Here is a 57,671-nt window from a genome sequence, read left to right on the forward strand (position 1 = left end):
CGCTCTACGTCGGCGACGCAGCGTGGGACGTGGGCCGGCGCACCCTCACCGGCAAGGCGGACGCGCTCGCCGAGTCGCTGCGTGCGTACGGAGCGATGGGCGTGGACCAGATCCAGGTGCGGTTCCGCAGCCGGAGCCGCAGTGAACTCACCGATCAGATGGCGGCCTTCGCGGCCGACGTGGCTCCGCACCTCGACCGATAGGAGTACGGGCATGGGGAAAATGGGGAAACTGGACGGCCGGGTCGTCCTCATCACGGGCGCGGCACGCGGCCAGGGCGAGCAGGAGGCCCGCCTCTTCGCAGCGGAGGGGGCGCAGGTCGTCCTCGCGGACGTCCTCGACGACCAGGGCGAGGCGCTGGCGAAGGAGCTCGGGGAGGACCGCGCCCGCTATGTCCATCTCGACGTGGGTCATGAGTCCGACTGGGCTGCTGCCGTCGCGTCCGCCAAAGATGCCTTCGGCCGCATCGACGGACTGGTCAACAACGCGGGCATCCTGCGTTTCAACGAGCTGGTGAGCACGCCCCTGGAGGAGTTCCAGCAGATCATCCAGGTCAATCAGATAGGTGCGTTCCTCGGTATCAGGACACTGGCGCCGGAGATCGAGGCGGCCGGCGGCGGGACGATCGTCAACACCGCCTCCTACACCGCGCTCACCGGAATGTCCTGTGTCGGGGCCTATGCGGCGACCAAGCACGCCATCCTCGGTCTGACCCGGGTGGCGGCGATGGAGCTCGCGGCGAAGCGGATCCGGGTCAACGCCGTGTGCCCGGGCGCGGTGGACACACCGATGAGCAATCCCGGGGGCGCGGACCCGGAGGCCCTCGACGAGCTGTACCGGAAGCTGGTGCCGCTCGGCCGGGTCGGACAGCCGGAGGAGGTGGCCCGGCTGGCGCTCTTCCTGACGAGTGAGGACTCCTCGTACATCACGGGGCAGCCGTTCGTCATCGACGGAGGCTGGCTGGCCGGAGTGAGTGTCCTCTGAGTTGTGCGACACCCCGATTCTCTGACGCATCGTCAGCTATTGACGACTCCGTCGCACGGTGGAACAGTCGACGCACTGAGATCTGACGGTACGTCAGAAACATAGGGACGGTGGTGGGACCCCCATGGAATTCGGGCTCTTTGTGCAGGGTTACGTCGGCAAGCGCGCCGAGACCGACCCGCTCGCCGAACACAAGGCGCTGATGGAGGAGACCGAGTACGTCATCCAGGCGGACAGGTCGGGCTTCAAGTACGCCTGGGCCTCCGAGCACCACTTCCTGGAGGAGTACTCGCACCTCTCGGCGAACGACGTGTACCTCGGCTATCTCGCCCACGCCACGGACCGGATCCATCTGGGGTCGGGCATCTTCAACCCCCTCGCCCCCGTCAACCACCCCGTGAAGGTCGCCGAGAAGGTCGCCATGCTCGACCATCTCTCCGAAGGGCGCTTCGAGTTCGGCTCCGGCCGCGGCGCTGGTTCGCACGAGATCCTCGGCTTTCTGCCGGGCATCACCGACATGAACCACACCAAGGAGATCTGGGAAGAGACCATCGCCGAGTTCCCGAAGATGTGGCTCCAGGACGAGTACAGCGGCTTCCAGGGCAAGCACTGGTCCCTGCCGCCGCGCAAGATCCTGCCCAAGCCGTACGGGAAGTCCCACCCGGCGATGTGGTACGCAGCAGGGTCGCCGTCCTCGTACGCCATGGCCGGTCGCAAGGGCCTCGGTGTGCTGGGCTTCAGCGTGCAGAAGGTCTCCGACATGGAATGGGTCGTCGAGTCGTACAAGACTGCGGTCAAGAACGCGGAGCCCGTCGGCGGCTATGTCAACGACAACGTCATGGTGACCTCCACGGCGATATGCGCGGAGACCCACGACAAGGCGGTCGAGATCGCGGTCGGCGGTGGACTCAACTACCTCCAGTCGCTCCTCTTCCGCTATCACGACACCTTCCCGCGGCCCGAGGGCATCCCCGAGTGGCCGGAGCTGCTGCCCGACTACAACAGGGAGATCATCGAACTCCTCATCGCGGAGGAGCTGATGATCTGCGGCGACCCGGACGAGGTGCTGCGCCAGTGCAAGCGCTGGGAGCAGGCCGGGGCGGACCAGCTGTCGTTCGGGCTGCCGATCGGGATCTCGTACGAGGACACGATGACCACGATCAAGCTGATCGGCGAGCACGTCATCCCGAAGATCGACACGGACCCGGTGCACCGCACGACCCGCTTCCGCGAAGCGGCCTGACGGGGTTCGTCCCCGTCCCCTCCCGCCGCTGCTCCGCTCCGGCCCGGCACCCGGGGCCGGGCGCTTCACCCCGCCCCCTGCGCCTCGACCACCGGCGGGGCTCGAGACCTCCGCCCGTCGGTGCCGGAGCCCGGCCGCCCGGGCCGCCCGGTCGGTGCACCGGGCTCCCCGGAGCGGGGCGGGGGCCTCGTGGGGGCTTGCCCCCAGGACACAGACCGCGGGCGGTGGCTTCCCGGACCGCCACCCGCATCCGGCCCGGCCGGAGGGCCACGCGGCCGCGGCCGGCCGCGACGCCCTCGGGCCGGGCCACACCTGCTCACGCATGCACCGCACCTGCTCACGCATGCACCGCACCTGTTCGCGCACGCACCGCACCGGAGAGGCACGCACCGCACCAGAAAGGGACGCAGGCATGCTCGACCACCTCATCAGGCGCGCTACCGTCGTCGACGGAACCGGCGCCCCCGCCTACACCGCCGATGTCGGACTGCGCGACGGCCGTATAGCCGTCATCGCCGAGCCCGGCACCGTCGGCGAGGGGGCCCGGACGAGCGAGGACGCGGCCGGGCTCGTCCTCGCCCCAGGCTTCGTCGACCCGCACACCCACTACGACGCCCAGCTCTTCTGGGACCCGTACGCGACCCCGTCGATGAACCACGGTGTGACCACCGTCGCCGGCGGCAACTGCGGATTCACGCTCGCCCCGCTCAACCCCGACCGTCCCGGGGACGCCGACTACACGCGCCGCATGATGTCGAAGGTGGAGGGCATGTCCCTGGTCGCCCTCGAGGAAGGCGCACCATGGACCTGGCACACCTTCGGCGAGTACCTGGACGCGCTCGAAGGCCGTATCGCCGTCAACGCGGGCTTCATGGTGGGCCACTGCGCGCTGCGCCGCCACGTCATGGGCCCGGACGCGGTCGGCGGCCGGCCGAGCCCCGGGCAACTCGATGCGATGTTGCGGCTCCTCCACGACGCCATGGACGCAGGGGCCTGGGGCCTGTCCACCACCCAGTCGTCCACCCACTCCGACGGTGACGGCAAACCCGTCGCCTCCCGGCACGCCGACCCCGCCGAGCTGCTCGCCCTGGCGCGGGCCGTCGCCGAGCACGAGGGCACCCAGCTCGAGGCCATCGTCGCGGGCTGCCTCGACCAGTTCTCCGACGACGAGATCGATCTGTTCGTCGAGATGAGCGTCGCCGCGGGCCGCCCGCTCAACTGGAACGTCCTCACCATCGACGCCGCCGTACCCGAACGCGTACCGCGGCAGCTGGTCCCGAGCGAACGCGCCCGCAAGGCAGGCGGCCGGATCGTCGCCCTCACCATGCCGATCCTCACGCCGATGAACATGTCCCTCGGCACCTTCTGCGCCCTCAACCTCATCCCCGGTTGGGGCGACATCCTCGCCCTGCCCGTCCCGGAACGCATCGCGAAGCTCCGCGACCCGGCCGTCCGGGCCGAGATGCTGCGCCGCGCGAAGTCCAGGGAAGCCGGCGTCTTCCGCCGCCTCGCCCACTTCGGCCGCTATGTCATCGGGGACACCTACTCCAGGGAGAACGAGGGCCTCAGTGGGCGTGTGGTGAACGACATCGCTGCCGAACGCGGCCAGGACGCCTTCCAGTGCCTCGTCGAGATCTGCGCCAACGACGAGCTGCGGACCGTCCTGTGGCCCATGCCCACCGACAACGACCCGGACAGCTGGGCTCTGCGGGCCGAGACCTGGCAGCACGAGGACGTCATGCTCGGCGGCTCCGACGCCGGTGCGCATCTGGACCGGATGTGCGGGGCGCCGTACACCACCCGCTTCATCGGCGACTGTCTGCGCGGGCGGAAACTGGTCCCGCTGGAAGAGGCGGTGAAGATGCTCACCGACGACCCGGCACAGCTCTTCGGCCTGCGCGAGCGCGGGCGCATCGTCGAGGGCCACCACGCGGACCTGGTCCTCTTCGACCCCGAGCGGATCGACGCCGGCCCGGCGACCCTCGTGCACGACCTGCCCGGCGACAGCCCGCGGCTGGACTCACGGGCGGTCGGCATCGTGTCCGTCCGCGTCAACGGCGTCGAGACCATCCGCGACGACCAGGTCACCGGGGCTGTCCCCGGCCGGGTGCTGCGGTCGGGCAGGGACACCAGGACGGTGAGCACCCGGTGACCGCCGCGGACCCGGCCGGACAGCGGCTGTACATGGGAGGGGAGTGGGTCGAGCCGGACGGCGGCCACTACGAGGTGATCGATCCGGCGAGCGAGGAACCCGTCGGCCTCGCCCCGGAGGCGAGCCGCGAGCAGGTGTACGAGGCTGCGGCAGCCGCCCGGGACGCCTTCGAATCCTGGTCCCGCACGGCCCCCGAGGAGCGCGCCGCGATCCTGGACCGGGCCGCGGATGTGATCCAGCGCGAGTTCGACGCGTATGCGCAGCTCGCCCGGGCCGAGACGGGCGCGACGACCGCCACCGCGCGCGGAATGCAGGTCGCGGTGGGGATCTCCCGGTTCCGGCGGTATGCGAAGGGTGCGCTGGAGCCCGTCGAGCAGGGCCTGCCGCCCCAGATCAACGAGGCGGGCCCGATGGGCAGGGCGGGGATCTTCGGCGCGCTCGCCGCCCGCCGTCCGGTCGGCGTGGTCACCTGCATCACGTCGTACAACAACCCGTGGGCGAATCCGGCGGGAAAGGTCGCGCCGGCACTCGCCATGGGCAACACGGTCGTCGTGAAGCCTGCGCCGCAGGACCCGCTCTCCGTCTACCGGATGGCCGAGGCGCTGGCCGAGGCGGGCGCGCCGCCGGGGGTGGTGAACGTCGTCTCCGGTTCCCGTGCCGGGGTGGGGGAGGCGGCCGTCGACTCGCCGGACGTCGACATGGTCAGCTTCACCGGTTCCACGGCGGTCGGGCAGCGCATCGGCGAGGTGTGCGGGCGGGCGATGAAGCGGCAGCTGATGGAGCTGGGCGGAAAGGGCGCGGCGCTGGTCTTCGAGGACGCCGACCTCGACTCGGCGGTCATGGGCATCGGCACGACCTTCGCCTTCTACAGCGGTCAGATCTGCACGGCGCCGACGCGTGTACTCGCCCACCGGGCGGTGTACGAGGACCTGATCGAGAAGCTGACGGGCTATCTCGCCTTCATGAAGGTCGGAGACCCCGCGGAGCGGGGCACGGTGGTCGGCCCGGTGATCTCCGCCGCGCATCGCGACCGGATCGAGTCGTACGTCGAACTGGGGAAGAAGGAAGGCGCCCGGCTGGTCGCGGGCGGCCGGCGCCCCGATCTCGCCCGCGGCTTCTACGTCGCCCCGACGCTCTTCGCCGACTGCACCAACGACATGCGTGTCGTGAGGGAGGAGATCTTCGGACCGGTCGTGGTCGTGGTCCCGTTCGACGACGAGGAGGAGGGCATCGCGCTCGCCAACGACAGCGACTACGGGCTGATCGACTACGTCTGGTCAGGGGATGCGGCGCGAGCCTTCCGGGTGGCGCGGCGGCTGCGCGCCGGCGGGGTCGGAGTGAACACGATCGGCCGGAACATGGAGGCGCCGTTCGGCGGGTTCAAGAAGAGCGGGGTGGGGCGGGACGTGGGCTCGTACGCCTTGCACGCGTACAGCGAGACGCAGGCGATCGTCTGGCCCGGGGGCTGACCGCCCGCGCCCGTCGGATGGCCGGGACATGACCGCACGGAAAATTTTGAAAGGGGGCAAAACGGGCACCGCTGCGGTTTTCGCAATCCGGAACGTTCAGGATGCTGCCTTTGGATGTCACGATGGATGCCGTGGCGAACCTATACATCCTTGATCATCAGTTGATTTGAGGTGGTGAATCGAAGGAGTGATCGTCGGACTTTGTGCCTCCGGATACGGGAACCGCAGCACTTAACGTCCTCTTCATGACTCAGCTGGACATGCGACCCCAGGTCGGAGACACGGTACGGGGACGCTCTGAAGGGGGCGTCCGATCCAAGGGGCTCGAAAGGAACTCCGTCGGCCTCCTGGGCAGTGCCGTCATAGGCATCTCGACGGTCGCCCCCGTGTACTGCCTGACCTCGACCCTCGGCTCGACGGCCGGCGAGGTCGGCCTGCAGATGCCCGCCGTCTTCCTGGCCGGCTTCCTGCCCATGCTGCTCGTCGCCTTCGCCTACCGCGAGCTCAACAAGGTGATGCCGGATTCCGGCACCTCCTTCACCTGGACGGTGAAGGCCTTCGGGCCGCGCGTGGGCTGGATGTGCGGCTGGGGCCTGGTGATCGCGACGATCATCGTGCTCTCCAACCTCGCGGGAGTCGCGACCTCCTACTTCTGGCTGCTGGCCGGCGAGCTGACCGGCAGCGAGTCGGTCGCCGCCCTGGACGGCAACAAGGCCGTCCACATCCTCACGTGCCTCGTCCTGATCGCCGTCGCCACCGCGATCAGCTATCGCGGAATGACCGCCACGAAGCGTGTCCAGTACGCCCTCGTCGGTCTCCAGCTCGTGGTTCTCGCGGTCTTCGTCGTGATGGCCTTCCAGAAAGCCGGCAGTGGTGTCTTCGACACCGGCGTCGACTTCTCCTGGTCCTGGATGAACCCCTTCGCCGTCCAGTCCTTCGCGGCCTTCACCGCCGGTCTCTCCCTGTCGATCTTCATGTACTGGGGCTGGGACGCCTGTCTGTCCACGAACGAGGAGACCACCGGCTCCGAGAAGACCCCCGGCCGTGCCGCGCTCGTCGCGATGGTCGTCCTGGTCGCCTCGTACCTCGCCACAGGCATCGCCGCACAGCTGGCCGTGGGCTCCGGCGACAAGGGCCTCGGCCTCGCCAATCCGGAGACCTCCGACAACGTCTTCGCCGCCCTGGCCGGACCGGTGATGGGCCCGGTGCTCGGCGTCGCCCTCTTCGTCGCCGTCCTCGCCTCGGCCGCGGCCAGCCTCCAGACGACGTTCATCCCGGTCGCCCGCACGGTGCTCGCGATGTCCACGTACGAGGCGCTGCCCGCCTCCCTCGCGAAGGTCAGCCCGCGCTTCAAGGTCCCCGGCCGCGCCACGATCATCGCGGGCGTCGCCACCGGCGCCTTCTACACCGTCATGACCCTGGTCAGCGAGCACGTCCTGGTCGACACGATCTACGCGCTCGGCCTCATGATCTGCTTCTACTACGCGCTGACCGCCTTCGCCTGCGCCTGGTACTTCAGGGCCGAACTCTTCCGCTCGGGCCGCGACTTCGCCTTCAAGGGCCTCTTCCCGGTCCTCGGCGGAGCCCTGCTCTCGGCGGTCTTCGGCAAGACGCTCCACGACATGTGGGACCCGGCCTACGGATCCGGCTCCGCGGTCCTCGGCGTCGGCTCGGTGTTCGTGATCGGCGTCGGCCTGCTGCTCCTCGGCGGCGTCATCATGCTGGTCATGCAGCGCCGCAGCCCCGCGTTCTTCCGGGGCGAGGTCCTGACGAAGGACACTCCGTCGCTGGTGGTCGCGGACTGACGCGTTCGCGCCGGTGGTCGCGGACCGCCCCGCGCCGCTGAGCACGCCCTGGGCCCGGCCCCCTTCCCGGGAGCCGGGCCCAGCACGTTCAGCGCTGCCCCGGGCCCGCCGGCAGCGCCCGCAACCAGTCGACCAGGAGCGCGTTGACCTCGTCCGCCCGTTCCTGCTGGACCCAGTGCCCGCAGCCGTCCAGGATGTGCGAGGACACCAGGCGCGGCAGGGTGGTGGGGTAGGCCTTGATGGCATCCGCCATCCACTGGGTGGGACCGTCGTACTCCCCGCCGATGAACAGTGCGGGCTGGGTGATCGGCTCCCCGTCCCACGCGGCGAGATCCTCCCAGTCCCGATCGACGTTGCGGTAGCGGTTCAGCGGCCCGCTCAGACCGGTGCGCTCGAACTCGCCCGCGTAGAAGTCGAGGTCGGCCTCGGTGAGCCAGGACGGCAGCGGGACGTCGGGGAAACCGTCCGAAAGCCTGCCGCCTTCAGCGACGAAGGGCAGCCCGCTGCCGTCGGCCGGCGGCTTCACGCCGCCCGACAGGGCCGTGTAGAAGCCCGCGATCCAGCGCCGGACGTCCGGTTCGATCTCCGCCTCCGCCCTGCCGGGCTCCTGGAAGTAGCTGATGTAGAACTCCCCTGGACCGCCGAACTGCGCGAACGCCTCGGTGGGCCGCATCCCGTTGCGCGGCGCGTAGGGAACGCTGAGAAGCCCGACGGCGGTGAAGACATCCGGCCGGAGCAGGGCGCTGTTGGCGGCGATCGGTGAGCCCCAGTCATGCCCCACGATCACCGCGGTCTGCGCGCCGAGAGCCTTCACCACGGCCACGTTGTCGGCGACATGGGCCAGCATCCGGTACGCCTCCACGTCGGTGGGCTTCGACGAGCGGCCGTAGCCGCGCACGTCGATGGCGACGGCGTGACAGCCCGCCGCGGCGATCGCCGGGAGCTGGTGGCGCCACGAGTACCACGACTCGGGGAATCCATGGACCAGCAGAACCAGGGGCCCGGCGCCCTGCTCGACCAGATGGATGCGCCCACCCGGGACATCCACCAGCCGGTGTCGCGCGGGTTCCATCGCGGTGGAGGGAGAGCTGACGGGCTGTGACATGCGTCCTCCTGAAGGGCTCATCGAACTTCTGATGGTGCACGACGGGTGACCGGCCGCCGATCACCGCCACGATCCCCCTACCGCCGTACCACGGAATTCGAACACGGTTGTGCCCGGGGCGGCGGGTTTCAGCCGGTGCGGCACCCCTCGTGTTGTCATACCGGGATCACGTCACGCGGGACGCCCCAGGAACACCGGGTTCGTGAACGCCGCCAGCGGCCCGGGCAGCAGGGGGATCACCGGTGCGTGGCGGACCTCGGCCCGTACGTACGTCGCGTAGGCCGCCGTCGTACGCCACTCCACCGTGCCCGGGCCCGACTCGGGGAGCGTCACCGTGTGCAGCACGCCCTGGTCGGTCACGATCCGGGCCGTGCGGCCGGGGGCACCGGTGACCTCCAGGCGGACCGTCACCGGATCGTCCGGGGCGACGTGCAGCCGTTCGCCGATGCCCGCGTGACGGCCGCGGCCGCCGGTCGCCTCGAACGTCAGGGTCACGGCCGACGACTCGGCGACATAGGAACGGCCCGCGCGGATGCCGTCGAGGATTGCCTCGCGGGTCAGATCCTCGGCGAGGACCACGGTCTGCGGGGTGCCGACGGCATCCGGATCGCGATGCGCGTCGCTGCTGCCCATGGCCGGGGTCCAGCGCCCGCCCGGCCCTCCCGGCTCTCCTCGTGCTCCTGAACGGGCCGGTGCGACCAGGGTGTTGTCCCAGGAGGCCAGGGACACCTCGTCGTCGGGGGTGTAGGGCCCGTTCCAGACCTCCACCGCGTCCGCCTCCCCGAAGCCGAACTTCCAGTTGCAGCCGATGCAGGTGGCGTGCGGGTGGGCGGGCACGACCAGCCCGCCGGCGCGCCGGATCTCGCGGGCGTAGTGGCCGAACGCCCCCTGGGCCCTTGCGTCCCGGGGGGACCCCCGGTTGTCCCGGGCGCGGTAGCGCCAGTCGACGAAGGTGCCCGGGTCGGTGCCGATGGCGACGACATGACCGTTGCGGGTGGTCACCTCCTCGCCGAGCAGGACCAGCAGGTCGTCGCCCGCGGCCTCGGCCCAATGACCGTGCGCCGCATGGGTGTTGTGCTCGCTGCTGTTGATGAAGTCCAGTCCGGCCGCCCGGGCGAGGGCGGCGATCTCGGCGGGAGTGCGCCTGCCGTCCGAGAACCAGGAGTGCAGATGGCAGTCCCCGCGGTACCAGGCCCGGCCACGCCCCCTGGCCCGCTCGGGCGGGTAGACCGGTGCCGGGGTCCTGGCCGGTGTGCCGTGGGTGAGGGTGACGGTGACCGTGTATGCGAGCCCCTGAGGCGCGACCGTGTACGGGCCGAGCACGACGTACCAGGTGCCCGAACGGATCCGCCCCGGGATGTAGCCGGGCGTCGCCTCGTCGCCCCGGATGAAGAACTCACTGCGTGCCCCGCCCGACCAGCCGCGGAAGCCCTTGCCGCCGAGAGCCGTGCCGCGCTCGTCGAAGATGCCGATGTCCAGGGCGTTGCCCTGGGTGCCCGGGGGGACGGGCGGCTTCTCGTACGTGTACGAGACCCGGATCTCCGAGACTCCGCGAGGGATCTCGACGGGGAGATGGACGAAGTCGGGGGAGCCGGGCGGGAGAGTGCCGCGCACGACCTTGGTGGTGCTCTCTTCGGCTGCTGCCTCGGCGAAGCTCACACTGGCCAACGTAAGCGCCGCAGCGGCTCCGGTCACGAACAGACCGCGTCTGCTGATCGGGTCTTCCTTGCACATGCCGTCGGCTCCCAAGGGGGTGGTGAGAGGGACAGGAGTGGTGCGGTGGAGTGATTTCCCAACTCTGGTACTCAGCCATGGATCGCATGGCAAGGGAAGGGGGCCGGCGGATTGCCGGAATGTGCCGGAAGGGAGCACTGGGGGCGGGCCCTCGGAACCCGGTGCCGGACGGCGCGCGGAATCGGTGCACGAGGGCCCTCGGAATCCGGTGCCGGACGGCATACCCTCGGCCCCGCCACCAGTGGCGACAGACGCCGACGGACGACGACGGACGCCACCGGTGGCGACAGACGCCGACGGATACGACGGATGACGACGGAGGGGCCGGTATGCGGATCTCGACCACGATCTTCCTGACGGACGGGACGATCACGCCCGTGCGCCTGGCGCGCGAGCTGGAGCAGCGCGGCTTCGCGGGTCTGTATCTGCCCGAACACACCCACATCCCGGTCGAGCGGACCACCCCGTACCCGGCGGGCGGTGACCTGCCGCCCGAGTACGGACGCACGCTCGACCCCTTCGTCGCGCTGGGCCAGGCGGCCGCCGTCACCTCGGACCTGGGTCTCGGCACCGGGATCACCCTCGTCGCCCAGCACGACCCGATCTCTCTCGCCAAGCAGATCGCGACCCTGGACCATCTGAGCGGGGGCCGCTTCACCCTCGGCGTCGGCTTCGGCTGGAACAAGGAGGAGGCCGGGGACCACGGGGTCGAGTGGTCCACGCGGCGTGAGCTGGGCCGTGACCGGATGCTGCTGATGCGGGCGCTGTGGGCGGACGAACCGACTGAGTACAAGGGCGACTTCGGATCGGTACGGGCGTCGTACGCGTACCCGAAGCCGGTGAGCGGCGGCGCCCCGCGCATCCTGGTGGGCGGCGCGGCCGGACCGAAGCTCTTCGCGCACATCGCGGAGTACGCGGACGGCTGGCTGCCGATCGGCGGCCGTGGCCTGACGGAATCGGTGCCGGCGCTGCGGGAGACGTGGGAGAAGGCGGGCCGCGATCCGGATGCGCTGCAGATCGTGCCGTACGCGGTCCTCCCGTCGGCGGGCAAGCTTGCGCACTACGCGGAGCTGGGCGTGGAGGAGTTGGTGCTTCAGCTGCCTCCCGCGGGAGAGGGAGAGGTGCTGAGGGTGCTGGACGAGTACGCGCAGTACCTGTGACGACACAGGAGGGGTTGGTCAACGTCCGACCGGTACCCCGTCGGCCTTCTCCGGGAGGCCGACCGGTACCCCGTCGGCCTTCTCCGGGAGCCACGTGCCGGTGAAGCGATCGCCGAGGAGCGGAGTCACGAAGGCGTCGGCGGCCTGGATGCCTCGCCCAGGTGCCGCCCCCCTGAGGCCGGCAACGTCCCTGGCCGCCCCACGGGGCCCGACGTGGCTGACCGGTGTCGGCCGTCGGACGCCGCAGGTGTGCGTAGGAGGACCGGGCGTGCGGGTCCTCCCGCGCGAGGGCTCGGAGGGCCGACCGGAGTTCCGCGCCGGGGTGGGCCGTGGTGGCCGGCCCGTCGGCGAGCAGAGTCCCGACGACGAGTTCGGGATTGAAGGCCGAGGTCATGGCCGCGCGTTCGCCGGACATGGGTGTGGGCCGGCCCTTCGACCTCGTCGAGTTCCACGTGCCGGTTCGTGCCGGTCCCGACGGGCCCGGGGGCGCCGGGCCGGCGCACCGGGGAACACGCCCGGGGCCGGCGCTCCGTGACGCGGGCGGAGCAGTGTTCAGGGTTCCCGGATTCCGGGGGCGGGCATGCCGCCGTCACTCGCAGCCGGTCCCGTCGCCGTCGCGGTCGAGGTGGCGGCCGTACCCGGGGTCGCCGAGGTGAACGGGAGCCGCGCCGGCGGCACGTGCGGCGTCGCAGTTCTCGTAGTGGGCGCTGTCGTCGCTGTCCTCGTCGGCGACGGCAGGGGCCTGCTCGGTGACGGTGGCCGTCACGGTCTCGGTGACTTCGACCTCGACTTCCTTGGTGACCGTCGGCCCCGGCGCGGCCTTGAGGGCCGCGGGGGTTGCGGTGACGGTCGCCGTCACCGTCTCTGCGGGCCGTGCGCTCGCCGCCTCGAGGGTGCTCTTGTCGTCGCCACCGGTGTCCCCGTTCGCGCCGATGCCGACTCCGCAACTGCCCGCGAGGAAGGCGGTGGCGGCGATGGTGATCCAGAACTTGGGCTTGTCGACCATGCGGGTCCGCTGCTGTGGAGGGGGCGGCGGTGTGCCGGGCGGTGTCCAGCCGGGATTGGGGTCGTACGGGTTCATGTGTCCCCCTTCGCGCGCGGCGATGTGTGAGGTGGGTCACATTAGTGCGGGGTGGCTCCCGGGGTCAGTGGTTCGCCCGAATTCGTTGATTTCTCAACCGGCAGGGTTCGCAGGGTTCGCAGAGCCGCTGGGGCCGCGAGGTCCGGAGGCGGCTGCACAGGCGTGTGGTCCCGGCGAGGTGGCGGGTTCGCTCGCCTGCACGGCTCGCATCGCGGTGCGGCCGCATCGCCACGGCCGCATCGCGGTCACGGCGACACGGCGCGCATCAACTCCCGCGCCCTCTCCTGCAGGTCCTCCCACAGGTCCTCGTCCGTGGGGCGGTGAGGCGCCGTGCCGGGTTCCGCCCACCGGACGTCGAGTCGGGCTCGCATGGCCAGGGCGAGCGTCGTGGCCACGAACCCTTCGGAGAGCGCCACCATGACGGTGTGCCTCCCCTTCCGGTGCCACGCCAGCAGGGCGTCGACGAAGGCCGCGAAGGTGGCCGGATCGATCCGGCACTCGTCGGACTCCATCGGGCCGATGCCGGACGGGATCCCCAATTCCTCCTCGTACAGCGCAACTTGCCGCTGGAACATCCGGGCCACACCGGTGGACGGGTTCCACAGTGTCTCGTCACCCATGTCGAAGAACTGGCTCATCGTGGTGCCTCCCCTTGGTCGCGCCGATCACCGTAGCCGCCCACACCCCCGCACACCCCGCACGCCGTGCCTCCTCGACGCGACAACGGAGCGGCGCTACTGGTCCACGTTCCACTCCCGTGGCAGTTGCGCATCGCAGAAGACGCACACGAAGTCCCCGTCCCGCACGATGTTCAGTTGCCCGCACCCCGTGCAGCGCCGGAACACGACCTCGTGAGTGAAGCGTTCGGGCCGTGCAAGCCCGGCCCCGTCCAGCGCACCGGCGACCGCCGCCCATGAATCCGGTGCCGGGCAGTATCCGGTGGACTGGTTGCTGACGGCGGAGACCGTCCAGCCTCCTTCCCGGCGTACGAAGGTGATCTCCCCCGCTCCCTGAACCCATCCCCGGCCCGCACAGGCGATGTGCTCACTGCGCCGGGGCGCGAGCCGCAGACGACCGCTCTCGTCGACGACATAGGTGAACGGCTCGGCGAGCTCGTCCGGTGGCTGCTCGCCGGCCCAGGCATTGAAGTCGTCGATCGACCGGATGATCCGCCCCTCGCTCCCGGGGCGCACGGCGGCCCGGATGGCGGGGTCGCCGACATACTCGTACCGCCGGGGCGCCGGCGTACCAGCCGTGGTCCACGGGGCCCGACCGGACACGTCCACGCCCCCTCCCTTCCGTTCCCCTTTCTTCCGCTTCCGCCCGGGCGCCGGGCAGCGCCATGCCGAGCCCGACTCGTCCCGCACCCCACCCGGGCCAGCCGCGCTCAATCGGCCTGCTCACACCCGGAGTTCGTCCCGGAGCCGACGGGCGACCCGTGCCATCAGGGCCTCGGCGCCGGGCTGACTGCTCGCGGGCACGCGCGACTCGGTGAGGACCGCGACGGCGAAGGTCTGCCCGTCGGCGTGCTCGACGACGCCCACCTCGTGCCGGAGGTTCAGCAGAGTGCCCGTCTTCGACGACCAGGCCGACGCATCGGAACTGAAGTCCGGGGCCAGCCGGTGCCGCAGCACATTGTCCGCCATGAGGGCACGTACGCGCTCCGCCACCTGGGGAGCTATCGCCGACGGCGTGGACCACAGGGCCTGCAGCAGATCGGCGAACGCGCGCGCCGTGCCGGTGTTGGCCCGGCTCACGTCGAGCTGCGGCAGCCTGTGTCCGCCGCCGCCCGTGCCCGCGTCGATCGCCAGGGACTGGGCCAAGTGCCCCTGCGCGGCACCCAGCCGTTCGGCGGGGGTGTCGGTCAGCTCACGGATCGTGTGCCTTACGGCGAGCCCGTGGAGGCCGAGTTCCCGGAGGATGTCCGCCACCAGGTCCGGCGGGGTGAGCCCGAACAACGCGTCGGCAGCCGTTCCATCGCTCAATGAGGTGCTGAGATAGAGCAGGTCGTCGACCGCGATACGGGCGGGATGACGGAAGCGGCTCAGCCCGGTCGGCCCGGGTGCGGTGATGCCCCCGGGCCCGACGTCGAGCATCGTCGAGCCGTCGATCTCACCCCGCCGGATGCGTTCGAGGGTGACGACTGCCAGCGGAATCTTGACGAGCGAGGCCGCGGGGAGCTCGGTGTCCGGATCGATGCCGAGCTCGTCCCCCGTGTGCAGGTCCCGCACCAGAAAGGACCCGGACAGGCCGCCGTCGTACAGCTCCCGGCGCAGCTCGTCCAGCAGTCTCGCGGTGTTCATGCGACCTCCCGGTCCTCGGCACCCGCGACCGCCGCCTGCGCCCCGAGACAGCGCGCGAAGTCATCGCCCAGGCGGGCTCGGAGACGTTCGGGGTCACCGGCCGCCGTGGCCGCGACGGCGAATCCCCGGACCAGGGCGGTCTCGCCGAGGGGACGCCAGTGCAGGCCGAGTTCCACGGCCTGCGGTGCCGAGCACAGCAACAGGTCGGGGGAGCGCAGTACTTCCGCCGCGGCGAGGGTGAGGCTCGTTGCCACGACGAGCTGCGCGGGCCGCAGGCCGACCGCGTCGCACAGCCGCCCCAGGGGGTCGCGTACATGGGGTACGTCGTCCTCGGGCTGGACCAGGATCCGGCGCGGAGGGGAGAGCTCGGCCCGCCCCGCGCGCAGCGTCTCGACGTAGACGCGCCCCGGGCCCTCGTCCCGGATACCTGCGAGGCCCAGCGGTACCGACCACACGGCCTGGTCGGGCGGTACGGCGACCAGCGCCGCGCGGACCTCCTGGGAGCGGACGAGCTCGGCTCGTTCCGCCGGCCCTGCGACCCGCGGCTCCAGCGAGACGCCGTGCTCGCGGGCGTCGGCGACGAGCCGGGCGAGACCGCCGGTCGAGCCGAGTTCCGGTACGGCGAGCCGTACCGTCCTGTGTTTGGCCGTCTCCGCCTCCCGTTCCAGGGCGTCGGCCGTGCGCACCAGCCGCCGGGCCACCGGGAGCATGTCCCGTCCGAACGGGGTGAGGGCCGCCCGCCGGGGCGTCCGCTCGAAGAGCTGCTCACCGAAGTGCTGCTCGAGGGCGGCGACCCGACGGCTCGCGACCGACTGGGACATCCGCGCGGCAGCCGCTCCCACGGTGAAGCTTCCGCGCTCACTGACGCTCACGAACGCCCGGCACGCTGCGACGACATCCATGTCCCGAGCCTATGCGGAATCGGCATGAAACCGTGCATTCGCGTCTTGGATCGCATAGGCCCCGGTGGGCGAGGGTGAACGCGTGACCAGCGCGGTCCCGGGTGGGTCCGCCAGGGACACAAGACATGCCCCCGTACGTCCGCGGGGGCCGACCCGGAGGTTCGGACCATGCCCCACATGCCCGCCCGCCGCGCCGCCTTCGGTGCGGTCGTCGCGCTCACCCTCGTCCCGCTCACGGCCTGCGGCCGGACCGCGCCTTCCGCCGGCGCCGCTTCCGTCCCCTCGCCGGGGAGGACCGCCGCTGCGGCGGCGCCGGCCTCCGTCGACACGGCGTTCAAGGGGCTCGAGCGGAAGTTCGACGCGCGGCTCGGCGTGTATGCCGTCAACACCGGCACGGGGCGCGAGATCGCGTACCGGGCGGACGAGCGGTTCGCGTACGCCTCCACGTCCAAGGCCCTTGCCGCCGGTGCCGTGCTCCGGAAGTACGGCAGCGGAGGGCTCGACAAGGTGATCACGTACGGGAAGGGCGACCTGGTCGACCACTCACCGGTGACCGAGAAGCACGCCGGCACCGGCATGACGCTGCGACAGCTCTGCGACGCCGCCCTCCGCCACAGCGACAACACCGCAGCCAACCTGCTGTTCGACGCGCTGGGCGGGCCGGGGAAGCTCGACGCGATGCTCGAGGACCTCGGCGACGACGTCACACGGATGAACCGCCATGAGACGGAACTGAACGAGGCGACCCCGGGCGACCCGCGCGACACCAGCACGCCGCGCGCGCTCGCCGGCGACCTGCGTGCGTTCGTCCTCGGTGACGTGCTCGGCGAGGACGAACGCACGCTCCTGACCCGGTGGATGCGGACCAACACGACCGGCTCGACGCTGGTACGGGCCGGGGTTCCGAAGGACTGGACCGTCGCCGACAAGAGCGGAGGCGGCCACTACGGCACGCGCAACGACATCGCCGTGGTGTGGCCCCGTCGCGGTGCCGAGCCCATCGTCATGGCGGTCCTGTCGAGCCGCGATCGCCAGGATGCCCGGTGGAACGACGCGTTGATCGCCGAGGCGGCAACGGTGGTCGCGGACCAGGTGTCGTGACGTGACGTGGCGAAGGTGTCGCGATGTGGCGAAGGTGTCGTGACGTGGCGAAGGTGTTGTGACGGGCGGTTCCCGTGTGGCGGCTCGGGCGGGCGAAGCATGTGATTCCGCACGTCCGCAACGGTGCGCGGGCCGCCCGTCGCCCCCGCCGGCGAGTACCGGCAAATACAGGACATACGGGCAGCCGTTGGGGCCTTTCCTGCTTCCCGCGCTCCGGAGTCGAGGCCGAGAACCCTCGGGACATTATTCGGAATGTTTAATTCCTGACATCCCGGCGGACGGAAAATGTCTTGGACGAGTGACACGTGGTTGTGTCATCATTCAATTGCCGCGGTTCGGGGGACACCTAGGCGGCGAACGGGGGAGACACAATCTTCTGCACCTGAGCGCGTCACCCATGCGCGGTCATCACACCCACGGGCTCTCGCCTTTCGGCATGCCGTTGCTACGCGCGTGCATGCCCTCATACCACCGTGTTGGGAACTCAGTGATAGCGGAAGAAGTTTACGATCTGGTGCTGGACGACTTATTCATCCGGGCGGACGATCTGGTGCCCGGAAGCACTGTCTTTCTCAAACTCGAAGGCCTCAATCCAGCAGGCTCGGTCAAGCTCAAGACGGCCATCGCGCTGGTGGCCCAGGCGGAAGAATCGGGACTGCCGTTCCCGGGCACCCGTCTCATCGAATCAACCTCGGGAAACCTCGGCGCAGCCCTCGCCATGGTCTGCGCGGCGAAGGGCTACCGCCTGACCTGCGTCACGGATCCCAATGCCAACGCCCAGTCGGTACGCATGATGGAGGCGCTGGGCGCAGAGGTCGTGGTGATCGACGTCCGTGACGGCAACGGCGGTTACCTGCAATCCCGCATCGACTACATCCGTGACCGCATCGCGCGCGAACCCGGCACGTACTGGTTGAACCAGTATGCGAACCCGGCCGGTCCACGGGTGCACCGGGAGCGTACGGGCCGCTCCGTCCTCGACGAGATCGGACACGTCGACTACGTGTTCATAGGGGCCGGTACGACCGGAACGCTGATGGGCTGCGCGGAATTCTTCAGACAACACAGCCCGACCACCCGGATCATCGCCGTCGACTCCGCGGGATCCGTTTCCTTCGGGGGGCCGCCGGGGCGTCGCCACATTCCAGGTCTGGGCACCAGTAGGCGCCCGGAAATCCTTGACGAGCGCAAGATCGACGAGGTCGTCGTCATTGCCGAGGCGGACGCTGTGACGATGTGCCGAATACTCGCTCAAGAACGCGGACTTCTCCTCGGTGGATCCAGTGGAACAGTACTTTCCGCGGTCCAGGAAAAGGCCAAGGAAATCCCCTGTGGAAGCGTTGTTGTGGCCATCTCCCCGGACTTCGGGGATCGCTATCTGGAAACCATCTACAACGACGCCTGGGTCACTGCCCGATGGCCAGAACTCATTGACCGAGACGGTTCAGAAACATCTCAGGTACCGGCCTGAGGAGAGGTGTGCCCATGTTCGACTTTGATGTGGTCGCGGGCGAGACCGTTCGCGACGTGCTGAGCGGCAAGCGGACCGAAGTCCTCGACATCGTGAGCGAGGCGTACCGCAGCCACGCGGCCGGCGAGAGCGTCAACCCCGACAGCTACTTCCTGCGGTTCCCCGAGAAACCCGACTCCCGGATCATCGCGCTGCCCGCGTACCTCGGTGCCGAGGTCCAGCTCGCGGGTATCAAGTGGATCGCCAGCTTCCCCAGGAACACCGAGGCCGGAAAGCCCCGCGCCTCGGCCGTGCTCATCCTCAACGACTACGAGAGCGGCTATCCGGTCGCATGCCTGGAGGCGGCCAACATCAGTGCCGCCCGCACGGCCGCGTCCGCCGCCCTCGCAGCGACCACGCTGCGTCCCACGGGCTTCGCGGGCACGCGCATCGCGGTGGTCGGCGGCGGCGTCATCGCACGCAACATCTGCGACTACCTCGAGGCCGCCGGCTGCGCCCCGGAGGCTTACCTCGTGCACGATCTGCACGAGGAGTCCGGCGAGGCCCTCGTCGGTCATCTGCGGGCCGCCCACGGTCGCACGGCGTCCTTCACGCCCGATCTGGGCACGGCACTGGAGGCAGAGACCGTCGTCTTCGCCACGACTGCTCTCGAGCCCTACGTCACCACGCCCTTCAAACCAGGTCAGCTTGTGCTGAACATCTCCCTGCGTGACCTCGCTCCCGAGGTGTTGCTCGAGGCGGACAACATCCTCGATGACGTCGACCACTGTCTGAAGGCCAACACCTCGCCCCACCTGGCCGAGCAGTTGACCGGCTCGCGCGACTTCGTGACCGGTACTCTCGCCGGCGTCCTCAATGGCGAGGTGTCCCTGGCCGCGGACCGGCCCGTGATCTTCTCACCGTTCGGCCTCGGGGTCCTCGATCTGGCGGTCGGAGCGTACGTACTGGAGAAGGCACGCGCCGCCGGTTCGGCCATTGCGATCCCCAACTTCTTCGGGGAGACGAGCCGATGGTGACGACCCAGAACACGAGGATCACGGAATCGGCCCCCGGGAGCACCGGGAGGCATCCCGTCATCGCCGTCGTGGGAGCCGGGTCACGAGGGCTCGGCATCGTGGAGCGCCTCGTCAGCCACTGCCTTGCGGCCCCCTTACCCGTCACCGTGCATCTTGTGGATCCCCAGCCACTCGGCCCAGGCTTCCACCGGGCCGACCAGCCCGACTACCTTCTGCTGAACACGGTGTGCGGGCAGATCACCGCGTTCGTGGACCAGAAGATGGTGGAAGGCCCCACCCAGGTGCAGGGCCCCAATCTCCACGAGTGGTGCCGGGAACGGGATCTGCGGCTGGGTCCTGACGGGTACACCGTGCGGGCGGGGGACGGGCGGGAGATCCGGCCGAACGACTTCCTGCCCCGGCGGCTGCTCAGCGAATACCTCGCCTGGGCCGCCGAGCGCGTCGCCGCCGCGGCCCCCGCCTGCTTCGCCCTGATCCGGCACACCACGACGGCCACCGACGTCCGGCCGATTCCTGGCGGCGGGGAGAGTGTTCTCCTGGCCGACGGCACCCACGTGGAAGCGGACGCCGTCTTCGTCACCGTCGGGCACCAGTCGCTCTACCTGCCCGCCGAACCGGCCGACGAACCAAGGATGATCACCCGCCCGTATCCCTTGCCCGAGGCCCTCGAAGGCATCGCTTCCGGCGACGACGTCGCAGTCCTGGGCACGGGGCTCACCGCCATGGACGTCATCGCCAGTCTGACGCTGGGGCGCGGAGGCCGCCACGAACCGACGCCCAACGGTGCTCTGCGTTACGTACCGAGCGGCCAGGAACCACGCATCGTCCTGGCCGGCCGCTCCGGGATGCCGTCTTGCAGCCGTCCGCGGCTGAACCCCGGCCGGGTCCGCTTTCCACCCCTTGTGCTGACGCCGGACCGCATCCGTGTGCTGCGCCAGGAACGCGAGGGCGGCCGCCTCCACTTCTTGCAAGACGTCATGCCGTTGGTCGAGGCGGAGATGGAACTCGCCTACTACCGTGCCGTCCTGGCAGTCCGGACCGGCGATGCAGAGGGCGCGGGCGCGGAGTTCGCCCTCCGGGTGCACGCGTTGGGCTGGAACCGGACGCTGGCGGCGGCACACGACGAGTACGGGCCCTACCCCCTGAGCGGAGTGCTGACCGAACAGCTCACCGACCGGCAGTGGGGTGACGGGGGCGAGTACACCGCATGGTTCACGGCCCGGATCGAGGAGGATCTGGCGCAGGCCCGGCAGGGGCTCGGCGTCAGCCCGGTCAAGGAAGCCCTGGAGGTGCTGCGCGACCATCGCGACGCACTTCGGGCGGTGATCGACGACCCCGGTGTCGACGAGGCATCCCTGGATCACTTCTTCGGGGAGTTCACCGCCACGGTCAACCGCCTGGTGATCGGCCCGCAGCTGGACAGGTCGATGGAACTGCTGTCCCTGCTGGCCGCCGGAGTGCTCCGGCTGGCTCCCGGCCCGCGTCCCAAGGTCATCGCCCCGTCAGGGCAGGGTCGCTGGCGCCTGGAGTCCACCTGTCTGGCCCGGGCGGAGAGCGTCGAGGTCGACTCCGTCGTGCACGCGTACCTCACCGAGCCCAGCGCGGACCGGCTGCCCGGCTCACTGCTCGGCCGACTCGTCGCAGCGGGCCGTGCCTCCACGCTCGCAGGGCAGGGCAGGCGGACTCCCGGGCTACGGGTCACCCGCGAGGGACGGGGCATCGGCCCCGCCGGTGACGTCCAGCACTCGTTGTACTTCCTCGGCCCGCACACCGAGGGGTCCAGCTACTACAACCACTACGTGCCGTCGCCCGGCGCACCTTCCCGCGCGCTGCAGGACGCTGAACTGGCCCTCCGTACAGCCCTGTCCGCCCTGACCTCGAGGACATCATGAGCAATCGCAAGACCTACACTCCCTGGACCCGGGAGTACCGTGCCGAGACCCGAGCCGCGCAGGGTGACGGCTGGCGCTGCCCCACGACCGGAGCGGTACCGCCGCCGGTGAGCCTCGGCGCGACGTTCGCCCGAGACGACCAGTACCGCACTCCGGCAGGACTCGCCTATCTCCGTGACCAGGGCACACCGGGCTACGAGCAGGTCGAGGACGTCGTGGCCGGGCTGGAGGGCGGTTCCGAGGCACTGGTCTTCTCCTCCGGCATGGCCGCCGCCACCGCGGTCTTCCAGGCCCTCCCCGCCGGCTCCCGCGTGGTGGTGCCGCAGACGATGTACTTCGGGCTCACCAAGTGGCTGCTCGAATTCGGCCGGGATCGCGGCCTCGAGGTCGTACGCGTTCCCATGGACGACCTGGACGCCGTGGCGGAGGCGGTGAACGCCGCACCCACCACTCTGCTCTGGGCCGAGTCACCGGCCAACCCCACCTGGCTGGTGACCGACCTGGCGGCCTGCGCCGACATCGCGCACCGTGCCGGCGCCCTCTTCGGTGTGGACAACACCGTCCCCACCCCGGTCCACACCCGGCCGTTCGACCTCGGCGCCGACCTGATCATGCACTCCGGCACGAAGTACCTCAACGGACACAACGACGTGGTCGCGGGGCTCCTCGTGGCCGCGCCGGAGCGCACCGACGAGCGCGAGGCCCTCTGGGAGCGGCTGCGCCTGCACCGCCGCCTCACCGGTCCCGTCCTCGGTCCCTGGGAGGCCTATCTGCTGCTGCGCGGCATACGGACGCTCTACCCGCGCATGCGCCAGATCTCGGCCGCCGCCATGTCGCTCGCCGAGCACTTCTCCGACCATCCGCTGGTGAGCCGGGTCGCGTACCCCGGCCTGCCGGCGGATCCAGGACACGAGGTCGCCTCCCGGCAGATGACCGGCGGCTACAGCGGAATGCTCTCGCTGCACATCGCCGGGGACTGGCAGCGCTCCCTGCGCGCGGCCGAGTACTGCGAACTGTTCATTCGCGCCACATCCTTGGGTGGGGTGGAAAGCCTGATCGAGCACCGGTACACATTCGAGGGACCGGACAGCACTTCACCCAAGGACATGCTCCGGCTGTCCATCGGCCTCGAGGACCCGGCCGACCTTGTGGCCGATCTGGAGCAGGCATTGGAGCGGGCCGCGAAGGAAACAGCGTGAGCTCTGACAACAGCAAGACCAGCAACATCAGCACGACCGCCGGCATCGGCAACACGACGGACGGCGACGCCGGCGGGCCGGCCGGCCCGCCGGCCGTCGAGCCCGCCGCTGCTCCGCCGCACACAGTGGCCCAACCAGCGGGCCGGCCAGGGCTGTTGCGTGACATCTCGCTGTCCGCTGTGCTCGCAGGCTTCGTGGCCGTCGTGGTGTCGTACTCGGGCCCCCTGGTCATCGTGCTCGCAGCTGCATCCGCCGGTCACCTCGACAAGGCGCAGACCGGTTCCTGGGTCTGGGCGATCTCGATCGGAAGCGGCCTGACCTGTATCGCACTCAGTCTGCGTACGAGGATGCCGGTCATCACCGCATGGTCGACGCCCGGTGCCGCCCTGCTCGTCACCAGCCTGGGGGCGTACTCGTACGCGGAGGCCGTCGGAGCGTTCGTCGTCACCGGCGTGGTGATCGCCCTCGTCGGTCTGACCGGCGTGTTCGGACGGCTGATGCGGCAGGTTCCCACCGCGGTGGTCTCCGCCATGCTCGCCGGCATCCTCTTCTCCTTCGGCACCGGCGTCTTCGCCTCGCTGAAGACCGCACCGTGGATCGCCGGGGCGGTACTGCTGGCCTATCTGCTCGGCAAGCGTTGGCTGCCCCGGTACGCGGTTCTCATCGCGCTCGTGGCGGGGGTGGCGTGCAGTGCCGCCACGTCGCGTCTGGACATCCGGCTGGACACCATCGAGCTCGCCCGTCCGGTTTTCACCGTCCCCGAGTTCTCGGTCGCCTCGCTCATCGGTATTGCCGTGCCGATGATCCTGGCGACCCTGGCTTCGCAGAACGCGCCGGGCATGGCGGTGCTCACCGCCTCCGGGTACCAGCCGAAGGACCGGCTGCTGATCGGTTCGACCGGGGTGCTGTCCACGGCGCTCGCCCCCTTCGGCTCGCACGCCATCAACCTTGCAGCCATCACTGCCGCGATCTGCACCGGCCCGGAATCCCACCGCGACCCCCGGCGCCGCTACGTCGCCGGAGTCGCGTGTGGGGCGTTCTACCTCCTGATCGGGGCCTTCGGCACCACCCTGGTGGTCTTCTTCGCAGGCCTGCCCAAGGAACTGGTCGCCGCCATCGCAGGGGTCGCCCTCTTCGGCGCGCTGGCCGGGGGCCTGACCGGAGCAGTTTCCGACGAGAAGGACAGGGAGGCCGCCCTGATCACCTTCCTGACCACTGCCTCGGGAGTCACCCTCTTCGGGGTGGGATCGGCCTTCTGGGGACTGGTGTTCGGCGTCGCGGCTCACCTCGTGCTGACCCGTCGGCGTCGCGACGCCCCCACAGCCGGCAGCTGATCCCGCACCGGCACGGGTGCGCCACGTGCATCGGCCGAGCACGCCCACCGGTCGGGTGCCGGTCCGTGCGGCCCACGGACCGGCACCCGATCCGAGGTGCCCTCGCCGCCTCGGGCGGGATGGCGGCCGGACGGCCGCTACGAGACCGACCTCACCGCTCCTGCCCCGGAAGTCCGATCCCGGCCCGGCCCGCGTGCAGTTCGGTGCGGACCAGCTGCCGCGTCAGCCTTGCGGAGCGGTGCCTCCCAGGAGGAGATCTGGGAGGCGCAGGCCCATGTGGCGGGCCGGGTCCGGCTCGGGGTCCATGTCCTCGACGGCACCGGCGGCCTCCCCGACGAGGACCGCACCGACCGCCACGCCTACGCGCGGCGCATCCGCGACGAACTCCACGCCCTCGTGGAGGACTCGGCCCCCTGACAACCGGCGAAGGGCCCGCCCTCGACCGCCCTCGACCGCGGTGGATGCGATGGTGGCGAGGACGTACCCCATGGCGTTCCCCGGTCGATCGGGCAGGGCGCGCCGTCATGGCAGCATTTTCGGACACAGCCGATGTCATGGTGCAAAATAGGCCATTCCTTGCCCAGTTGCGCCGTGCGGGCCGCCCGTGAGCGGTCGCTCGTATGCTCGGCCCATGACGGTTCACCAGCCAGGACGGCAGTCGGAACGGCAGCCCGGACGTCCCACCGAGAACGCGATGCGCCGCGCCCTCAAGCGAGCACGTGACGGCGTCGCTCTCGACGTCGCCGAGGCGGCCGTGCTCCTGCAGGCGCGGGGCACGGACCTGGACGACCTCTGTGCGTCCGCCGCCCGCGTGCGGGACGCCGGGCTGGAGGCGGCGGGCAGGGCCGGGGTCATCACCTACTCCAAGAGCGTGTTCATCCCGCTCACCCGGCTCTGCCGGGACAAATGCCACTACTGCACCTTCGCCACCGTGCCCGGAAAGCTTCGCCGTGCAGGGTACGGGGCGTTCATGTCGCCCGACGAGGTTCTGGACATCGCGCGGCGCGGGGCCGAACTGGGCTGCAAGGAAGCGCTGATCACACTCGGCGACAAGCCGGAGGACCGCTGGCCCGAGGCGCGGGAGTGGCTCGACGCGCACGGGTACGACGACACCATCGCCTATGTGCGGGCCATGGCCATCCGCATCCTGGAGGAGACCGGGCTGCTGCCCCACCTCAACCCCGGGGTCATGACCTGGACAGACTTCCAGCGGCTGAAGCCGGTCGCGCCGTCGATGGGCATGATGCTGGAGACCACGGCCGAGCGGCTGTGGAGCGAGCCCGGGGGGCCGCACCACGGGTCCCCGGACAAGGAGCCCGCTGTGCGGCTGCGCGTACTGGAGGACGCGGGCCGCAGCTCGGTGCCGTTCACCAGCGGGCTGCTGATCGGGATCGGGGAGACGTACGAGGAGCGGGCGGACTCGCTGTTCGCGCTGCGTCGCATCTCCCGGGCCTACCACGGAATCCAGGAGCTCATCATCCAGAACTTCCGCGCCAAGCCGGACACGGCGATGCGCGGTATGCCGGACGCCGAGCTGGACGACCTGGTCGCCACGGTCGCCGTCGCGCGGCACATCATGGGCCCGTCGGGTTGTCTGCAGGCACCGCCGAACCTCGTGGACGGCGAGTACGGGCGGCTCATCGGCGCCGGGATCGACGACTGGGGCGGCGTGTCGCCGCTCACACCGGACCACGTCAATCCGGAGCGGCCGTGGCCGCAGATCGACGCGCTCGCCGAGCACTCGGCCACCGCCGGATTCCGGCTGCGCGAACGGCTCGCGGTGTACCCGGAGTTCGTGCAGCGCGGAGAGCCCTGGCTGGACCCGCGGCTGCTGCCGCACGTACGTGCCCTGGCGGATCCGGAGACGGGGCTGGCCGACGAGAGCGCCCGGCCCGCGGGTCTGCCCTGGCAGGAGCCCGACGAGGGCTTCGCGGCGAGTGGGCGCACGGACCTGCACCGCACCATCGACACGACCGGCCGCACAGGCGACCGCCGGAACGACTTCGACGAGGTGTACGGAGACTGGGAGGCACTGCGGGAGGCCGCGGCGCCCGGCATGGTGCCGTCCCGTATCGACACCGACGTGCGCGCCGCCCTCGCCACGGCCGCCGACGACCCGACGAGGCTCACCGACGACGAGGCGCTCGCGCTCCTGCACGCCGACGGTCCCGCGCTGGACGCGCTGTGCGGGATCGCCGACGACGTGCGCCGCGATGTCGTCGGCGACGACGTGACGTACATCGTCACCCGCAACATCAACTTCACCAATGTCTGCTACACCGGCTGCCGTTTCTGCGCCTTCGCCCAGCGACGCACCGACGCCGACGCCTACACCCTCTCGCTGGAGCAGGTCGCCGACCGGGCGCAACAGGCGTGGGACGTCGGCGCCGTCGAGGTCTGCATGCAGGGCGGCATCCACCCGGATCTGCCCGGCACGGCGTACTTCGACATCGCGCGCGCGGTCAAGGAGCGCGTCCCCGGCATGCATGTGCACGCCTTCTCCCCGATGGAGGTCGTCAACGGTGCCACCCGGACGGGAATGTCGATCCGCGAGTGGCTGTCGGCCGCGAAGGAGGCCGGGCTCGACTCCATCCCGGGCACGGCCGCCGAGATCCTGGACGACGAGGTGCGCTGGGTGCTGACGAAGGGCAAGCTGCCCACGGCCACCTGGATCGAGGTCGTCAGCACCGCCCATGAGCTGGGCATCCGGTCGTCCTCGACGATGATGTACGGCCACGTCGACCAGCCCCGCCACTGGCTCGGCCACTTCCGCACCCTGGCACGGATCCAGCAGGAGACGGGCGGCTTCACGGAGTTCGTGACCTTGCCCTTCATCCACACCAACGCGCCCGTCTATCTCGCGGGAATCGCCCGGCCGGGGCCGACGGCCCGGGACAACCGTGCGGTGACGGCGATGGCCCGGCTGCTGCTCCACCCGCACATCCCCAACATCCAGACCAGCTGGGTCAAGCTCGGTGCGGAGGGAGCCGCGGCGATGCTCCGGTCGGGCGCCAACGACCTGGGCGGCACCCTGATGGAGGAGACCATCTCCCGTATGGCGGGGTCGAGTTACGGCTCGTACCGCTCGGTGAAGGACCTGGTCGCGATCGCGGAGGCGGCGGGGCGGCCGGCGAAGCCGCGTACGACCCTGTACGGCGAGGTCCCCAAGGAACGGGTCGCTGCGGCGGCCGCGTCGGACGGGCACCTGCCGGAGCTGCTGCCGGTGCTGACGGACTGATCCGGACTGACCGGGCTGATCCGGACTGATCCGGGCTGATCCGGGCCGACCGTCCGGGCCCTCGGGGCTGTGCGGGCACGTCCGGACCGCGTCCCGACGGCCCGGACGGGCGCGCCGCTGGGTACGGCGCCGGGTACGGCCCCGCCAGTGCGACGCCGCTGCGGGGCTGAGCCCCGCGTCCCCTGCGGCTCGCGGCCGCACGCCTTGCTGCCCCCTGCCTCGCTGCCCGGCAGGCACACGGTCAGTGCCCGAGGGCACCGACTCGGTGCCGGACGGCCCCCGCGGCCGTCGGCCGTGCGGCTGCGGCGGGTTGCACAGCGCAGCCGTGGATGCACCCAGAGCAGTGATCAGATCCGGCCACAAGGGCGACTGATCACACAGCGTTCCGGCTTGATTGCGCCCATGAAGCGATCTCCTGCGGTCGATTACAGTGCTGCGCACAAGTGAGGAGGGATGCCGCGTGACCACAGCAGCCACAGCCGTCTGGGGCCGTGCCGAACAGCAGGACTTCCGGGCCCGGGTACGCGGCTGCCTGCTCGGCGCCGCCATCGGGGACGCGTTCGGTGCCGGAGTCGCGGAGCTGACCGTCGAGGACATTCGCGCCGCCCACGGCGCCGACGGTGTCGGCGACCTCGTGCCCGCGTACGGCCGCCGTGGCGCGGTGACTGCCGCGACGCAGTTGACCCTGTTCACCGTCGACGGGCTGATACGCGCCCAGGTCAGACGGGACACCGGCGCCTGGCACCCGCCGACCGATGTGCACCGCGCCTATCTGCGCTGGGCGGCGACCCAGCGGGACTGGGGCCCCGACGAGCGTCGCAAGGACAACGGCTGGCTCGCCCGCGAGGAGTGGCTCTACGCCCGCCGCGATCCCGACCAGGCCACCGTCACCGGACTCGCCGACGAGGCGCTCGGCACCCTCGACAGGCCCAAGAACCCCACCGCCCGCGACGCCGGAGCCGTCGTGCGCTCGGCGCCCTTCGGGCTGCTGGTGGGCTGGGAGCCGCAACTGGTCTGCCAGCTCGCCGTCGAATGCGCGGCGCAGACCCACGGCCACCCCACCGCGTATCTCTCGGCGGGCGCGTTCGCCGTGATCGTGCACGGGCTTGCGCGGGGCGAGACGGTCGACGGCTCCGTCCAGCGTGCCCTCGCCCTGCTCGCGCCGCGGCCGGGCCACCAGCCGGTCACCGACGCGCTGAAGCAGTCGCTCGGCGCGGTGCGCCAGGGCATCCCGAGCCCGGCCCGGATCGCCACGCTCGGCAGCACTCGGAACGCCGAGGACGCGCTCGCGATCGCCGTGTACTGCACCCTCGTCAGCGAGGACGTCCGCCACGGCCTGCGCCTTGCCGTGAACCACGACGGTGCTTCGCACACCACCGGCACCCTCTGCGGCGCGCTGCTCGGCGCCCTCCACGGCGAGACCGCCCTCCCTCCGGCCTGGCTGGCGGAGCTGGAGGGCCGGGCCACGACCCTCGAACTCGCCGACGACTTCGCCATGGAGATGACCCAGGGGCCCGCCCTGCACGGACCGGCGGCCTCGGCCCCCGGCTGGCTGCTGCGCTATCCGCGAGGCTGACCCCCCTGTCATCCGCACCCCATGAGCGCCATGGGGCTATCGCATCAGCTCGCCCGCATTGACCAGCAGCGACTGCCCAGTGATCGCCCGTGCCCGGTCCGAAGCGAGGAACGTCACCGCCTCCGCCACGTCGCCGTCCGTTGCCAGCTCGGGCAGGGCCATCCGTTCGGTCAGCCGGGCGAGCACCTCGGATTCCGGCAGCCCCTCGGTGTGCGCGGTGAACTGTACGTACGCCTCGACCGGCGGCCCCCACATCCAGCCGGGCAGTACGGTGTTGACCCTGATCCGGTAGGGGCCGAGCTCATGCGCCAGGGAGTACATCGCGGACGTCAGCGCGCCTTTGGACGCCGCGTAGGCGGCCTGTCGCACCTGTGACGGGGCGGCCACCGACGACTGAGTGCCGATGATGACGACCGAGCCGCCCCGCTCCTTCAGCGCCGGCAGGCAGGCGCGGGTCATCCTCAGGGTCCCCAGCAGATTGACGTCGACGACCTGCTGCCAGGTCGTGAAGTCGGCGTCCTCCAGACCCCCGAAGTAGCTGTCCCAGGCGGCGACATGGACGACCGCATCGATCCGGCCGAAGCGCTCGGTGGCGAGCGCAGCCAGCGCCTCGCACTGGCTCTCGTCGGTGATGTCGGTGGTGCGGTGCGCGATGTGCTCTCCCGCCGGGTCGATCCCGGCGGCGCATTTGGCGAGATTCGCCTCGGTGCGCGCCCCGAGGACGGCGTTGCCCCCGTCCCGTACGACGGCCGCGGCGACCTGGTGTCCGAGGCCGGCACCGACGCCGGACACGATGACGGTCTTTCCCTGCAGCAGCATCTCGGCGCCTCCCGGCACTGGCGATCAATCTGACGGAGCGTCAGAGTAGGTCCGTCCATCGGAGGAAGGAAGGGGAGCGTCGTGAGTGAGGACACCCGGTCCGAGGTGTACGCGGAACTGGCGGCCGTGGGCCCCTACGGAGTCCACCCCGGACATGCGCTGATCACCATGGTCGAGCCGCATGCCGGCCATGAGTACGCGTACAACCGGTGGTACGAGGACGATCACTACTACGCGGGCGCGATGGCGATGCCGTGGATGTTCGCGGGCCGGCGCTGGGTCGCGACCAGGGAACTGCAACTCCTGCGCTACCCAGAGAAGTCGGCGGTGGCGCAGCCGGTGACGGCCGGGTGCTACATCTCCACGTACTGGATCACCGAAGGGCGCTACGACGAGCACATGAAGTGGACGGTCGGCATCAACAAGCGGCTCAACCGCGACGCCCGCGTCCATCAGGAACGCACCCATGTCTTCACGGCCTTCCAGGACCACGTTGGCACCGTCTACCGGGACGGCGCGGCCGGACCACGCGACCGCCACGCGCTCGACCACCCCTACGCCGGCCTGGTCGTCGAGGTCATCGACACGGACGGTCCGGAGCAGCGGGCCGAACTGCTGGAGTGGTTGAGGTCGCGGTACCTGCCGAAGCGGCTCTCCGCGAAGGGGAGGACCCCTGCGCCGGCGGCCATGGTGACGGCCTTCCGCCCGACGCCCCTGCCGCTGGACCGCATGTCGTACGTGAAGCAGGTCGAGGGCGTCGACACGCGGCTGACACTGCTCTGGTTCCTCGAGGAGGACCCCCGCGCCTGCTGGGAGGAGCACTTCGCGGACCTCGACGCGGGGGAGCTGGGGAGGGTGGAGCTGGTGGCGCCGTTCATCCCGACGGTTCCTGGGACGGACCGCTACGTGGACCAGCTGCGCTGACGTGGGCCGTGATCCGACACGACACGGGCATGGGTCCTCGGCCGACCCGTCCTGCCGTGGGTCCCGGGCTCCCGGCGGCATGGCCGAGCCCCCTCGGCCAGGACGGCGAGCCGGTCGAGAGGGCTTGATCTAGGTTGCGTTGCCAGGCGGTCGGTACGTGGCTCCAGTCACGCGTCTTCGTGGCCGAAGCCGAGCACGAATGCCGACCAGGTCTCTGCGGCGAAGCCGAGAGCGGGGCGCTGAGGAGCCTTTGAATCGCGGACTGCGATGGTGCAGAGACCCTGCGCCTTGACCTCCACACAATCGCCGTTGACGGCCGAGTACGAAGACTTGGTCCATTCCGTCAGCGCGCCTTGCCGAATCAGCATAGTGACTCCGATGGTTGTGCCATGTGTACAGGTTTGCCATGAGCTGCTGTCGCCAACGGCTCTGAAGCCGACGCTACGCTGCAACATCTCTCGTGGCGGCGGGCGTTCACCCATCCGGATGGCATATTCCATCGAGGTCTATTCAGTAGACGTTCCTTCGGTGTATCTTGCCCGACCCTCTTGGTTGGTCAGGCGCTGAAACTCTCGCCCACTCGAAGGATGAAATCCCGCGACTGCTCGGCGCTGAGGGCCTTGGCGCGCAGATGCTCGTACATCACGGCGTAGCTCTGAACGTCATTGGGCTTCTCCAGATAGAGGTCGCTGGTCACGCCCTCCAGGTAGACAACGCTGGCGTCCATTGCGTCCTGGAACTCGAGGATCGCGAATTTGCCGTACATGCCGGGGTGCGCACCGACGTCGTAGGGCAGTACCTGCAAAGTCACATGCGGCTGCTCGCTCAACTGGGCGAGATGTGTGAGCTGATCCGTCATGATCTGCTCGTTGCCGACCACGCGCCGGAGCAGGGCCTCGTCGATCACGGCCCAGAACCGAAGCGGATTGACCGGGTCGGAGAGGCGGTCCTGGCGCTTGAGCCGGATCTGGATGCGCTTGTCGATCTCGCTGGGTGTGGCTTCGGGCCACATCCCCTCGATGACGGCCTGTGCGTACTCGCGCGTCTGAAGCAGGCCGGGGACGATCAGTGATTCGTACACGCGCAGACTCGCCGCGTCGGTCTCCAGACCGATGTAGACGCTGTAAGGGATGTCGCCGAAGGCGTGCCACCAGCCCTGCTGGCGGGAGTCCTTGGCCATCTGCATCAGTGAGTCGACGACCCGGTGGTCCTCGACCTCGTACACCCCGCAGAGATCGCGGACGTCGCGCTGGCTGATCGAACGGCGGCCGTTCTCCAGGCGACTGATCTTGGACTGGGAGACGAGCAGGCGCTCCGCCACCTCCTCCGCGGTCATGCCCTTGAGTTCGCGGAGTCGGCGCAGCTCCTGGCCCAAACGGCGGCGCCTGACGGTGGGGTTGACGTTGGACGCCACGGGAACTGCACCTCCGGCTGCGGGAATTCCATTCGTTGCTGTGTGTATCTACGTCTCAGCAGACTGCCACCAATGATGCGGCCTGCGCTGGAAAACGACGACACGCGCAACAAGGCGAACGCGCGGGGTAGTCGAATTGACTGCCCCGCGCGTTCTGTGCGGCTCCCGAACCGGGTCTTGTGCGCGTGTTGTTCCGCCGGCCGCAGCCGATCCCTTTCGACTAGTGCACGGCTGCGCGGGCCATGCTTCCGCGGTGTGGCACCGGGACGGCCGGCTGGCGGCTGCCGGCCGTGGGGTTGCGGCGCGGCTGTGCGGCCACACCGTTCTGGACGTCCATCACGGCGTGCGCCACGAGTCCGCCCATGGGGTCGTGCCTGATCAGGTCCCGGAGCCGGGAGCGCGACGAGCGCCCTTCGTTCCCCGGGTAGAGGTGCTTGCCGAGGCCGACCGCGTGGGCCAGTGCGGCGAGCGCCGCGGTCCGCGGGTCCGGTGGTACGCCGGTGCGGATCGCACTGTCCAGCCGGGCCCTGATTTCCCGGCTGATTGCCGTGTCCGTCGCCTGATAGCGAGTCGTCGGCAGCACCCCGCACATCTGGCCCGCCACGGCATGGACCATGCCGCACCGCTCCAGATGCGAAAGGTAGGTCTGGCGCAGCCCCAGTCGGGGCCCGCCGATCCAGTGGACGGCCCGGACCGGGCTGCCGCGCCTGCGCAGCAGTTCCAGTGCGGAGTCCAGAGTCGGATCTCCAGTCGGCCGTGGCATCACCACGGCGATACGATCCCCGTCAGGGGCTATCCGTCCCGCCAGTGCCAGCTCCACTAGCTGTGCTCCGGCCAGGCCGAGGTCGAGCGACTGCGGCTGCGCTGTGGTACCCGTGGTCGGGTCCAGAGCGAGCAGCAGAAGCTCTTCCGGAATTGTTCTGCGGCTCCTGCCCATCCATGCCTCCCCGCGTGGATGAATGACAGGGTGACGCCTCTCACATTGGTCTGTCGAGAGTGCCTGGGTGCTTCGTGCTGGAACCAGTAGGTATGTCGTTCTCGTCTTGCACGGGGGCCAAGGGCTCACACAGGACACTGGTAGATGGTTCGGACAGCGTTGTAAGTCGGCGCGCAGGCATGAGGAGGCACGGTGGCGGGCGAGTCCCCCGACAAGTCGGAGCAGCAGAAGTCGTCGGGGGAGACGGCTTCGAGCGAACGCGATCCGAGGCTTGCCGTGTTCCGTGCGGCGGCTGTGGTGCCGCAGCCGGAAGGGCGTGTCGACCAGCCGACGGCCGTGTTCAAGACACTGCCGTCACCCGCTGAACCGGACGCCGCCGAGTCGGCTTCCGGTTCCGCGTCCTCGTCCTCCGACCGATCCCCGTCCGCCGATTCGTCCTCGTCCTCCGATTCGTCCTCTTCCGCCGGTGAGCCCGATGACTCCGACGCCTCTTCGGGCGGCGAGGATGCGCGGCTGCGGGCAGCCGTTGCGGCCTGGGTCTCGAAGGACGCCGAGCCGGACGCCGCCGAGTCGGAAGCCGAGGCAGAGGCGGAGACGGACACCGGGGCGGACGCCGAGTCGGAAGCAGAGGCGGAGACGGACATCGAGCCGGACGCCGACGCGGACGAGAACGTGGGCACCGCCGCGACGGACGAGTCGGACGGGCCCGCGCCTGCGCAGGTTGCAGAGGTCGATGCCACGGATCCGGACGGCAGCGATGAGCCGGCCTCCGGCGACGAGCCCCCGTCTCAGGGCGAGGACGATGCGCCCGCCGATGGCACGGCGCGCGCCGCCGATGAGGCGTCCCCCGCGACGGACGCCGAAGCCGACGCCGACGACTCGTCCGAGGAAACCAGTGGTTCCGCGTCCGGAGGGCGGCCGTCCGCCGCTGCCGAGGATGACGACACCCCTGATGCTGCCGACAACTCGGCCGAGGGGAGCGACGAGTCGGCGAGCGACGAGCCCGGGAGCGACGAGCCCGGCGGCGCCGGTTCCGACGCCCCGAAGGGCGAGGCCGCGGACGCCGTCGACGCCCGCCCCGCGCCCGCCGCGACGAGTGCCAGGGTTCCCCGCTGGGCCGACCGCAAGGCTGGAGACCGGACCGAGGGCGAGGCCGAGTCCGACGCCAAGAGCGAGGACACGTCCGACGCCAGGAGCGACGGCCCGTCCGGCGGCAACGCCGACGCCAGGAGCGACGGCGGGTCCGGCAAGCGGGTCGACCAGCCGACCGCCGTGTTCCACACACGTCCTCGCCGGACCGTGGACCAGCCCACGACCGCATTCAAGATCACCCCGCCGGTCGCCCCCGGGCCGGACGCACAGCCCGCGCCCGGATCCGAGCCCGCGTCCAAGCCCGCGTCCAAGCCCGAGTCCCCGGCCGAGCGGACCAGCAAGTTCGTGCCGCTGCGCCGTGACGATGTGACGTCGGCGGCACGGCCTGCGCCGTCCGGGACGGCCGGAGCCCACAGGCCGTCGGTGACGCCAGAGGCACCCAAGGCACCCAGCACGCCCAAGGCGCCCGAACAGTCGGCGACTCCCGTGGCACTCACCGAGGCCGAGCGGACCAAGCAGCAGCCGCTCCCGCCCAGGCCCCCGCTCGATCTGCTCGCCGAGCTGACGAACACCCCGCCGCCGCCGCAGACCCCGGTCCGCACCCTGGTGCGGCGCGTCAAGATCTGGACGCCGCTGGCCGTTCTTCTCCTGATCGTCTTCGTGGTCGTCCAGATGGTGCGCCCGCTTCCGCAGCCCACGCTGTCGCTGACGGCCGTGCCGACGTTCTCGTTCGAGGGTGCCAAGCCGTCGATGCCGTGGCCCGCCGAGGGCCAGGCAGCCCTCGACGTCGAGGGCCTCGGCTCCTTCGGGTCCTTCGGCGAGCAGAAGCCCGCGCCGATCGCGAGTGTGGCGAAGGTGATGACCGCGTACATCATCCTGCGCGACCATCCGGTCAAGGAGGGCTCGGACGGAGCCCTGATCGAGATCGACCAGCAGGGTGAGGACGACGCCAAGTTGTCCTCCCAGGGCGAGTCGACGGTGGACGTCACCAAGGGGCAGAAGATCACCGAGAAAGAGGCCATCCAGGCGATCATGCTCGCCTCGGCGAACAACATCGCTCGACAGCTCGCCCGTTGGGACGCCGGTTCGGAGAAGGCCTTCGTCGAGAAGATGAACGCCACGGCCAAGGAACTCGGCATGGCCAACACCACCTACACGGACCCTTCCGGCCTGAACGCGACGACCGTGAGTACGGCCGAGGACCAGGTGAAGCTGGGCAAGAAGGCGATGCAGGACAAGCTGTTCCGCCAGGTGTCGAGGATGCCCGGTTACACGGACGTCAACGGCAAGGAGCAGCGGAACTGGAACCGTCTCGTTCCCGTCAACGGTGTCGTCGGTATCAAGACCGGTACCACCACGGCTGCCGGAGGGAACCTCCTCTTCGCCGCCACCAAGGAAGTCGACGGCACCACCCAGACGATCATCGGCGCGGTCCTGAGCCAGCCCCCGGCGGAGCGTGACAAATCGATCCTGACGGGTGCCCTGGACGCGGGCGACAAGCTGATGAAGGCGGCGCAGGAAGTCCTCGAGTCGAAGGTCGTGGTGAAGAAGGGCGACGTCGTCGGTGTCGTGGACGACAGCCTCGGTGGAAGGGTGCCGGTGGTCGCCACGAAGGACGTCTCCGCCGTCGGCTGGGCCGGACTCACCGTCCGGCTCGCGCTGGGCGACGGGGGCAAGGCCGTGCCGCACTCCGCCACCGCCGGAACCGTGATCGGCACCCTCACCGTGGGTGAAGGGTCCGACGGTGCCGTCTCGGTGCCCGTCGCGCTCCAGAGCGACCTGGCCGAGCCGGGCTTCGGCGCGAAGCTGCTGCGCCTCGGCTGACGGGTCCGCGAGCGCTCCGGGCCTGCGACGGCCCGTGGCCACGGTTCGCGGCGGCGGTTCGCGGCGGCGGTTCGTGCCGCGGATGCAGTACCGCGGGCCGGGCCGGGTGACGGAGAAGGGCGAGGGGTGCCTCGGGCAGGGCGAGGCAGCCCCCTGGCCCGATGCACCCGCCACCCGCCACCCGGCACCCGCCGACGGTGCGGCTGGTCCCGCGCGTGGGGCCGTCGTTCAGCGCCAGGGCCCCGGGGCCGTCGTCGTGGCCGTCCCCGCTCGCCCGTCTCCACGCTGCACCCGCGTCCCCGCCTCCACGCTGCACCCGTCTCCACGCTGCACCCGCGTCCCGGCAGCGGAGGTGTGCACCGGCCGCTCGGCCGCGCAGTGCCTCTCGGCCGGGACGAGCGAACCTCCCGGCTCCTCCCCGATGAGTGGCCCGGACCGTGGTCGCCCCGGCGGGAGTGCCACTGGGACGATCTCCAGCGCCGGCTTGCACTCGAAGACAGGAGCGAGGAGCGTGCTAGCGTCCCGGCAACGTCGCATCGCCGTGAAGCGTCCCTATGTGCATGGAAGGTCGGGCACGTTGGGACGGACCGGGAGAATCGAAGTGATCACCGCTGAGTCGACGCGGACGTATGCGGTCCAGGAGGCCGGACCACACGTTCGGCCCGACGGCCCGCGGCAGCGCGCCGGGCGCGTTCTCCGCCACCCCGTGGCCGTTGCCACGCTCCTCTCCGGCGTTCTCCATGTCGTCTGGGTCTTCGCCTTCGCGAACAGCGGCGGGGACCTGGCGGCTCAGGACGCCTGGGCCGAGTTCGTCGGCCGGCACCCCGATTCCGCGTACAACCTCGCCTGGTACGGCGGTATGCACCCGGTCTCGTACAGCGTGGTGTCCCCGTATCTGATGTCCGTACTCGGTGTGCGGACCACGATGATGGTCGCGGGCACCCTCTCCGCCGCTCTGACCGCGCTGGTCCTCAACCGCGTCCGCGCCGTCCGCAATCCCATGGCCTGTACGCTCGCCGCCGTCTTCGCGTTCCTGTGCAACGCGCTGTCCGGGCGGGTCACCTTCGGCCTCGGCATACTGTTCGCGCTGGGCGCGGTCGCCGCCGTGTTCTGCTGGCCCGGCCGCTGGCGGACGAAGCGCTGGATGAAGGCCGCCGTCGCCGCCCCGCTCGCCGGGCTCGCGACCGCGTCGAGCCCGGTGGCCGGACTGTTCCTGGGAGTCGTCGCCGCGGCGCTGTTCCTGAACAGGCGGCGCCCGGGCGCGTATGCGCTCGGCCTCCCCCCGGTCGTCGTCGTGGTGCTGTCGGCGTGGCTGTTCCCGTTCTCCGGTACGCAGCCGATGTCGGCGGCGTCGACCTCGCTGCCGTTGCTCTTCGGGCTCCTCGTCCTCGCCCTCGTGCCGAAGGAGTGGCGAACGGTCCGGGCCGCCGCCGCCGTGTACGCCGTCGGTACCGTCCTCACGTACCTCGTCGATTCCCAGATCGGCTCGAACGTCTCCCGTCTCCCCATGCTGTTCGCGGGTGTGGTTCTGCTCGCCGCGCTCCCGTACACCACCCCGCGCTCCCGCAAGTGGTACGCGGTCGTGCTCGCCTTCGTCGGGCTCAACGGGTGGATCGGCTTCAAGGGCGTCGACGACGTCGTCCGTACGGCGCCGGCCGCCTCCTGGACACGAGAGCTCGCCCCGCTCGTCAACGAGCTCCAGCAGGTCGGGGCCGAGAAGGGCCGCGTCGAGGTCGTCCCGGCCAGAAGTCACCGGGAGGCGTCGGCGCTTGCGCCGTACGTCAATCTCGCCCGCGGCTGGAACCGCCAGGCCGACATGGAGCGCAACCCGCTCTTCTACGACGACACACTCAGCGCCGACAGCTATCGCGCATGGCTGGACCGCTGGGCCGTGCACCATGTGGTGCTGCCCAAGGGCCGGCCGGACACGGGCGCCGATCAGGAGGCGGAGCTCGTCGGGCGCGGACTGCCGTATCTGAAGCGCGTCTGGTCGGACGCGCACTGGCAGCTCTTCGAGGTCCGCGACCCGATGCCGCTGGCCGACCCGCCGGCGACGGTGGACCGGGCGGGCGCGGGTGAACTGACCATCCATGTGCGCGCCGCGGGCCGGGTGCTGATCCGTATCCCCTACTCGCCCTGGCTCGGCCTCGTCGACGAGGAGGGGCGGGGCGTGGAGCAGCCGGAGGAGACGGCGGCGTCCCAGGCGCGGGAGGACGACGAGCCGCCGGTGTACGTGAATGTGGCCGGCTGTCTGACCAAGGCGGAGGAGGACGCGGAGGGCGACGAGTGGACGGAACTCATCGCCCCCCGGCCGGGTGTGTACCGGCTGGCTGCCCCGTACCAGCTTCCGCGGGGGACCCCCTGCCCGGAGGAGCTGAGCGGCGCGCGTCGCTGACCGGGGACGCCGGCTGTTGCCGCGGCCGGCCCGGCTCCCCAGGGCCCGGCTGACCGGGACCCGGCCGGCCCGGCCGCGGGCAGGCGGGCCGGCGCGCAGCGACCGCCCCGGCCGCCCGGGAGTCGCCCGGGCGGCCGGGGGAAACCAGCCGTCAGGCCACCGGGAAGGCGATGTCGCACACGTCGTCCGTGGCCGACGCCGCGTCCCAGTCGCCGAAGTACACCTCGCGACAGGGACCGGTGACGGTCAGGCCCTCGCGGGTGATGTAGTCCTCCACGGCGTCGAAGGCGGAGAGGATCTGCGGGTGGGCGACCTGGGCCTTGGTGATCCGGGTGTACACGAGTCGCTGCGCGGGCTCGACCCGGACCGCCGCGCCACCCCGGCCGTTCGCCGTCACCCAGGCCTCGGCCGCCCGCGCGTCGCCGACCGGGACACAGGCCTCGGCCGGGCCGTCGCTGTCCGGGCTCACCTCGGCGTAGTACGCCACGAACGGGGTCCCCGCGATACCCCCGCACTCCGTGGCCGCCGCCCGCGTCAGCCGGTCGAACGCCGCCGGGATCCAGCGGGGCAGTTCGTCGGCGAGAAGATGCCTGCGCTCGGCGAGCACCGTCTGCTCCGGTACATCGCACGTCCTGATCTCGTACATCGTGGGCCTCCTGCCCGAGAGTCGGTCACGGAGGTGGGCCACCAGGGTGGCCTGCCGGGCCCTGCGTTCGTCGACTTCCGCCCAGTACGCGGCCACGGCCTGCGCGCCCGCGGCCCCGGACATCTCCACCACTTCGGCGATCAGCGCGAGCGGCATGTCGATCTGGCGCAGCAGGGCGACGAGCCGGGCGCGTTCCACCTGCTCGGCGCGGTACCAGCGGTAGCCGGTCGTCTCGTCGACGTACGCGGGGGCGAGGAGCCCCAGCCGGTCGTAGAGACGCAGCGCCTTGGGCGACAGCCGGGCCCGGGCCGCGAAGGCCCCGATGGTCAGCAGCGAGTCGTCGTGCACGGTTCCATCCTCCGTCACCGGGCGGTGGGTTTCTCTGCTGTCCGCCCGGTACGAGGACGGTGAGCCCTGCCCCAGGGGCAAGGTCAAACCCGGCGGATCGATATCGCGTTGAAATGCACTGATGGCTGCCGATGCATGTGACACCGCGCCATAGTGACCCGCATGGTGTGTGAAAGGTGCGGGGGCACGCACAGGGGGGCCCTGCCGGGAATGGTGACCGACGCGTGCACGGTGGATGCAGCGCGGGCCGTACCGGGAGAGGCCGTCAGGAGAGAGAGGGAGCCGTTTCCCGGGCTCGGGACCATGCTCACGGCGGGAGCCGCGCTGGCCCTCGGCGGGCTGCTGCTCGGCTATGCGGTCCTGGCCGGCGGGGACGGCGGCGACGATGCCGTCGACGAGCCGCTGTCGGCGGTGGACGACCTCACGCTGGGCGGGCTGCCGGACCGGGTGGGCCCCACGTTCGTACCGCAGGACTCGCCGCCGCCGAGTGCGACGAGCCCCCGGCCCTCGCCCTCACCGACCCGCTCGGCCCGGCAGCCGAAGCCGTTCCACCCCGCCGCGCCGGGACCGCCGTCCACTGCACCCCGGCCGAGTCCGCCGCGCCCTGCCTACCGGGTATGGGCGGGTCCGGGCTGCCCGAACGGGGTGCGGACGTCCGGCGACTACTGGGACGGGAGCGACGGCTGGTACGAGGTCGCCTCCGGCGGCCACACCGGGGACGGGTGCGACGGGCGCTTCCTCGCGGTGCCGATGTCCGGGGACCCGGACAGGGACGGCGGGAGCACGGTGACATGGAACTGGCGGCCGGGTCCCGGTTACTCACAGTGCTCGGTGGCTGTCCACATCCCCTGGAGCCCGAGGGGGGAGGACGTCGCGGGCAGCCCGACGCGCTACAACATCCTGTCCGGCTCCGGCGGCTACGACAACGTCGTCATGTATTTCCGGATCGACCAGCGGAGCATGCGGGGCGGTGTCGTTGTCGTACCCGATCTCCCCGTCAGAGAAGGGCAGTTGACGATCCAGCTCGTGGACAGGGGGCAGCGCTGGGACGGCGGGTACCGCCACGCAGCGCATCATGCGGCGGCTCAGATACGGGCGGACTGCGTGGAATGACGGCATTCGCCCGGGTGTTCGCCGGGTGTTTGTGTGACTGTTCGTGTGTGCGTTCGGCCCTCGTGATGCTCGAGGGTGCTGCATAGTGAGCTTCTATGGCGTGCGAACGGTGCCGCAGCGAGCTGCACAACCCCCTGCCCGGTACGAGTTGCCCCGAATGCGGGTACGTGGTCCGGGACGACCCCGGCCGGGGCGCGTCATGGGTCGCCCGTGAGATGGTCACAGGCCGTGTCTGGGCGCTGACCCGTTTCCGCAGGAGTCTGCTGGCGGCAGGGGCCGTGGTCGTCCTCGGCTGCTTCGTCGCTGCCGCTGCGTTGATCACGGGATCCGACGCCGACGGCGACGCCCGTGACAGGGACGACGACAGTGTGGGCGGTGGCGCACCGATCCGCATCGGCCCGACACGGATCGGCCCCACCGCCCTGCCCGACCCGGAGGAAGGCCCGGCGGACTTCGCCCAGTGGGCGGGCCCGGGGTGTTCGACCGGCAGCTACCGTGAGGCCGGCCGCTTCGAGAACGGCCGCGCCGCCTGGTACACCGTGGCTTCCGGCGGGTGGAGCGACGCCTCCTGCGACGGCAGTTTTTCGGCCGTGCCCATGTCGGGCAGCACCGACCGCGACGCGGACTCCTCGGCATTCTGGAGCTGGACCCTCGACAAGAAGTACAAGCAGTGCTCGCTCGCCGTCTTCGTCCCCGGCACCAACCGCTCCTCGGACGTTGCCGGCAGCCCCACCCTCTACCGCGTCCTCGCCGACCCGGACGACCCGGGCTCGGGCTACACGGGCTTCGGTGTGCGTCAGATCGTCCACCGCGGGACCCTGGTCCCGGTCGGCAGCTACGCCGTCAAAGGCGGCACCAGCTTCGCCGTGCAGCTCGTCGACCGCGGCCGTGACTGGGGTACGGCGGGGGTGGTCGGGGCCCACCACGCGGCGGCCCAGATGAAGCTCACCTGCAAGGAGTGACGGCACGATGGACCGGCGGCCACACAACGCCGAGGAAGAGCACGCCCCTTGTCCGGTCGGAGCGGGATGACCGCGTCCGCTGGTCCCGGCCGAGCAGACCGTGCTGCATGTGCCGGCCAGGCGCGAGCGTGACGTCGACCAAGCCCTGTGTGTGCTGTGGACCGTGCCCCGCAGCAAACCGCTCCCGCCACCGAGATCTGCTGCGGCAGCAAAGTGGTGCGCCCCGCGAACTGTCCGCGGCCCTTCCGGGCGGGTCCGGCGCAGGGCCGGATCGGCGCAGGACCGGATCGGCTGGGACGACAGCCGCACCACAGACGCGTACGCCTGCCCGCGCGGCCTTCGCCGAGGCCGCGGCGAGCGGCTGGGGCCATGACGCACGCGGCATCCCGGTTCGCTGCGTCCGGCCGCCCAACTCCCCCTACGCTCCTGCCTCTACGCTTGAGGCCGCCGATTGATGGATGCCGAACAGCGAAGGAACGGAGCGTGCGTTGACGACGGGGGAAGCGAATGGCGGAGAGCTGATAGGCAAGGTCCTCGGGGGGCGATACCGGGTGACCTCCGTCGTCGGGCGCGGCGGTATGGGAGTGGTCGCCCGGGCGATGGACGAACTGCTGAACCGAGAGGTCGCCGTCAAGGTCCTGCGAGCCTTCACCGATGCCTCCGCAGCCGAACTGGCCGATCTGCGGACCCGGATGCAGCGGGAGGCGCAGGCCGCCGCGCGCATCCGGCACGGCGGCGTGGTCACCGTGCACGACGTGACCGAGGATCAGGGCCTGCCCGTCATCGTCATGGAACTCGTCGACGGGCCCTCGCTCGACGACCTGCTGACGGAGCGCGGCCCTCTGGAGCCGCACGAGGCAGCGGCGATCGGCGCAAAGCTGATGGACGCGCTCGACGCCGCGCACCGGGCAGGCGTACTGCATCGGGACGTCAAGCCCGCGAACGTGCTGCTGGAGGACGGTGGGAGGGTCGTTCTCACCGATTTCGGCATCGCCACCATGGAAGCCTCCGGCGACGACGCCATGGCCAAGTTGACCCGCAGCGGTCAGCTCGTCGGCTCGCTCGACTACCTGCCACCGGAGCGCGCGCAGGGCAGGGAGCCCGGTCCCGCGTCCGACATCTGGTCGCTCGGCATGACGCTGTACGCGGCGGTGGAGGGCACTTCGCCGTTCCGCCGCACTTCCGCGTGGTCCACGTTGTCGGCCATCGTCACCGAACCACTGCCGGAGCCCCGCCGGGCGGGACCGCTCACGCCGGTGCTCCAGGCGCTGATGGCGAAGGAACCGGAGGACCGGCCCACCGCAGACCACGCCCGCGGCATGCTCGAGCGCGTCGCCTCGGGCCGGACGGTGCACCTCGCGTCCGCCGCCCCGACTCCCCCTCCCCCGGTGGACCCCGGGGCTGCGGCCGCCGTCGCCCCGCCCCCCGGGTTCGGCCCCCCGCTGTTCCCCCAGCCCACCTCGCAGCCGCAGCCCCCGTATGCCGGCTACCCGGAGCCCAACGTGCCGCCGACGGTTCCGCCGTCCGGCACGCCGGTCGCGGGCCCCGCCGGAGTCCCCGCTCCCGAGACGAGCCGCTCCACAACCCGTCGTGCACGGCGCCGCAGCCGCACCCTCACCGCATCAGCGGCCGCCCTCCTGCTCCTCGCCGCAGGCGGAGGAATCACCTATGCCCTGACCGCCCAACAGGACGGCACCACCGCGGACGGCGCGCAGGCGACGCCGTTCGGCGCCGGCTCCCCGGCGGGCAGCCACCAGCCGGCGGAGGGCAGTACCCCGTCGTCCGCCGGTTCTCCGGGCGCGTCCTCGCAACCGTCTCCCTCGAAGGAGACGGACAGCCACGGGGACAAGGACGAGGAGGGGGACAAGGAGACAGGTCCCACGACGGCGCCCGGCAACGACGGTGACGAGCCGGACGCGGACTCGTCCACCGCCACGGAGACCAAGCCGAGTTCCACGGTGAAGGAGCCCACACCGGTGTCGACCGCTTGCAGCGGCTGGAGCCACCAGAACCGCAGCAACGGCTACGGCTACCTGACCGGCGACTACCACCTCTTCACCGGCCCGTACCGGGATTGTGGCTACGTGACCCTGGTGAAGTCCGGCGTGAAGATCTGGTACCACTGCTACGCCACCAATGCCCATGGCAACAAGTGGATCTACGCCCGTATCGAGGGCACGGACACCGAAGGCTGGATGTCCGGCAACCACCTCACCCGGGAGAGCGGCACACTGGTCCGCTGCTGAGGGTCTCGCGTAATCCCCGGCGGCGCACGACGAATCGTCGCGGCGTTCACGGTGCGCACTACGCGCACCTGCTCGGCCACCCCGACGACGTCGAGCTTCGCCGCCGACTGCCGACTCGACCGGAGAGCGTGTACGACCCCCGCAGTGAGCGGTACTTCAACTGCTCGCAGTGGTCAACGGCCGGCCAGTGGCGGAGAGTCCGGCGCGGGTGTGCGACTGGTCCGTCCAGGCTCTGCGCGTCCGGACGCAGCGATGACAGGGGGCGGTCGCAGGCCGGCAGGGGCCGGATACGGGTGGTGCGGGGCGAGAACGCCGCCCGCATATGCATGAGTTGGTGAATTCCCCCGCCGTGCTTCAGGTGGCCGCGGCGCTTGCGTCTCCCGCTCTCGTCCTTCGCCCGTGGTGCATGGGGGACGTTGCGGCGGTCGAGGCCTGAGCCGCTGGCCCAGCCTGTCCCACCGGACGCGGCGCCGCGCGCGGTGGGACAGGCTTGCCGATGCCTCAGGCCGTGCCGCGCTGGCCGCCCTGGTGGAAGTCGCAGTCGTGACCGGCGCTGAGGTAGCCGGCGCCGCTGTTGGAGTAGTTGTCCTCCACGCTGCCGCAGGCAGTCACCCACACGCTCGCGCCCTCGGGGATGTTCCACGGGTGTCTGGTGTCCGTGGTGTTGCATCCGGACGTATTGCGAACCGTCCGGTGATTCCATCCCTCTCCGGACTTGTACCACGTCAGCTGAGCCCAGACGGTGTCGCCGTCGCACTTGCCGTCGTAAATCAGGAAATTGTCGCCGTCGGCCACGAAGTACGCATAGCCGTCACCGTTGCTTGCGTTGGAAATAGGTGAGTTCGTGCCTGCGCTGGCGGACGTGGCGGTTCCGATGACCAGGCACGCTGCCGCAGCGGCGACAGCCGAAAGACGACCCCGGGATATTGCTTTCATCTCGGCAGTTTTCCGATCTGGAGGAAATCAAGGAGCGGCTGCGCATTAATCGCCTGAATCGGCGTATTGCGTAGCACACGATGTGTCCGCGTAGGCTCTCACGCGGGGCGCGTCGTGATCAAGGGAAATGCGTTGGTTCCTATTGCCGTTGCCGAGCATGCGTCACCGCGGCCCTGGCCCGGCGCGGATCACGCCGGCAGAGGCCGTGGGGCGCCCGACATGGTTCCGTTCGTTCGGATGCCTGACGCTGGGCCTGGACGGCGTTCTCGCGCACGATCGTTCAGGCAACGAGCAGGCGGAGGCCGAGCTCTGCCGCGTCGAGGGCGACGAGGTCGCGGTTGCGCTCGGCCCACCACCCTGAGGAAAGGTCGTCGCGGAGTCTGCTCACCGCCCGCTGCTCGGCCTCCGGCCCGACTCTGGTCCATACCGACACCGCGCGGCGCACATGTTCGTCCAGGTACGCCTCGGGCCGGCGCCAGTGGGCCTCGAAGAAGCCGTCAGCGCAGTCCCACGGGACGAGCACCGGCTCCATGCGGGCCCCGATCGCGCCGGCCAGCTGGTCCACCGAGGGCCGGCCCGCGACCAGGCCGGAGACCTCAGGCAGGTAGTCGCGGGTGAGCCAGAACCGGTGACGCCAGCCGGTGTCACTGGCGTCGTGCGTGAACACCACCACGCGCCGGGCCACGCGCCGCATCTCGCGCAGACCGGCGACCGGGTCCTGCCAGTGATGAACGGTGCTGAAGGCCATCGCGGCGTCGAAGGACTGGTCCTCGAAGGGGAGGCTCTCCGCACTGGCGGCCACGCACGGCGCCGCGCCCGCGGGACGCTGTGCCCGCATGACCGCCGACGGTTCCACCGCCGTGACGTCGCGGTCGGTGGGCTCGTAGGAGCCGGTGCCGGCCCCGACGTTGAGTACCGTCCGTGCGTCCCCCAGCGCATCCCAGATCCTCGCGGCGATCCGCGGCTCGGTGCGCCGCGTCGCTGGGTAGGCGGACCCGATGACTTCGTACAACTGCGCGCCGAACACTTTCAGTTGTTCCTCCGGTGCCGTCCTGTTCCCCATTGCCCGTGCCTCCAGTTCCCTGTCTATGGCCGTCACCATGGCAGCGGCGCGGTCGCGCTGTTCCAGCAGCAGGCCGCGCAGCCGGTGCAGGTGCGCGACCGCGTCGGTGGTCGGGTCGTCGACCAGATCCGCGATCTCGCGCAACCCGAAGCCCAGCCGCCGATAGGCGAGCACCTCCCGCAGTCGCTCCACGTCACCCGCCGAGTAGGCGCGGTACCCGGCCGCGGTCCGCGCGGACGACTGCACGAGGCCGATCTCGTCGTAGTGATGAAGCGTGCGGACGCTCACGCCGGCCAGTTCGGCCACACGTCCCACGGTCAGGTGCTCTTCCACGCCACCGACAATGCGACATGACGCCACGTGAGGGTCAAGCGCATCGCTCCAGGTGTGTGGCTTTGCAGGGGAGTTCCGAGTGCACATGGCCAACGACCGGGACCGGGCCATCGCCGACCGGCTCGGAGGATGATCCGCCCGAGCGGCGGGGGAGAGGAGTCGTAGCGGGCATCCGGCACGGTTTGTGGTGGACTGCGGCCGACTCCGGAATCGTGCAGCGGATTCACGTTTCGCAGTCAGCCCGGTTGGTGCGGGACGAGTAGGCATCGTCGCCACGCACCCGCCGCGGACGGACCGGCCCGACGCAGGCGCCATATAGCCTCCAATACGGCTGTGAATGGCGCGCTGTCGCTGCGATGTCCCGCAGTGGCCAACAGGGACTGCGGCCGCTGTCCCTGTTCGCAAGCCGGGCGGATCTTGATGGTGAAACGTCTCCGGGGACGGCCCATGCCATGGTCCTCCGGCTCGGCGGGGATTCCACCCGCCGGCTCCTTGTGGGCCTGCCCGTCGCGCCGGGCTTCCGCAGCATGCCAGCGAGCCCGGCAGATCGCGAAGTCGACGCCCACGTGCATGCGCTGAAGTCCCCAGTGACACTGGAGGCGACAGCTACTGGAAGTCATATCCATGGCCATGGATGACCTGGATAGTCCACCTAAAAGCGCTAATTACCGGTGTGAAAGAGGGCTAAAAGTTGAGTCGCTTCGACTCATGTCAATTGACCCCAAGACTCTCAGGCGGGAGCATCTGAGGACCAAAGAACTGCCCGGCCGCCGAGATCTTGGCGGAGCGCGACGGCCGGGCCTTGAGCGAAGGAACAACGAGTGCCCCTCGCATCCATTGTGGCCCCACCACTTGCAGCGGGAGTGCCCCTCACATCCGTGGGAGTGCCCCTCTCATCCGTTGTGGTTCTATCCCTTGCTGCGGCTGCAGCCATCCTGGCTTACCGCAACGAGAAGCTCGGGGCTGCATTCCTCGTCGGGGTAGGTGTACTAACAGCTCTCTACCTGCTCTTGGGCCCCACCCCGGCCGCAGATGAGGGAGCCACAACTCCAGAGATCTCAAACACAACAAGTGAGTCAGACGGGTCATCTGGGAAACCTGGGGCGAGCGTCAGCCCAACAGATCGCTCGCAGCATTGAGACGCAGATCAACTCGGGCAGCCCAGGCCAGAGCGAGGGATGCTCGCCTGTGGGTGCTGCCTGTCAGCGTTGTCAGGCAGCACGGCCCGGCCCAGAAACCACGCCATTTGCCAGACTCTCAGCTCGGGAAGCTGCGGGCGTTCGGGGGCGGTTCGGCGCTTGACTTGAGCGAATGACCGAGTGGCGGCCTCGTGGGGATCGGCTGGGTTCACCGCGGTTCCCCGCTGTTCCCCGCACGATCTGGTGCGGTTGTGGTGCGCGCGTGCTCATCTCCGCTTCGGCGGCGCCTATCGCTGCTGTGCTCTGTAGCGATTCATCAACGTAGTGATCCGGGCGGGTTTGCCTGGCCGTTGAGCTAGGCGGCCACGAGATCGTCAGGGCAGAACTCGTAAAGATCGCCCCACCACCTACGTCCTCGATTGTCCCAGATCTGGTATCCACCTGGTACGCCCCGGCCCACGTAGCGTCTCCTGCTCACAGCCCCCTGTTTCCGGCACCGCTCGTGCCGTGCTACAACGACTCGTTCCCGATGCGTGACCATACGTGTGCTGCGGCCGACCGGCGAGAGAGCATGCATCTGCCGAGCTACACGCTTTCCAACTGTGTTGGTGGGCCTTGGGCTGAGTACATGGACGTTCACCTGCGTTCATGGTCCGCTGGCCACAGGTGCAGGGACGGCTTCGGGTCTCGCCTGAACGACCGTGAACGGGGCTCAATGAGACGGAAACTGAGACGGCCCGCTGATGGTCCTAGAGCTGGCCTCGCCACCATGGAACGTCCAGGATGTCAGCCGGGATGACCTTGGCCCTTGCCAGAATCTTCCCGTCGAGGGCCCGCACGAGGGCCCGCAACTCACGCGCGCTCTTCCTGGGCAGCGCGTGAAACACGACTTCGAGGTGCTCACGGAAGCCGACGCCGTAGCACCCGCACTCGGGGATGCCGCAGTCGAGACCTGTGAGCGGGTCTACAAGTTGTCTGAGGGGACCATGGGCATAGGCGTGCCAGTGCCAGAACGCTTCTTCTGTGGCTTCGGGCCAGAAGCGGGTCCGCTCGAGCCGACGCAGGTCAGCTGTGCAAGATCCTGAAAGACGGTCAATGAACGGGTACCGTCGCTGCGTCAGGTAACGGACAGGGACGTCGCCCCGCATGGCTGATGGGCGCCTACGCGGCATGGACCCTTCGGTTGTCGGTCATGGGGGCAAGCTACAGAACCGCGGGTCAGGAGGCCACCGCGTATCCGGTGGCCGAAGCCCTGAGTTTGGGAATCACCGTGCTTCGGACGGCTGTTGGGGGTCTGAACAGCAGCGGGTGCCGGGGCCAACCCTAGAGCCCGCCCTGGCACCGGCTGTTGACCGTGGTTCACCGACTCGTCGGGCACGGAGACCTTTTGATCCGTAGAGGTCGTAAAAGGATCTTGTTAAGGTGCCCTGGTCGAACGTGATCGATGTGCTGATTCGGCCGTTCGTGGTGTGTGACGACTCGGTCGTGGATCGTGGACGACGACTCTTCCGTATCGAGTTCACCGCATGAGGACGCCACCGGACGTCCCGCCCGGTAGCGATCTCACCGCCTGAACCAGGCATCACGACCCGGGCTCCCCGCCGCGCCGCGCGCACCGCGGTGAGCCCGGAAGGCTCGAACCCGGCAGGCGGTCCCGGGCGTGAACGACGGAGGCAGGACATGGAAGCAGGCGCGCTGCCGCTTCCGGCGATGTGCATCCCGCCGCTGCGCTGGATCGGATGCGCCAGGCGGCCGCGAAGCAGCGTGCGGGGGCGTCCTGGGACGAGAAAGGCCACGTCTTTACCAGTCGCACCGGCCGCCCGGTCGAGCCGCGCAATGTGTACCGCTCCTTCACCCGCGTCGCCGACTCCGCCGGCCTCCGCGTCGTCCGGCTGCACGATGCCCGGCACGGCTGCGCGACGCTGCTCACCGCGGCTGGGGTCGCGCCTCGCGTCGTGATGGAGATACTCGGGCACAGCCAGATCAGCATCACCATGGACGTCTGCACGCACGTCGTCCACGACACGCAGCGCGAAGCGATCAGCCACATGGACCGGCTGCTCAAGAGGCGTCCCGGCCGTGATTGACCGCCCGCGTTGATGTCAGAAGTAGATGTCAAAGGCCCCGGACCATGATCGGTCCGGGGCCTTTTGTCTTGTGCCCCCGGCAGGATTCGAACCTGCGACACCCGCTTTAGGAGAGCGGTGCTCTATCCCCTGAGCTACGAAGGCAGGGATTTGCCGGACAACGTGCCTGAAACCGTTGATCGACAGGTCGGCGCCTGACCCGTGCGGGCTGGGTCACCGTCGGACAGTGTAGCGGGTGGTGCTTGATCGCGATCGAATACGGACGGTAGGTGGGGCCTTACTCGGTCGGTCCGCCTCCGAGGCGGTTGATCACGGCCCGGACGACGGGACTGTGCGCAGGCCGGACGCGTCGGCATGCGGCGTGGGGAGCGGCCACGGGCCGGGGCCCGGGCGGAGGCAGGATGCCGGAAGAACCGCACCGCACCCCAGGGGGGCGTCGAACCGGTGGAGCGGGAGGACCCGCGAGCGGCCGACCGGGAGCCTGCCGGCCCCACGGGGTACTGGACCTCGGAACGGATCACGGCGGCCCGCCGATCCGCCCGAAGGGACCGGCCCGCGGTCGCTCGACCCTGGGACGGCACGCGTGCTCGACCCCGGTCGGAGCGGGCCGCCCGACCCGGTGCCGCATGATGGCCGGCCGGCGTCTGGCTCGTGCAGGTCGAGGACCAGGGCCCGGGATGGTCCGGCGGGGGTCGGACGCGTGTCCGAGCGGATACGCGGGCATCGCACGCCGGTGCTCAACTGCTCTGCTGCAGGGGTACTTCCGTCCAACCCAGCGGGTGGACTCCCGCGTCCCCGGCCGTCACGGCAGGCTCGCCGCCTGCCTCGGTGAACGCGGTCAGTGCGTCGATCAGGGCGGAGCGCTGCTCGGGGGCGATGCGCTCCACGATCGAGGCGACTTCCTGTCGGCGCCTGGCGGTCACATCCTCGACGAGGGTGCGGCCCTCGTGCGTGAGCTGCAGCACGGTCTCTCTCCGGTTGGCCGGGTTCGTCTGCCGGTCTGCCAGGCCGGCCGCGATCAGCCGGTCGATCATGCGCATGGCCGTCGAGGGATTGACGCCGAGCCGGTCCGCGAGCACCACGAGCTTGGCCGGGCCATGGGTCGACAGCATCACGAGCAGCCGGAACTGGGCCAGGGTCACCCGGTCCTCGACGGCGGCCAGTGAACGAGCGGTGACTGCGACCAGCAGCCGGGACGCGGTCAGCACCGCGAGCGTCACCGCGTCGACGTCGTCAACGCTCTGCGGAGACTGAGCTTTGTCGTCCATACCCCTTTTCTACCGTGCTCCTGCGGAGCATCGTTTCGCGCCCCCGGTGGCTGCGGATGCTCTCGCGTCGGCGCCCGTCACGGCGCAGCAGGACCATGGCGGCGTCGCCGTGTGCCCGCGTCGTGCCGGACCGGATCCACATCTGCCGGGCCGGAGGAGCCGGCTCGGAACCGGATTCCCCGAGACCGGCCGCCCTGCGCGCGACGGGGAACGCCGGGAAGTTCGCGCGCTGCACCGTGACGACTCTCGGCGTTCGCTGAACGCCCCGGTCTTCCCATCCGTACCCATGGCTGCGTGCCGTGCCAGCCGCCACAACAGCTCCCGACGACATGAACAAACCGTTCTCCATGCCGAACCGGGAGGCATCATGCGTCCGAATCGACGCGCAGTACAACCAGCCGTCTCGACGCGGGCCATCGCGGTCATCGTCGCCGTATGCGCCGCCGTCGCAGCCGTTCTGATCGTGGTACGGAACAGTGATGACGAGGCCTCGGCCGCTCAGGCGCCGATCGGGGTCGCGGCACAGAACGGCTATGGCCATTCCACCAGCGCGGGTTCCGCGCATTCCTCCGGCGCCGGTGTCGGCACGACGACGTCCGGTGCCCAGGCCGCCCCCGCCGGGCCCCAGCCCGTGACCGAGGTCGACAAGACCTTCCTCGTGAAGGTGCGACAGGCCGGGCTGTGGGAGATTCCCGCGGGCAGGCTGGCGCAGACCCATGCCTCCAGCGAGGCCGTCAAGCGTGCCGGTCTGCATCTGCTGGACGGACACAGCAAGCTCGACCAACTGGTCCGCGAGGACGCCAAGATCCTGGGTGTTGCGCTTCCCGACGAGGCGACCGCCGAACAGCAGGGCTGGGTGAAGCAGATGGAGAACGCCCAGGGGGCGGAATTCGACCGCCTCTTCGCCAACCTCCTGCGTGCCTCGCACGGGAAGATCTTCGCCACGATCGCCGAGGTCAGGGGGGCAACCCAGAACGACCTCATCCGCCGCCACGCCCGCCAGGCCAACCAGACCGTCATGGATCACCTCGAAGTCCTGGAGGACACCGGTCTGGTGGATCCCGCGACGTTCGAGGATGTCGAGAAGGCCGTGACTGCGAAATAGGACCGAGGTTCCTGACGTGGTGTCAGTGACGGGCCCGGTGGCATGCATGCGCCTCCGGCTTCACCCCCGAACCGCGCGGCACGGTCGCCCGGGTCCGTCTCCGGGGCGCCTGGATCGGGAGCCGGCCGGCGTTCATCGGAGCCGTCGAGGCATCGAGCCTGGAACTCTCCTTTGCACTGTGCAATGCTTCGTGGCGAGGAGGGCTCGGCGGACGGCCGGTCCTTGCCTGGGAGCTGGGCGCTGGCACGGTGACGCAGCTGTACACGGCCCGCCGGCCCATTGGCCGAGGCCCTCCTCACCAAGGCCCGCCAGTCGGTCGACCACCCTGACGGAACCCCGACGGCTTTCGCGCGCCGTGGTCGGTCCGTGCGGGGGCCGCTGTACCGGCGCGGTTCGCGATGCGCCGGGACGCTCCCGGCCGCTGCCTGACTGCGGTGCGTCGCGGTGGGCATCAAGGTCGGCGTGGATCGCGGGGGGTGGGTGACGACGGTGCGCAGTGTCGCGGTGCGGGTCACGGTCGGCGCGTGTCGCCTTGCTGCGAAGGTGCGTTGGGCGTCCGACCGCTGTGCCGGCCGTCGCCGAGTGCTCCGCCGCAGCTTCCGGTGACCACCCCCACCTTGACGGAGGATGGGGCGACGCATAGCGTCGCCCAGGGCTGAGCGAGCGCTTAGCCCGTCCGTCGGCCGGCCGGTGCCGCGCCCGCGTTCGACAGAAGGACAACCCGTGCCGCACGCCCGTTCCGCCGCCCTCACCGCGCCCGGTGCCCCCTTCGCCGTCGCCGACGGGACGTACGCGTCCGGGCCGCGCACCCTGCGGGAATTCGTCGAGGCCACCTGGGCGTTCGGGGAGCGGCCGTTCCTGGTGGCGGAGAGCGGGACGACGTACACGTACGCGGAGTTCTTCGCCGCCGCATCCGCTCTCGCCCGACGCCTCACCGAGGAGTACGGGCTCCGGCCCGGCGACCGGGCCGTCGTCGGAATGCGCAACCATCCCGAATGGCAGATCGCCTTCTGGGCAGCGCAGCTCGCCGGGCTGATCGCCGTGCCGCTCAACGCCTGGTGGACCGCGGAGGAGTTCGCGTACGCGCTCGAGGACTGCGAGCCCCGGGTGCTCCTCGTCGACGGGGAACGGCTGCCCAGGGTCGGCGTGTGGGCGAGGGAGCGGGCGGTACCCGTGATCGTCTTTCACCATGGAGCGGCGGTCGGCGACGGCGTCGTGCGGTACGAGGACCTGCCCGCCCCGGATCCTGCGGCCGCGCCGCCCGATGTCGAGGTACGGCCCGAGGACGACGCCACGATCATCTATACGTCCGGCACCACGGGCAGGCCCAAGGGGGCCGTCGCCACGCACCTCGCACAGGCCGGCGCCGCGATGAATCCCCGCTACACCGCTGCGGCCTCGGCACTGGGCAGGGGAGACGTGCCGGGGCGTTCGTCCGCACCCGTGAGCCTCATGACCTTCCCGTTCTTCCATGTGGCCGCCTTCACCACGTTCTACTCGGTGATGGCCGTGGGCGGGACGCTCGTGCTGATGCGGAAGTGGGACGCCGAGAAGGCCCTCGGCCTGATCGAGACGCACCGGGTCACCCACTACTCGGGGGTGCCCACCACGGCGATCCAGCTGCTTGACGCCGCGGAGCGGCAGGGTGCGGAACTGGGGAGCCTCACGCATCTCAACACGGGTGGAGCAGCGGTGCCGCCCGGTTTCGTCGGCCGGCTCACGGCGCGGTACGGGCAACGGATCGAACCCCGCAACGGCTATGGGCTCACCGAGACCAGTGGCGGCGTGACGGCGAACTTCGGTGCGGAGTACCGGGAGTTCCCGGAAAGTGTGGGGCGGCCCACCCCGGTCACGGAGGCAAAAGTCGCCGGGCCCGCGGGCGAGCCCCTTCCCGAGGGCGAGATCGGCGAGCTGTGGCTGCGCGGGCAGTCGCTGGCGCGCGGCTACTGGCGCAGTCCCGAGGCCACGGCGGCCGCGTTCACACAGGACGGCTGGTTCAGGACCGGTGACCTCGCGACCGCCAGGGACGGCTGCCGGATCTCGATCGTCGACCGGATCAAGGACGTGGTCATCCGCGGCGGGGAGAACGTGTACTGCGTCGAGGTCGAGGCCGTCCTCCACGACCATCCGGACGTCGCCGACGCAGCCGTCCTCGGGGTGCCGCACCCCGTACTCGGGGAGGAGGTCGCCGCCGTCGTCCAGCTGCGACCGGGGGCCGCCGTGACCACGGACGAGCTGCGGACCCATGTCGGCAGGAGCCTCGCCGCCTTCAAGGTGCCGGCCCATGTCGTCGTGCGGGACCAGCCGATTCCCCGCAACCCCACCGGGAAGATCCTCAAGCGGGAGCTGCGTGCGCCGGTCGGAGCACACGTCCGGGCCCTGGGTGCCCGGCCGGCGACCCTCGCGGACAGCGGGCCGGACCACGGGAGGTAGCCCGAAGTGCAGGGCGCCGGACGCGGGGGCGTGGCGGCACGAGGCAGGCGGGCCGGGCGAGCGCGGCGATCCGGGCCCGGGGCGCGGGCTCGGGGCGCAGGCTCGCTTCCGCCGCGCAGAACTCGGGCAACGGCTCCGACCGCCGGGAGCCGGCGCGGGTCCTTAGGTGGCTTCCGGCCGGACGGGGCTCAGGGGCGGGTGATCCGTACCCGGTAGGTCCCGGACGGGGCTCAGGGGCGGGTGATCCGTACCCGGTAGGTCCCGGACGGGGCTCAGGGGCGGGTGATCCGTACCCGGTAGGTCCCGGATGCGTCCTCCGACACCACCGTGATCCGGATCTTGTTGCGTGCGTCCGTGAACGACTCGCCCGGGCGGTACGGCGCGTCCGACAGCTCGGCGTGCACATTGGGCCTGCGCGTGCAGCCGCCGCTGTCCTGGTCGCTGTCGGCGACGCGCACCGGCCCCTGTCCGGTGTCGATGTCCGTCTCGACCCGGTAGACCAGGACGCCCGGCTCACAGACCGCCTCGTCGTTGCCCTCCCGGGTGCGTACCTCCACGGCGTACCCGGAGTCCTCACTGAGCGGCACGAAGACGAGCTTGCGTCCGCCGTCGACGGCCAGCGGCGTGAGGTCGTACTCGCGCGTTCCGCCGACGGATGCACAGCTGACCTGGTCGTTGTCGAGCCAGCCGAGCTTCCACTTGTGCCAGCCCAGCAGGTCGTTGTTGGCACCCCAGTCCTCGGACATGATGTCCCAGTGGCCGACGGCGCCGCCGCCCTCCGAGGTGTAGAGGTCCGGCAGACCGAAGACATGGCCGTTCTCGTGCGGGAGCACCCGGAAGCCCGTCTCGTCGTAAGTCCCCGAGCCGTCGTCCTGGCGGCTGTAGACGAAAGAGGTGTTGGCGAGCGGCACCCCGTCCGCATAGGGCGCGTCGTGGTTCCCGGAGAAGGTCACGGACAGGACGGTGTCCAGCGCCGACGGGCCGGCGTTCGGTGTGACCAGGACGTTGACCAGGTCGTACGCACTGAAGTCCACCTGTGGGTCCGCCGCCGTCACCATGTCCTGCACCAGCTGCCGGTAGCCGGGCTCGAAGGGCGAGCCGCGGTCTATCCCGTAGGCGGCGAAAGGCATCGGCATCCGCAGCCAGTCCGACAGCGGGGCCTCGGGACGGTAGCTGAGGCGTCCGTACGAACTGGTCGCGAACCACTTCTGGGTCGCCGGGAAGAACTCGCCGAACCGCTCGAGTGCCGTTCCCTCCCCGGGCGCATCGGGAAAGTCGATCATGATGCTGAGGGCGCGGACCTCACCTGTGGAACGCACGTATCCGGGCGGCGTGGGCAGGCCCTCCGACATCTGCACGCCCATGGTGGCCGCGATACGGCAGGGCCCGAGAGCCGATTCCTCTGCGGTGGTGATCGGGCTGCCGGACGAGGAGCGCGAGGCGTCCGGGAGGACCGAGCTTGCCGAGGTGAGCGCGCCGAGGGCGAGTGCGGCGACGGCGCCGAGCGTGCCGGGTGTGCGTATCCGGCGGCGGGTCTGCTGCATGCGGTCGCCTTCGGGTCCGCGGCAGCCGGCCGGTCCTCGACTGCGCTCCGTTCGATCAGCCTGGGTCGGGCCGGGGACGTGCGCGCGCCGGGTGGGCCGATCGTGGGACACGCCCGGATTCCGTTGCGGCGAATGATCGGGGAGTGTGATTCAGGTCACAGGAATTTCTTCCCGTGAGGCGAAATAACCGGGGAGTGTCTCCCCGTTTACACCCGTGTCCCCGCGAAACGGGGAGCCTTTCCCCGGTTCGGATGACCGGCCGGTGAGGACCGCAGGAATGACGACGAGAGGGAGTGGAGCCGTGAGCCCCGCCACCGACACCGCAGCACGCCGGGCCGGCCGGCCCCGGGCCGATGCGCTGCGCAACCGGGAGCGGATCGTGTCGGCGGCCCGTGAGATGTTCGTCGAGTTCGGGCCCGATGTCCCGCTCGACGAGATCGCTCGCCGCGCAGGTGTCGGCAACGCCACCCTCTACCGGAACTTCCACGACCGGGTCGCCCTGGTCCACGAGGTCGTCCTCAGCGTGATGGCCCGGACCACCGAGCGGGCCGAGGAGGCGGCCGCCGAGGAGGCGGACCCCTTCGCCGCACTGACCCGCTTCACCCATGCGGCCGCGGACGAGCGGATCGGCGCGCTGTGCCCGATGCTCTCCGGCGGCTTCGACATGGGCCATCCCGAGGTGCTCGCCGAGCGCGACCGGCTCGAAAGTGCCGTCCAGGGCCTCATGGACCGCGCACAGGCAGCGGGCAGGCTCCGTGCCGATGTCGCCGTCGGTGACCTGATGGTGGCGCTCTCCCAACTCACCCGGCCGCTCCCGGGCACCGCGTGCCCGGACATGGACCGGTTCACCCACCGCCATCTGCAGCTGCTGCTGGACGGACTCGAAGCGCCTGCGCGTTCCGAACTCCCGGGCACGGCCGCGACATTGGAGGACCTGCGGCACAAGCCATGAGCGGCCACGCTCCCCGAGCGGCGACCGACGAGCAACCGGCCGACCTGTAATCCGCAACCGGCAATGAGCAACCAGCAGCCACGACCCGTCAAACGCGACCCGTGACTGCGCAAGCCATCACTACGCACGCCGTCACTGCGCGACCCGTGGTACGCGACCCGTAGTCCGATTCGATCCGACTTCCGCAGGCCCCCGGTCGGCCGGCTCCGCAGGCCGACCCGCTTCCGAACCGACGACTTTCGGCGGCCGGCACCTCACGCACACCGGCCGCACGACGCCCGTTTCGCCCAGATCACGTTCTTACGCATCCCTAGGTGGCTACACCCATGTCAGAAACAGCCGGAACTCGACTCCCGGACCCCGGTCGCTGGAAAGCACTGGTCTTCATCGCCCTTGCCCAGTTGATGGTCGTGCTCGACGCGACGATCGTGAACATCGCGCTGCCGTCGGCCCAGCAGGACCTGGGAATCTCGGACGGCAACCGGCAGTGGGTCATCACCGCCTACGCCCTCGCCTTCGGCGGTCTGCTGCTCTTCGGCGGGCGCATAGCCGACCTGTGGGGCCGTAAGCGCACCTTCGTCGTCGGTCTGCTCGGCTTCGCCGCCGCCTCCGCGCTCGGCGGCGCGGCATCCGGCGAGGCCATGCTGCTCGGCTCACGGGCCCTGCAGGGCGCCTTCGGTGCACTGCTCGCACCCGCCGCGCTCTCGCTGCTCGCGGTGATGTTCACCGATGCCAAGGAGCGGGCCAAGGCGTTCGGCATCTACGGTGCGATCGCAGGTGGCGGTGGCGCCGTCGGTCTGATCCTCGGCGGCTTCCTCACCGAATACCTGGACTGGCGCTGGACGTTCTTCGTCAACATCCCCTTCGCGATCGTCGCGGCAGCGGGCGCGTACTTCGTCATCCGTGAGCCGGCCGAAGGCCGCAACCGCTCGTCTCTCGACATCCCCGGCGTCATCCTGTCCACCCTCGGTCTGGTGGCGCTCGTGTACGGCTTCACGCGCGCCGAGTCGGACGGCTGGTCGGACTCCGTGACGGTCGGTCTCTTCGTCGCCTCGGCCGTGCTGCTCGCCGCCTTCGTCGTCACCGAATCGAAGGTCCGCTCGCCGCTGCTGCCGCTGCGCGTTCTGACCGACCGCAACCGGGGTGGTGTCTATCTCTCGCTGGGCCTCGCCATCATCGCGATGTTCGGCCTGTTCCTCTTCCTCACGTACTACCTGCAGGTCGTCAAGGGGTACTCGCCGGTCAAGACCGGCTTCGCCTTCCTCCCGATGATCGCGGGCATGATCATGGGCTCCACGCAGATCGGCGCCCGGCTGATGACCCGTG

42 protein-coding genes, 1 tRNA gene and 2 pseudogenes (2 of these 45 cut by a window edge) are annotated in these 57,671 nt (G+C 70.3%); 27 read left to right on the forward strand and 18 right to left on the reverse strand.

What is annotated here, in order from left to right; all coding sequences use genetic code 11:
- The 6 genes from AC068D_RS12180 to AC068D_RS12205 all read left to right on the forward strand — a co-directional run.
- Positions 1 to 203: the end of an LLM class F420-dependent oxidoreductase gene (locus AC068D_RS12180; RefSeq protein WP_478823127.1), read on the forward strand. Its footprint begins 721 nt before the window's first position; only the last 203 of its 924 coding nucleotides appear in the window; its start codon lies beyond the left edge, outside the window; the stop codon is at positions 201 to 203.
- A 19-nt stretch (positions 204 to 222) separates the two neighbouring features.
- Positions 223 to 984, forward strand: a complete 762-nt coding sequence (locus tag AC068D_RS12185; RefSeq protein WP_478823128.1) for an SDR family NAD(P)-dependent oxidoreductase — start codon at positions 223 to 225, stop codon at positions 982 to 984.
- 124 nt (positions 985 to 1,108) lie between these two features.
- Positions 1,109 to 2,227, forward strand: a complete 1,119-nt coding sequence (locus AC068D_RS12190) for an LLM class flavin-dependent oxidoreductase (protein WP_478822890.1) — start codon at positions 1,109 to 1,111, stop codon at positions 2,225 to 2,227.
- Positions 2,228 to 2,639: 412 nt separating this feature from the next.
- Positions 2,640 to 4,379: an N-acyl-D-amino-acid deacylase family protein gene (locus AC068D_RS12195; RefSeq protein ID WP_478822891.1), complete on the forward strand. Its 1,740-nt coding sequence runs from the start codon at positions 2,640 to 2,642 to the stop codon at positions 4,377 to 4,379.
- A 32-nt stretch (positions 4,380 to 4,411) separates the two neighbouring features.
- Positions 4,412 to 5,848 (forward strand): aldehyde dehydrogenase family protein, encoded by a 1,437-nt coding sequence (locus tag AC068D_RS12200; protein ID WP_478823129.1) that lies wholly within the window; start codon positions 4,412 to 4,414, stop codon positions 5,846 to 5,848.
- A gap of 245 nt (positions 5,849 to 6,093) precedes the next feature.
- Positions 6,094 to 7,653, forward strand: a complete 1,560-nt coding sequence (locus AC068D_RS12205) for an APC family permease (RefSeq protein WP_478822892.1) — start codon at positions 6,094 to 6,096, stop codon at positions 7,651 to 7,653.
- An 88-nt stretch (positions 7,654 to 7,741) separates the two neighbouring features.
- Here the strand turns inward: AC068D_RS12205 and AC068D_RS12210 are convergent, their stop codons facing one another.
- A complete protein-coding gene (locus AC068D_RS12210; RefSeq protein ID WP_478822893.1) occupies positions 7,742 to 8,758 on the reverse strand; it encodes an alpha/beta fold hydrolase in 1,017 nt (338 codons plus the stop codon).
- A gap of 171 nt (positions 8,759 to 8,929) precedes the next feature.
- Positions 8,930 to 10,492: a CehA/McbA family metallohydrolase gene (locus AC068D_RS12215; protein ID WP_478822894.1), complete on the reverse strand. Its 1,563-nt coding sequence runs from the start codon at positions 10,490 to 10,492 to the stop codon at positions 8,930 to 8,932.
- Positions 10,493 to 10,821: 329 nt separating this feature from the next.
- Between AC068D_RS12215 and AC068D_RS12220 the strand changes: the two genes are divergently transcribed.
- A complete protein-coding gene (locus AC068D_RS12220; protein ID WP_478822895.1) occupies positions 10,822 to 11,652 on the forward strand; it encodes an LLM class F420-dependent oxidoreductase in 831 nt (276 codons plus the stop codon).
- Between the two features lie 589 nt (positions 11,653 to 12,241).
- Here AC068D_RS12220 and AC068D_RS12225 read toward each other — a convergent pair.
- From AC068D_RS12225 to AC068D_RS12245, 5 genes are all read right to left on the reverse strand, one after another.
- Positions 12,242 to 12,733 carry an excalibur calcium-binding domain-containing protein gene (locus tag AC068D_RS12225; RefSeq protein WP_478822896.1) on the reverse strand — a complete coding sequence of 164 codons (492 nt, stop codon included), beginning with the start codon at positions 12,731 to 12,733 and terminating at the stop codon, positions 12,242 to 12,244.
- Positions 12,734 to 12,978: 245 nt separating this feature from the next.
- The gene (locus tag AC068D_RS12230) at positions 12,979 to 13,371 is read right to left on the reverse strand and encodes a DUF6086 family protein (protein WP_478822897.1); all 393 of its coding nucleotides are present in this window, start codon (positions 13,369 to 13,371) and stop codon (positions 12,979 to 12,981) included.
- 96 nt (positions 13,372 to 13,467) lie between these two features.
- Entirely contained in the window at positions 13,468 to 14,019 is a 552-nt protein-coding gene (locus AC068D_RS12235; RefSeq protein WP_478822898.1) for a hypothetical protein, read from the reverse strand.
- 114 nt (positions 14,020 to 14,133) lie between these two features.
- Positions 14,134 to 15,036 (reverse strand): serine hydrolase, encoded by a 903-nt coding sequence (locus AC068D_RS12240; RefSeq protein WP_478822899.1) that lies wholly within the window; start codon positions 15,034 to 15,036, stop codon positions 14,134 to 14,136.
- A complete protein-coding gene (locus AC068D_RS12245) occupies positions 15,033 to 15,938 on the reverse strand; it encodes a LysR family transcriptional regulator (RefSeq protein ID WP_478822900.1) in 906 nt (301 codons plus the stop codon). The genes AC068D_RS12240 and AC068D_RS12245 overlap by 4 nt, the downstream gene beginning before the upstream one ends.
- 177 nt (positions 15,939 to 16,115) lie before the next feature.
- Between AC068D_RS12245 and bla the strand changes: the two genes are divergently transcribed.
- From bla to AC068D_RS12290, 9 genes are all read left to right on the forward strand, one after another.
- Positions 16,116 to 17,039, forward strand: coding sequence for a class A beta-lactamase (gene bla, locus AC068D_RS12250; protein WP_478823130.1), 924 nt, complete (start codon positions 16,116 to 16,118; stop codon positions 17,037 to 17,039).
- Between the two features lie 487 nt (positions 17,040 to 17,526).
- Positions 17,527 to 18,510: a 2,3-diaminopropionate biosynthesis protein SbnA gene (gene sbnA, locus AC068D_RS12255; protein ID WP_478822901.1), complete on the forward strand. Its 984-nt coding sequence runs from the start codon at positions 17,527 to 17,529 to the stop codon at positions 18,508 to 18,510.
- 14 nt (positions 18,511 to 18,524) lie between these two features.
- Positions 18,525 to 19,526, forward strand: coding sequence for a 2,3-diaminopropionate biosynthesis protein SbnB (gene sbnB / locus AC068D_RS12260; protein WP_478822902.1), 1,002 nt, complete (start codon positions 18,525 to 18,527; stop codon positions 19,524 to 19,526).
- Positions 19,520 to 21,418, forward strand: a complete 1,899-nt coding sequence (locus AC068D_RS12265) for an FAD/NAD(P)-binding protein (protein WP_478822903.1) — start codon at positions 19,520 to 19,522, stop codon at positions 21,416 to 21,418. The genes sbnB and AC068D_RS12265 overlap by 7 nt, the downstream gene beginning before the upstream one ends.
- Positions 21,415 to 22,617, forward strand: a complete 1,203-nt coding sequence (locus tag AC068D_RS12270; protein ID WP_478822904.1) for a trans-sulfuration enzyme family protein — start codon at positions 21,415 to 21,417, stop codon at positions 22,615 to 22,617. The genes AC068D_RS12265 and AC068D_RS12270 overlap by 4 nt, the downstream gene beginning before the upstream one ends.
- A 125-nt stretch (positions 22,618 to 22,742) precedes the next feature.
- Positions 22,743 to 23,951 (forward strand): benzoate/H(+) symporter BenE family transporter, encoded by a 1,209-nt coding sequence (locus AC068D_RS12275; protein ID WP_478823131.1) that lies wholly within the window; start codon positions 22,743 to 22,745, stop codon positions 23,949 to 23,951.
- A 228-nt stretch (positions 23,952 to 24,179) separates the two neighbouring features.
- Entirely contained in the window at positions 24,180 to 24,368 is a 189-nt protein-coding gene (locus AC068D_RS12280; protein ID WP_478822905.1) for a hypothetical protein, read from the forward strand.
- A gap of 214 nt (positions 24,369 to 24,582) precedes the next feature.
- Positions 24,583 to 27,189 (forward strand): bifunctional FO biosynthesis protein CofGH, encoded by a 2,607-nt coding sequence (locus AC068D_RS12285; protein ID WP_478822906.1) that lies wholly within the window; start codon positions 24,583 to 24,585, stop codon positions 27,187 to 27,189.
- Between the two features lie 460 nt (positions 27,190 to 27,649).
- A complete protein-coding gene (locus AC068D_RS12290) occupies positions 27,650 to 28,765 on the forward strand; it encodes an ADP-ribosylglycohydrolase family protein (RefSeq protein WP_478822907.1) in 1,116 nt (371 codons plus the stop codon).
- Between the two features lie 36 nt (positions 28,766 to 28,801).
- Here AC068D_RS12290 and AC068D_RS12295 read toward each other — a convergent pair whose 3' ends face one another.
- Entirely contained in the window at positions 28,802 to 29,584 is a 783-nt protein-coding gene (locus AC068D_RS12295; RefSeq protein WP_478822908.1) for an SDR family oxidoreductase, read from the reverse strand.
- Positions 29,585 to 29,665: 81 nt separating this feature from the next.
- Here AC068D_RS12295 and AC068D_RS12300 point away from each other — a divergent pair, with 81 nt between their 5' ends.
- Positions 29,666 to 30,508, forward strand: coding sequence for a hypothetical protein (locus tag AC068D_RS12300; protein WP_478822909.1), 843 nt, complete (start codon positions 29,666 to 29,668; stop codon positions 30,506 to 30,508).
- Between the two features lie 167 nt (positions 30,509 to 30,675).
- Here AC068D_RS12300 and AC068D_RS12305 read toward each other — a convergent pair whose 3' ends face one another.
- The 3 genes from AC068D_RS12305 to AC068D_RS12315 all read right to left on the reverse strand — a co-directional run bounded on the left by AC068D_RS12305 (position 30,676) and on the right by AC068D_RS12315 (position 32,859).
- Positions 30,676 to 30,876: a DUF397 domain-containing protein gene (locus AC068D_RS12305; protein ID WP_478822910.1), complete on the reverse strand. Its 201-nt coding sequence runs from the start codon at positions 30,874 to 30,876 to the stop codon at positions 30,676 to 30,678.
- Between the two features lie 188 nt (positions 30,877 to 31,064).
- A complete protein-coding gene (locus AC068D_RS12310) occupies positions 31,065 to 31,922 on the reverse strand; it encodes a helix-turn-helix domain-containing protein (RefSeq protein WP_478822911.1) in 858 nt (285 codons plus the stop codon).
- Between the two features lie 220 nt (positions 31,923 to 32,142).
- Positions 32,143 to 32,859: a GOLPH3/VPS74 family protein gene (locus tag AC068D_RS12315; RefSeq protein ID WP_478822912.1), complete on the reverse strand. Its 717-nt coding sequence runs from the start codon at positions 32,857 to 32,859 to the stop codon at positions 32,143 to 32,145.
- 192 nt (positions 32,860 to 33,051) lie between these two features.
- On the opposite strand from AC068D_RS12315, the gene AC068D_RS12320 reads away from it, so the two are divergent.
- Positions 33,052 to 35,775, forward strand: coding sequence for a D-alanyl-D-alanine carboxypeptidase family protein (locus AC068D_RS12320; RefSeq protein ID WP_478822913.1), 2,724 nt, complete (start codon positions 33,052 to 33,054; stop codon positions 35,773 to 35,775).
- A gap of 421 nt (positions 35,776 to 36,196) precedes the next feature.
- A complete protein-coding gene (locus AC068D_RS12325; RefSeq protein ID WP_478822914.1) occupies positions 36,197 to 38,170 on the forward strand; it encodes an MFS transporter in 1,974 nt (657 codons plus the stop codon).
- Between the two features lie 151 nt (positions 38,171 to 38,321).
- On the opposite strand, the gene AC068D_RS12330 is transcribed toward AC068D_RS12325, so the two are convergent.
- The gene (locus AC068D_RS12330; RefSeq protein WP_478822915.1) at positions 38,322 to 39,182 is read right to left on the reverse strand and encodes a MerR family transcriptional regulator; all 861 of its coding nucleotides are present in this window, start codon (positions 39,180 to 39,182) and stop codon (positions 38,322 to 38,324) included.
- A 285-nt stretch (positions 39,183 to 39,467) separates the two neighbouring features.
- Between AC068D_RS12330 and AC068D_RS12335 the strand changes: the two genes are divergently transcribed.
- From AC068D_RS12335 to AC068D_RS12345, 3 genes are all read left to right on the forward strand, one after another.
- Positions 39,468 to 40,277, forward strand: coding sequence for a hypothetical protein (locus tag AC068D_RS12335; RefSeq protein ID WP_478822916.1), 810 nt, complete (start codon positions 39,468 to 39,470; stop codon positions 40,275 to 40,277).
- Between the two features lie 95 nt (positions 40,278 to 40,372).
- Positions 40,373 to 41,239, forward strand: coding sequence for an adhesin (locus AC068D_RS12340; RefSeq protein WP_478822917.1), 867 nt, complete (start codon positions 40,373 to 40,375; stop codon positions 41,237 to 41,239).
- A gap of 488 nt (positions 41,240 to 41,727) precedes the next feature.
- On the forward strand, positions 41,728 to 43,485 hold the full coding sequence (locus tag AC068D_RS12345) for a serine/threonine-protein kinase (protein WP_478822918.1): 1,758 nt from the start codon (positions 41,728 to 41,730) through the stop codon (positions 43,483 to 43,485).
- Between the two features lie 501 nt (positions 43,486 to 43,986).
- On the opposite strand, the gene AC068D_RS12350 is transcribed toward AC068D_RS12345, so the two are convergent.
- From AC068D_RS12350 to AC068D_RS12360, 3 genes and pseudogenes are all read right to left on the reverse strand, one after another.
- Positions 43,987 to 44,421: a hypothetical protein gene (locus AC068D_RS12350; protein ID WP_478822919.1), complete on the reverse strand. Its 435-nt coding sequence runs from the start codon at positions 44,419 to 44,421 to the stop codon at positions 43,987 to 43,989.
- Between the two features lie 280 nt (positions 44,422 to 44,701).
- The gene (locus AC068D_RS12355; protein ID WP_478823132.1) at positions 44,702 to 45,790 is read right to left on the reverse strand and encodes a MerR family transcriptional regulator; all 1,089 of its coding nucleotides are present in this window, start codon (positions 45,788 to 45,790) and stop codon (positions 44,702 to 44,704) included.
- A gap of 1,453 nt (positions 45,791 to 47,243) precedes the next feature.
- Positions 47,244 to 47,434, reverse strand: a pseudogene (locus AC068D_RS12360) (hypothetical protein).
- A gap of 1,214 nt (positions 47,435 to 48,648) precedes the next feature.
- On the opposite strand from AC068D_RS12360, the pseudogene AC068D_RS12365 reads away from it, so the two are divergent.
- Positions 48,649 to 49,043: pseudogene (locus AC068D_RS12365) on the forward strand (tyrosine-type recombinase/integrase); the annotation flags it as partial.
- 71 nt (positions 49,044 to 49,114) lie between these two features.
- On the opposite strand, the gene AC068D_RS12370 reads toward AC068D_RS12365, so the two are convergent.
- Positions 49,115 to 49,187: transfer RNA gene (locus AC068D_RS12370), tRNA-Arg, on the reverse strand.
- A gap of 593 nt (positions 49,188 to 49,780) precedes the next feature.
- The gene (locus tag AC068D_RS12375) at positions 49,781 to 50,311 is read right to left on the reverse strand and encodes a MarR family winged helix-turn-helix transcriptional regulator (RefSeq protein WP_478822920.1); all 531 of its coding nucleotides are present in this window, start codon (positions 50,309 to 50,311) and stop codon (positions 49,781 to 49,783) included.
- Between the two features lie 367 nt (positions 50,312 to 50,678).
- Between AC068D_RS12375 and AC068D_RS12380 the strand changes: the two genes are divergently transcribed.
- Both AC068D_RS12380 and AC068D_RS12385 read left to right on the forward strand, forming a co-directional pair.
- Positions 50,679 to 51,416, forward strand: a complete 738-nt coding sequence (locus AC068D_RS12380) for a DUF4142 domain-containing protein (RefSeq protein ID WP_478822921.1) — start codon at positions 50,679 to 50,681, stop codon at positions 51,414 to 51,416.
- A 627-nt stretch (positions 51,417 to 52,043) separates the two neighbouring features.
- Positions 52,044 to 53,849, forward strand: a complete 1,806-nt coding sequence (locus tag AC068D_RS12385; protein WP_478822922.1) for a class I adenylate-forming enzyme family protein — start codon at positions 52,044 to 52,046, stop codon at positions 53,847 to 53,849.
- 272 nt (positions 53,850 to 54,121) lie between these two features.
- Here AC068D_RS12385 and AC068D_RS12390 read toward each other — a convergent pair whose 3' ends face one another.
- Positions 54,122 to 55,393, reverse strand: a complete 1,272-nt coding sequence (locus AC068D_RS12390) for a M6 family metalloprotease domain-containing protein (RefSeq protein ID WP_478822923.1) — start codon at positions 55,391 to 55,393, stop codon at positions 54,122 to 54,124.
- A gap of 277 nt (positions 55,394 to 55,670) precedes the next feature.
- On the opposite strand from AC068D_RS12390, the gene AC068D_RS12395 reads away from it, so the two are divergent.
- Positions 55,671 to 56,345, forward strand: coding sequence for a TetR/AcrR family transcriptional regulator (locus AC068D_RS12395; RefSeq protein ID WP_478822924.1), 675 nt, complete (start codon positions 55,671 to 55,673; stop codon positions 56,343 to 56,345).
- A gap of 326 nt (positions 56,346 to 56,671) precedes the next feature.
- Positions 56,672 to 57,671 carry the 5' portion of an MFS transporter gene (locus tag AC068D_RS12400; RefSeq protein WP_478822925.1) on the forward strand. It continues 524 nt past the right edge of the window, so only the first 1,000 of its 1,524 coding nucleotides appear in the window; the start codon lies at positions 56,672 to 56,674; the stop codon falls past the right edge of the window.

The organism is Streptomyces sp. NPDC043861, from assembly GCF_056435905.1.

What these genes read in the sequence shown, in the direction of transcription:
- AC068D_RS12185 (WP_478823128.1), top strand. Translation starts at nt 223, where the DNA reads ATGGGGAAACTGGACGGCCGGGTCGTCCTCATCACGGGCGCGGCACGC.
- AC068D_RS12190 (WP_478822890.1), top strand. Translation starts at nt 1,109, where the DNA reads ATGGAATTCGGGCTCTTTGTGCAGGGTTACGTCGGCAAGCGCGCCGAG.
- AC068D_RS12195 (WP_478822891.1), top strand. Translation starts at nt 2,640, where the DNA reads ATGCTCGACCACCTCATCAGGCGCGCTACCGTCGTCGACGGAACCGGC.
- AC068D_RS12200 (WP_478823129.1), top strand. Translation starts at nt 4,412, where the DNA reads ATGGGAGGGGAGTGGGTCGAGCCGGACGGCGGCCACTACGAGGTGATC.
- AC068D_RS12205 (WP_478822892.1), top strand. Translation starts at nt 6,094, where the DNA reads ATGACTCAGCTGGACATGCGACCCCAGGTCGGAGACACGGTACGGGGA.
- AC068D_RS12210 (WP_478822893.1), bottom strand. Translation starts at nt 8,758, where the DNA reads ATGTCACAGCCCGTCAGCTCTCCCTCCACCGCGATGGAACCCGCGCGA.
- AC068D_RS12215 (WP_478822894.1), bottom strand. Translation starts at nt 10,492, where the DNA reads ATGTGCAAGGAAGACCCGATCAGCAGACGCGGTCTGTTCGTGACCGGA.
- AC068D_RS12220 (WP_478822895.1), top strand. Translation starts at nt 10,822, where the DNA reads ATGCGGATCTCGACCACGATCTTCCTGACGGACGGGACGATCACGCCC.
- AC068D_RS12225 (WP_478822896.1), bottom strand. Translation starts at nt 12,733, where the DNA reads ATGAACCCGTACGACCCCAATCCCGGCTGGACACCGCCCGGCACACCG.
- AC068D_RS12230 (WP_478822897.1), bottom strand. Translation starts at nt 13,371, where the DNA reads ATGAGCCAGTTCTTCGACATGGGTGACGAGACACTGTGGAACCCGTCC.
- AC068D_RS12240 (WP_478822899.1), bottom strand. Translation starts at nt 15,036, where the DNA reads ATGAACACCGCGAGACTGCTGGACGAGCTGCGCCGGGAGCTGTACGAC.
- AC068D_RS12245 (WP_478822900.1), bottom strand. Translation starts at nt 15,938, where the DNA reads ATGGATGTCGTCGCAGCGTGCCGGGCGTTCGTGAGCGTCAGTGAGCGC.
- bla (WP_478823130.1), top strand. Translation starts at nt 16,116, where the DNA reads ATGCCCGCCCGCCGCGCCGCCTTCGGTGCGGTCGTCGCGCTCACCCTC.
- sbnB (WP_478822902.1), top strand. Translation starts at nt 18,525, where the DNA reads ATGTTCGACTTTGATGTGGTCGCGGGCGAGACCGTTCGCGACGTGCTG.
- AC068D_RS12265 (WP_478822903.1), top strand. Translation starts at nt 19,520, where the DNA reads ATGGTGACGACCCAGAACACGAGGATCACGGAATCGGCCCCCGGGAGC.
- AC068D_RS12270 (WP_478822904.1), top strand. Translation starts at nt 21,415, where the DNA reads ATGAGCAATCGCAAGACCTACACTCCCTGGACCCGGGAGTACCGTGCC.
- AC068D_RS12285 (WP_478822906.1), top strand. Translation starts at nt 24,583, where the DNA reads ATGACGGTTCACCAGCCAGGACGGCAGTCGGAACGGCAGCCCGGACGT.
- AC068D_RS12295 (WP_478822908.1), bottom strand. Translation starts at nt 29,584, where the DNA reads ATGCTGCTGCAGGGAAAGACCGTCATCGTGTCCGGCGTCGGTGCCGGC.
- AC068D_RS12305 (WP_478822910.1), bottom strand. Translation starts at nt 30,876, where the DNA reads ATGCTGATTCGGCAAGGCGCGCTGACGGAATGGACCAAGTCTTCGTAC.
- AC068D_RS12315 (WP_478822912.1), bottom strand. Translation starts at nt 32,859, where the DNA reads ATGGGCAGGAGCCGCAGAACAATTCCGGAAGAGCTTCTGCTGCTCGCT.
- AC068D_RS12325 (WP_478822914.1), top strand. Translation starts at nt 36,197, where the DNA reads ATGAGTGGCCCGGACCGTGGTCGCCCCGGCGGGAGTGCCACTGGGACG.
- AC068D_RS12335 (WP_478822916.1), top strand. Translation starts at nt 39,468, where the DNA reads ATGCTCACGGCGGGAGCCGCGCTGGCCCTCGGCGGGCTGCTGCTCGGC.
- AC068D_RS12340 (WP_478822917.1), top strand. Translation starts at nt 40,373, where the DNA reads ATGGCGTGCGAACGGTGCCGCAGCGAGCTGCACAACCCCCTGCCCGGT.
- AC068D_RS12350 (WP_478822919.1), bottom strand. Translation starts at nt 44,421, where the DNA reads ATGAAAGCAATATCCCGGGGTCGTCTTTCGGCTGTCGCCGCTGCGGCA.
- AC068D_RS12375 (WP_478822920.1), bottom strand. Translation starts at nt 50,311, where the DNA reads ATGGACGACAAAGCTCAGTCTCCGCAGAGCGTTGACGACGTCGACGCG.
- AC068D_RS12380 (WP_478822921.1), top strand. Translation starts at nt 50,679, where the DNA reads ATGCGTCCGAATCGACGCGCAGTACAACCAGCCGTCTCGACGCGGGCC.
- AC068D_RS12385 (WP_478822922.1), top strand. Translation starts at nt 52,044, where the DNA reads ATGGGGCGACGCATAGCGTCGCCCAGGGCTGAGCGAGCGCTTAGCCCG.
- AC068D_RS12390 (WP_478822923.1), bottom strand. Translation starts at nt 55,393, where the DNA reads ATGCAGCAGACCCGCCGCCGGATACGCACACCCGGCACGCTCGGCGCC.
- AC068D_RS12395 (WP_478822924.1), top strand. Translation starts at nt 55,671, where the DNA reads ATGACGACGAGAGGGAGTGGAGCCGTGAGCCCCGCCACCGACACCGCA.